51 protein-coding genes, 1 tRNA gene, 1 pseudogene, 1 riboswitch and 1 other annotated feature (1 of these 55 running past the window's edge) are annotated in these 57,671 nt (G+C 40.3%); of the genes and pseudogenes, 19 read left to right on the top strand and 34 right to left on the bottom strand.

All coding sequences use genetic code 11. The features are described from left to right. Positions 1 to 671: 671 nt before the first annotated feature. Both BKK54_RS05130 and BKK54_RS12010 read left to right on the top strand, forming a co-directional pair. Positions 672 to 863 (top strand): hypothetical protein, encoded by a 192-nt coding sequence (locus BKK54_RS05130; RefSeq protein WP_077542057.1) that lies wholly within the window; start codon positions 672 to 674, stop codon positions 861 to 863. Positions 864 to 1,094: 231 nt separating this feature from the next. Beyond that, positions 1,095 to 1,727, top strand: coding sequence for a tetratricopeptide repeat protein (locus BKK54_RS12010; protein WP_077542058.1), 633 nt, complete (start codon positions 1,095 to 1,097; stop codon positions 1,725 to 1,727). 106 nt (positions 1,728 to 1,833) lie between these two features. Here BKK54_RS12010 and mreD read toward each other — a convergent pair whose 3' ends face one another. The 4 genes from mreD to BKK54_RS05155 form a co-directional block, all read right to left on the bottom strand. Then, entirely contained in the window at positions 1,834 to 2,322 is a 489-nt protein-coding gene (mreD, locus tag BKK54_RS05140; protein WP_077542059.1) for a rod shape-determining protein MreD, read from the bottom strand. Then, entirely contained in the window at positions 2,322 to 3,377 is a 1,056-nt protein-coding gene (gene mreC, locus BKK54_RS05145) for a rod shape-determining protein MreC (RefSeq protein ID WP_077542060.1), read from the bottom strand. The genes mreD and mreC overlap by 1 nt, the downstream gene beginning before the upstream one ends. Positions 3,378 to 3,450: 73 nt before the next feature. After that, positions 3,451 to 4,506 carry a rod shape-determining protein gene (locus BKK54_RS05150; RefSeq protein ID WP_077542061.1) on the bottom strand — a complete coding sequence of 352 codons (1,056 nt, stop codon included), beginning with the start codon at positions 4,504 to 4,506 and terminating at the stop codon, positions 3,451 to 3,453. A 149-nt stretch (positions 4,507 to 4,655) separates the two neighbouring features. Then, complete coding sequence (locus BKK54_RS05155; RefSeq protein ID WP_077542062.1) at positions 4,656 to 6,443, bottom strand: ABC transporter ATP-binding protein/permease; 1,788 nt, start codon at positions 6,441 to 6,443, stop codon at positions 4,656 to 4,658. A 160-nt stretch (positions 6,444 to 6,603) separates the two neighbouring features. Here BKK54_RS05155 and BKK54_RS05160 point away from each other — a divergent pair, with 160 nt between their 5' ends. Then, complete coding sequence (locus BKK54_RS05160; RefSeq protein WP_077542063.1) at positions 6,604 to 8,259, top strand: putative transporter; 1,656 nt, start codon at positions 6,604 to 6,606, stop codon at positions 8,257 to 8,259. A gap of 75 nt (positions 8,260 to 8,334) precedes the next feature. Here BKK54_RS05160 and lipA read toward each other — a convergent pair whose 3' ends face one another. From lipA to rsfS, 9 genes are all read right to left on the bottom strand, one after another. Then, a complete protein-coding gene (gene lipA, locus BKK54_RS05165; protein ID WP_077542064.1) occupies positions 8,335 to 9,297 on the bottom strand; it encodes a lipoyl synthase in 963 nt (320 codons plus the stop codon). Positions 9,298 to 9,341: 44 nt separating this feature from the next. Beyond that, entirely contained in the window at positions 9,342 to 9,983 is a 642-nt protein-coding gene (gene lipB, locus BKK54_RS05170; RefSeq protein WP_077542065.1) for a lipoyl(octanoyl) transferase LipB, read from the bottom strand. 1 nt (position 9,984) lies between these two features. Further along, positions 9,985 to 10,263: a DUF493 family protein YbeD gene (ybeD, locus tag BKK54_RS05175; protein ID WP_077542066.1), complete on the bottom strand. Its 279-nt coding sequence runs from the start codon at positions 10,261 to 10,263 to the stop codon at positions 9,985 to 9,987. Positions 10,264 to 10,373: 110 nt separating this feature from the next. Next, positions 10,374 to 11,561 carry a serine hydrolase gene (locus BKK54_RS05180; protein WP_077542067.1) on the bottom strand — a complete coding sequence of 396 codons (1,188 nt, stop codon included), beginning with the start codon at positions 11,559 to 11,561 and terminating at the stop codon, positions 10,374 to 10,376. Between the two features lie 20 nt (positions 11,562 to 11,581). Continuing rightward, positions 11,582 to 12,445: a septal ring lytic transglycosylase RlpA family protein gene (locus BKK54_RS05185; RefSeq protein ID WP_077542068.1), complete on the bottom strand. Its 864-nt coding sequence runs from the start codon at positions 12,443 to 12,445 to the stop codon at positions 11,582 to 11,584. 54 nt (positions 12,446 to 12,499) lie between these two features. Further along, on the bottom strand, positions 12,500 to 13,615 hold the full coding sequence (rodA, locus tag BKK54_RS05190) for a rod shape-determining protein RodA (RefSeq protein WP_077542069.1): 1,116 nt from the start codon (positions 13,613 to 13,615) through the stop codon (positions 12,500 to 12,502). 8 nt (positions 13,616 to 13,623) lie between these two features. Then, the gene (mrdA, locus tag BKK54_RS05195; protein ID WP_077542070.1) at positions 13,624 to 15,576 is read right to left on the bottom strand and encodes a penicillin-binding protein 2; all 1,953 of its coding nucleotides are present in this window, start codon (positions 15,574 to 15,576) and stop codon (positions 13,624 to 13,626) included. A gap of 18 nt (positions 15,577 to 15,594) precedes the next feature. Beyond that, positions 15,595 to 16,062: a 23S rRNA (pseudouridine(1915)-N(3))-methyltransferase RlmH gene (gene rlmH, locus BKK54_RS05200; protein WP_077542071.1), complete on the bottom strand. Its 468-nt coding sequence runs from the start codon at positions 16,060 to 16,062 to the stop codon at positions 15,595 to 15,597. A gap of 52 nt (positions 16,063 to 16,114) precedes the next feature. Next, positions 16,115 to 16,423 (bottom strand): ribosome silencing factor, encoded by a 309-nt coding sequence (gene rsfS, locus BKK54_RS05205; protein ID WP_077542072.1) that lies wholly within the window; start codon positions 16,421 to 16,423, stop codon positions 16,115 to 16,117. Between the two features lie 231 nt (positions 16,424 to 16,654). On the opposite strand from rsfS, the gene nudB reads away from it, so the two are divergent. The 5 genes from nudB to ruvB all read left to right on the top strand — a co-directional run bounded on the left by nudB (position 16,655) and on the right by ruvB (position 20,218). After that, positions 16,655 to 17,092: a dihydroneopterin triphosphate diphosphatase gene (nudB, locus tag BKK54_RS05210; RefSeq protein WP_077542073.1), complete on the top strand. Its 438-nt coding sequence runs from the start codon at positions 16,655 to 16,657 to the stop codon at positions 17,090 to 17,092. Positions 17,093 to 17,160: 68 nt separating this feature from the next. Then, positions 17,161 to 17,901, top strand: a complete 741-nt coding sequence (locus tag BKK54_RS05215) for a YebC/PmpR family DNA-binding transcriptional regulator (RefSeq protein ID WP_077542074.1) — start codon at positions 17,161 to 17,163, stop codon at positions 17,899 to 17,901. A gap of 47 nt (positions 17,902 to 17,948) precedes the next feature. After that, positions 17,949 to 18,521, top strand: coding sequence for a crossover junction endodeoxyribonuclease RuvC (ruvC, locus tag BKK54_RS05220; RefSeq protein WP_077542075.1), 573 nt, complete (start codon positions 17,949 to 17,951; stop codon positions 18,519 to 18,521). A gap of 61 nt (positions 18,522 to 18,582) precedes the next feature. Further along, positions 18,583 to 19,197 carry a Holliday junction branch migration protein RuvA gene (ruvA, locus tag BKK54_RS05225; protein WP_077542076.1) on the top strand — a complete coding sequence of 205 codons (615 nt, stop codon included), beginning with the start codon at positions 18,583 to 18,585 and terminating at the stop codon, positions 19,195 to 19,197. 13 nt (positions 19,198 to 19,210) lie between these two features. Then, complete coding sequence (ruvB, locus tag BKK54_RS05230; RefSeq protein WP_077542077.1) at positions 19,211 to 20,218, top strand: Holliday junction branch migration DNA helicase RuvB; 1,008 nt, start codon at positions 19,211 to 19,213, stop codon at positions 20,216 to 20,218. A 61-nt stretch (positions 20,219 to 20,279) separates the two neighbouring features. Here the strand turns inward: ruvB and BKK54_RS05235 are convergent, their stop codons facing one another. From BKK54_RS05235 to rluC, 3 genes are all read right to left on the bottom strand, one after another. Then, the gene (locus tag BKK54_RS05235; RefSeq protein WP_077542078.1) at positions 20,280 to 20,579 is read right to left on the bottom strand and encodes a DUF5339 domain-containing protein; all 300 of its coding nucleotides are present in this window, start codon (positions 20,577 to 20,579) and stop codon (positions 20,280 to 20,282) included. 381 nt (positions 20,580 to 20,960) lie between these two features. Further along, positions 20,961 to 21,239 (bottom strand): RNA chaperone Hfq, encoded by a 279-nt coding sequence (gene hfq, locus BKK54_RS05240; RefSeq protein WP_077542079.1) that lies wholly within the window; start codon positions 21,237 to 21,239, stop codon positions 20,961 to 20,963. An 89-nt stretch (positions 21,240 to 21,328) separates the two neighbouring features. Continuing rightward, the gene (gene rluC / locus BKK54_RS05245) at positions 21,329 to 22,297 is read right to left on the bottom strand and encodes a 23S rRNA pseudouridine(955/2504/2580) synthase RluC (RefSeq protein WP_077542080.1); all 969 of its coding nucleotides are present in this window, start codon (positions 22,295 to 22,297) and stop codon (positions 21,329 to 21,331) included. A 403-nt stretch (positions 22,298 to 22,700) separates the two neighbouring features. Here rluC and rne point away from each other — a divergent pair, with 403 nt between their 5' ends. Together rne and BKK54_RS05255 are read left to right on the top strand one after the other, a co-directional pair. Then, complete coding sequence (rne, locus tag BKK54_RS05250; protein WP_077542081.1) at positions 22,701 to 25,469, top strand: ribonuclease E; 2,769 nt, start codon at positions 22,701 to 22,703, stop codon at positions 25,467 to 25,469. Between the two features lie 137 nt (positions 25,470 to 25,606). Beyond that, positions 25,607 to 25,696 (top strand) — tRNA-Ser (locus BKK54_RS05255). A gap of 90 nt (positions 25,697 to 25,786) precedes the next feature. Here the strand turns inward: BKK54_RS05255 and priC are convergent. From priC to gloA, 4 genes are all read right to left on the bottom strand, one after another. Then, on the bottom strand, positions 25,787 to 26,368 hold the full coding sequence (gene priC / locus BKK54_RS05260) for a primosomal replication protein PriC (RefSeq protein WP_077542082.1): 582 nt from the start codon (positions 26,366 to 26,368) through the stop codon (positions 25,787 to 25,789). Between the two features lie 32 nt (positions 26,369 to 26,400). Then, on the bottom strand, positions 26,401 to 27,753 hold the full coding sequence (locus BKK54_RS05265) for a Na+/H+ antiporter family protein (RefSeq protein WP_077542083.1): 1,353 nt from the start codon (positions 27,751 to 27,753) through the stop codon (positions 26,401 to 26,403). A gap of 94 nt (positions 27,754 to 27,847) precedes the next feature. Continuing rightward, positions 27,848 to 27,970: a sequence feature (His leader region), on the bottom strand. Positions 27,971 to 28,061: 91 nt separating this feature from the next. Then, positions 28,062 to 28,745, bottom strand: coding sequence for a ribonuclease T (gene rnt / locus BKK54_RS05270; protein ID WP_077542084.1), 684 nt, complete (start codon positions 28,743 to 28,745; stop codon positions 28,062 to 28,064). A gap of 74 nt (positions 28,746 to 28,819) precedes the next feature. After that, on the bottom strand, positions 28,820 to 29,227 hold the full coding sequence (gene gloA, locus BKK54_RS05275; protein ID WP_077542085.1) for a lactoylglutathione lyase: 408 nt from the start codon (positions 29,225 to 29,227) through the stop codon (positions 28,820 to 28,822). Positions 29,228 to 29,492: 265 nt separating this feature from the next. Here gloA and pgtP point away from each other — a divergent pair, with 265 nt between their 5' ends. After that, positions 29,493 to 30,824 carry a phosphoglycerate transporter protein PgtP gene (gene pgtP / locus BKK54_RS05280; RefSeq protein ID WP_077542086.1) on the top strand — a complete coding sequence of 444 codons (1,332 nt, stop codon included), beginning with the start codon at positions 29,493 to 29,495 and terminating at the stop codon, positions 30,822 to 30,824. Positions 30,825 to 30,891: 67 nt separating this feature from the next. Here the strand turns inward: pgtP and cmoA are convergent, their stop codons facing one another. Beyond that, entirely contained in the window at positions 30,892 to 31,617 is a 726-nt protein-coding gene (gene cmoA, locus BKK54_RS05285) for a carboxy-S-adenosyl-L-methionine synthase CmoA (protein ID WP_077542087.1), read from the bottom strand. A 215-nt stretch (positions 31,618 to 31,832) separates the two neighbouring features. Here cmoA and aspS point away from each other — a divergent pair, with 215 nt between their 5' ends. Further along, positions 31,833 to 33,599 (top strand): aspartate--tRNA ligase, encoded by a 1,767-nt coding sequence (gene aspS / locus BKK54_RS05290; protein WP_077542088.1) that lies wholly within the window; start codon positions 31,833 to 31,835, stop codon positions 33,597 to 33,599. Positions 33,600 to 33,973: 374 nt separating this feature from the next. Here the strand turns inward: aspS and rho are convergent, their stop codons facing one another. The 3 genes from rho to BKK54_RS05305 form a co-directional block, all read right to left on the bottom strand. Beyond that, positions 33,974 to 35,236: a transcription termination factor Rho gene (gene rho, locus BKK54_RS05295; protein ID WP_018355393.1), complete on the bottom strand. Its 1,263-nt coding sequence runs from the start codon at positions 35,234 to 35,236 to the stop codon at positions 33,974 to 33,976. Between the two features lie 131 nt (positions 35,237 to 35,367). Then, positions 35,368 to 36,261, bottom strand: a complete 894-nt coding sequence (locus BKK54_RS05300; RefSeq protein WP_077542089.1) for an AraC family transcriptional regulator — start codon at positions 36,259 to 36,261, stop codon at positions 35,368 to 35,370. A gap of 53 nt (positions 36,262 to 36,314) precedes the next feature. After that, positions 36,315 to 36,947: a DUF417 family protein gene (locus BKK54_RS05305; RefSeq protein WP_077542090.1), complete on the bottom strand. Its 633-nt coding sequence runs from the start codon at positions 36,945 to 36,947 to the stop codon at positions 36,315 to 36,317. Positions 36,948 to 37,184: 237 nt separating this feature from the next. On the opposite strand from BKK54_RS05305, the gene argH reads away from it, so the two are divergent. Next, positions 37,185 to 38,558 carry an argininosuccinate lyase gene (argH, locus tag BKK54_RS05310; RefSeq protein WP_077542091.1) on the top strand — a complete coding sequence of 458 codons (1,374 nt, stop codon included), beginning with the start codon at positions 37,185 to 37,187 and terminating at the stop codon, positions 38,556 to 38,558. 210 nt (positions 38,559 to 38,768) lie between these two features. Here the strand turns inward: argH and BKK54_RS05315 are convergent, their stop codons facing one another. Continuing rightward, complete coding sequence (locus BKK54_RS05315) at positions 38,769 to 39,260, bottom strand: YajQ family cyclic di-GMP-binding protein (RefSeq protein WP_018355389.1); 492 nt, start codon at positions 39,258 to 39,260, stop codon at positions 38,769 to 38,771. A gap of 18 nt (positions 39,261 to 39,278) precedes the next feature. Then, positions 39,279 to 40,223, bottom strand: a complete 945-nt coding sequence (gene serB, locus BKK54_RS05320) for a phosphoserine phosphatase (protein ID WP_077542092.1) — start codon at positions 40,221 to 40,223, stop codon at positions 39,279 to 39,281. A 70-nt stretch (positions 40,224 to 40,293) separates the two neighbouring features. Here serB and BKK54_RS05325 point away from each other — a divergent pair, with 70 nt between their 5' ends. Together BKK54_RS05325 and tkt are read left to right on the top strand one after the other, a co-directional pair. Next, a complete protein-coding gene (locus BKK54_RS05325) occupies positions 40,294 to 40,962 on the top strand; it encodes a YtjB family periplasmic protein (protein ID WP_077542093.1) in 669 nt (222 codons plus the stop codon). A gap of 96 nt (positions 40,963 to 41,058) precedes the next feature. Then, positions 41,059 to 43,056: a transketolase gene (gene tkt, locus BKK54_RS05330; RefSeq protein WP_077542094.1), complete on the top strand. Its 1,998-nt coding sequence runs from the start codon at positions 41,059 to 41,061 to the stop codon at positions 43,054 to 43,056. A 79-nt stretch (positions 43,057 to 43,135) separates the two neighbouring features. Here tkt and BKK54_RS05335 read toward each other — a convergent pair whose 3' ends face one another. The 3 genes and pseudogenes from BKK54_RS05335 to BKK54_RS05345 all read right to left on the bottom strand — a co-directional run bounded on the left by BKK54_RS05335 (position 43,136) and on the right by BKK54_RS05345 (position 45,649). After that, the gene (locus tag BKK54_RS05335) at positions 43,136 to 43,708 is read right to left on the bottom strand and encodes a flavin reductase family protein (RefSeq protein ID WP_077542095.1); all 573 of its coding nucleotides are present in this window, start codon (positions 43,706 to 43,708) and stop codon (positions 43,136 to 43,138) included. A 371-nt stretch (positions 43,709 to 44,079) separates the two neighbouring features. After that, positions 44,080 to 45,217, bottom strand: a pseudogene (locus tag BKK54_RS05340) (NADH-dependent flavin oxidoreductase). A gap of 48 nt (positions 45,218 to 45,265) precedes the next feature. Further along, positions 45,266 to 45,649, bottom strand: a complete 384-nt coding sequence (locus tag BKK54_RS05345) for a nuclear transport factor 2 family protein (protein WP_077542096.1) — start codon at positions 45,647 to 45,649, stop codon at positions 45,266 to 45,268. Between the two features lie 116 nt (positions 45,650 to 45,765). On the opposite strand from BKK54_RS05345, the gene BKK54_RS05350 reads away from it, so the two are divergent. The 3 genes from BKK54_RS05350 (at position 45,766) to raiA (ending at position 49,000) form a co-directional block, all read left to right on the top strand. Continuing rightward, positions 45,766 to 46,656 (top strand): LysR family transcriptional regulator, encoded by an 891-nt coding sequence (locus tag BKK54_RS05350; protein ID WP_077542097.1) that lies wholly within the window; start codon positions 45,766 to 45,768, stop codon positions 46,654 to 46,656. A gap of 208 nt (positions 46,657 to 46,864) precedes the next feature. Continuing rightward, positions 46,865 to 46,990: riboswitch (glycine riboswitch) on the top strand. A gap of 82 nt (positions 46,991 to 47,072) precedes the next feature. Next, complete coding sequence (locus BKK54_RS05355) at positions 47,073 to 48,452, top strand: alanine/glycine:cation symporter family protein (protein WP_077542098.1); 1,380 nt, start codon at positions 47,073 to 47,075, stop codon at positions 48,450 to 48,452. A gap of 227 nt (positions 48,453 to 48,679) precedes the next feature. Further along, complete coding sequence (raiA, locus tag BKK54_RS05365; RefSeq protein ID WP_077542100.1) at positions 48,680 to 49,000, top strand: ribosome-associated translation inhibitor RaiA; 321 nt, start codon at positions 48,680 to 48,682, stop codon at positions 48,998 to 49,000. Positions 49,001 to 49,075: 75 nt separating this feature from the next. Here the strand turns inward: raiA and BKK54_RS05370 are convergent, their stop codons facing one another. The 4 genes from BKK54_RS05370 to BKK54_RS05385 all read right to left on the bottom strand — a co-directional run bounded on the left by BKK54_RS05370 (position 49,076) and on the right by BKK54_RS05385 (position 54,227). Further along, positions 49,076 to 50,392, bottom strand: a complete 1,317-nt coding sequence (locus tag BKK54_RS05370) for an MFS transporter (RefSeq protein WP_077542101.1) — start codon at positions 50,390 to 50,392, stop codon at positions 49,076 to 49,078. A gap of 69 nt (positions 50,393 to 50,461) precedes the next feature. Further along, entirely contained in the window at positions 50,462 to 51,205 is a 744-nt protein-coding gene (gene menH / locus BKK54_RS05375; protein WP_077542102.1) for a 2-succinyl-6-hydroxy-2,4-cyclohexadiene-1-carboxylate synthase, read from the bottom strand. Positions 51,206 to 51,237: 32 nt separating this feature from the next. Continuing rightward, positions 51,238 to 52,944, bottom strand: coding sequence for a 2-succinyl-5-enolpyruvyl-6-hydroxy-3-cyclohexene-1-carboxylic-acid synthase (gene menD, locus BKK54_RS05380; RefSeq protein WP_077542103.1), 1,707 nt, complete (start codon positions 52,942 to 52,944; stop codon positions 51,238 to 51,240). Next, positions 52,935 to 54,227 (bottom strand): isochorismate synthase, encoded by a 1,293-nt coding sequence (locus BKK54_RS05385; RefSeq protein ID WP_077542104.1) that lies wholly within the window; start codon positions 54,225 to 54,227, stop codon positions 52,935 to 52,937. The genes menD and BKK54_RS05385 overlap by 10 nt, the downstream gene beginning before the upstream one ends. A 144-nt stretch (positions 54,228 to 54,371) precedes the next feature. Here BKK54_RS05385 and BKK54_RS05390 point away from each other — a divergent pair, with 144 nt between their 5' ends. Beyond that, the gene (locus BKK54_RS05390) at positions 54,372 to 55,586 is read left to right on the top strand and encodes a pyridoxal phosphate-dependent aminotransferase (RefSeq protein ID WP_077542105.1); all 1,215 of its coding nucleotides are present in this window, start codon (positions 54,372 to 54,374) and stop codon (positions 55,584 to 55,586) included. 273 nt (positions 55,587 to 55,859) lie between these two features. Here BKK54_RS05390 and typA read toward each other — a convergent pair whose 3' ends face one another. Continuing rightward, positions 55,860 to 57,671, bottom strand: partial view of a translational GTPase TypA gene (gene typA / locus BKK54_RS05395; RefSeq protein ID WP_077494595.1) — the 3' portion only. The gene runs 39 nt beyond the window's last position; only the last 1,812 of its 1,851 coding nucleotides appear in the window; its start codon lies off the right edge, out of view — the gene reads right to left on this strand; the stop codon is at positions 55,860 to 55,862.

Below are 57,671 nucleotides of genomic sequence, written 5' to 3' on the forward strand. Positions count from 1 at the left end.
CGCACTTTAATCTCCAATAGACATTGAATATTCGGTGATTTCTTATCCCCTCACCTATGTTAGAATACGACCACTTTTCCCTTGTGAATAAAATTTTATGAGACATTTAAAATCTCTTGCTCACGCTGTAGTGACATCATGTAAATATTCAATGCCAAATAGCAAATGACTTTCCTTCTGAGCCATGTATCTCATCTTACCTACAGTAAGAATTAAAAAATCTTCTTTGAAGAGCAGTTCCAAAATGGGGGCAATTTTAATATTAATCTCAATTTTATTGATTTACATTGAAATCTGCAGGGGAATGATTAGCATGAAAAAATTTAGCCTTGATAAGATCTTCACGTTAGAATAATTTAATTTTATAAGAAAGATTCTTTAAGAATATCCAAGCTTACCTTTTATTGATTACTCTAAATTCTGTGTTCTTTACCTCATTATTAAATCTCTTTATATTAATCTAAAATAATAAATCCTATAAAGCAGACCACACTTTTATATACCTATTATAATTAATATACCCTATATCCCACCTTCAATGAAGGCAAAGTTTATTCTTTACCTAATGCTCAAAATATAGCCTATTTGCAAACAGTGTACACTGTTTTTGTTCTTTCTTGCAGAAAGAACAAATAACCCTTGGTTAAAAATAAATTTAGAGAATAAATAAAATGATCTATCAAATTGAATATACTTACCCACAACAAGAGGCTATTGGGGCTATTGGAAGTTTTCATTTTGTTGAAGCAGTATCAGAGAAAATTGCTATGTATAAGGCACAAGCCTTTATTGCCGAGCAATTATATTATTATTTTGATCAGGATGTTGATTTTGAGATTAAATCAATTGAATTGGTGAAATAATTAAATCTCACAGCCTTAATTTATTAAGGCTGTTTTTTAGTTGAAAAATAGGGGGAATGATGAATATTTTAAATAAATTAAAAACTAGGAAAAATCTGTTTTAGCTGTAGTCATTATAAGTATTAGTATCATTGTTTAGTATAGTATGGGTTATAAAACGCGGCTTAATATTTTATCTCAATTAGGTAGTGCTAATGCAGAATATGAGCTTCATAGTAATTAGTTTTGCTTATGGGAGATGAGGAACAGAAAAAAGAAGCAGAGTTTTACCTCGCTATGCTGTCTTATTATAGCCGTTCCGAAATAGAGAAGCAGGATGGACTAAATAAAATGCAATCACTCGCATCTGAAAATTATTCTCCTGCATTAGTATTTTTAGGAGATGATCTTGCAAGATATTTGGTAAGAGATAATGATTCTTTGGGTCGTGCTAGAGCATATTATGAAAAAGAGTGGAATTTAGGAGAGGAGAATCGGGAATATACAAGTAGTGATATTTTAATAAAAATTTATCATACATATTCTCAGGAAGAGAAAAAATATATGTATCATTTATTAGAAAGAGCAAGATGTGGTGAACTTTCTGGATCTTGGTATGATGATGAGATTTATTGCTCACGTGATTTGGCAGACATTTACGTTGAGGTAGGTAAATATGATAAAGCCAGAACTATTTATGAAAAGATACTAGAATATGAGATGGATAATATGCATTCACTGTCTGGTTTAGCACAAATCTATTATAAAGGATTGGGCATTCGTCAAGATTTAGAAAAAGCGAAGGAATACTATGGTAAACTCTGCGATTTAAAAAAGCAGGAATATTGTGACCTATTCCGTGAAGTCAATGAAAAAATTCGTTAATTTTTCAACGGTTTTCTTATAAAAGACGAAATAAGGGAATTAAATTTATTAAAGCGTTTTCTTTAATGGGAAAACGCTTTTTATTGTGTAATTCTTGTAACTAAAGCTAATGAAGCCCTACTTTTCGGCGGATTTTTCTCATCAGTAAAAATACCCAAGGCCATAAAATGCCCGATGCGATTGCACCAAAAATTTCTTGCCAATTAAAGGTTGCACTATGTAAAAATAGTTCCACCAGAAAAATTAAAAAACGAATAACGAAAACAAAAATAATGATTAATAAGCTTTGAAACCACAGAGAAAGATTACGTAGTATCAGATGATTTTTGGCAATAAAATAAAAAGCAATGGATAGAACCAGCGCATGGATACCTAATGTTGAACCTAATACAAGATCCCATATTACCCCAGCCAAAAATGCGAGGCCGATATTAATTTTATTAGGAATTGCAAGTACCCAATAGGTCAGCACTAAAATTAGCCAAGCAGGTTTAAAGGCTTGAAATCCGATCGGCCAAGGGGCGAGTTCCATAACTAATGCAATGACAAAAAAGAATAGGATTGTTGCCCATTGAAAAATTAAACGCATCTGCATTAGTCTTCCTCTCTATGTTCTTGCTGTTCCGGTGAAATCATCTCATCTAGTGGTGCTTCAAGAGGAATTTCAGGTTCAGCCCCCTCTTTATTATTTTCTGTTATTGGTTCTTGAGCATCAGTAGTCATCTTTGTTTTACGCACAATAGTATTGGAGCCATTCGTTTGGCTTTCCAGACGTTTTTGCACCAATTCGCGAACTTCTTCCGGTGACATTGACTTCACTTTTGACATATCCAGACTGCTCGGCCATAGCAGAAGAACGTAACGTAAGCGATCTAAAGAGGCGAGGGGCTTAGCTTTTATAGTGGCAAAATAATTAGAACCATCACGTGATACATTTTGTACAATAGCAACGGGATAGCCTTCAATGAAGCGGCCACCCAATCCCGAGGTAACTAGCAGATCGCCTTTTTCAATATCCACGGAGCGTGGCACATTATCTAGTGTTAATTCATCAGTATGTCCTGTTCCGCTTGCGATTATCCGCACATCATTACGAAGTACTTGTACAGGAATGGAATGAGTAACATCTGTTAGCAATAGTACACGGCTAGTTTCAGCGCCAACAGAAATAATTTGTCCTATCACACCCTTCTCATCAATCACCGGCTGACCAACATAAGCCCCATCTTTTTCTCCCTGATTTATGACAATTTGTTGACGATATACGTCGGTTTCTGCTGTCAACACTTCGGCAATTTTTTTGTATTCATCGGTTCTTAATGGGGAATTAAGCAACAAGCGTAAACGTTGATTTTCAACCTTTAGTTGATCTAACAACAATAAATCTGCATTTTTTTCACGAAGTTGCTCACGTAAAACTTTATTTTCAATTTGTAGCTTGCCGGTATCAACGAAATTATCTGACACGCTATCCAATACTGTGCGAGGCGTATTTGCTAAATAGTATAAACCGCCAACCGCCGTTTCCATTACACTGCGGGCTTTATTCATTGAATTTTGCTCATCAGCCAAAATCAATGCGATAGAGGCAATGACAGTAAGAGTTAAACGAACACCTAAGGGCGGGGATTTACCAAAAATCGGTTTCATGAAAATACCTGAACTACAGATGACTTAAAACAAAAGTGCGGTCAAAATCAACCGCACTTTTATAGGTAATATATTAGATCTCGTCGCTAAAAATATCGCCACCGTGCATATCAATCATTTCTAATGCTTCACCGCCTCCACGAGCCACACAGGTAAGAGGATCTTCTGCAATGATGGCTGGTACACCGGATTCACGTGAGAGTAATATATCAATATTGCGTAATAGTGCCCCGCCACCGGTTAATACCATTCCCCGCTCAAAAATATCTGCAGCATGTTCAGGTTGGCATTCTTCAAGTGCGGTACGCACAGCCGCTACAATACCGTTTAAAGGCTGTTGGATAGCTTCTAACACATCACGAGAGGTCAATTTGAACGAACGTGGCGCACCTTCTGCAAGATTGTGACCATGCACTTCCATTTCTTTAATTTCATCGCCTTCTTGAATGTAAGCCGTACCTATTTCTTGTTTAATACGTTCTGCGGTCGGTTCACCGATGACCGAACCGAAAGTGCGGCGAACATAGGAGATAATGGCTTCATCAAAGCGATCCCCACCAATGCGTACAGAGGAAGAATAAACGATACCATTTAAGGAAATCACTGCAACTTCAGTTGTTCCTCCACCGATATCGATCACCATAGAACCCACGGCGGTAGAAACCGGTAATTTCGCACCAATTGCCGCCGCCATCGGTTCTTCAATTAAATAAACTTCACGAGCACCGGCACCAATCGCTGATTCTTTTATCGCTCGGCGTTCAACTTGCGTTGCTCCGGCCGGCACACAAACTAAAACACGAGGGCTTGGGCGCATAAAATTGCCACTGTGAACCTGTTTAATAAAGTATTGCAACATTTTTTCAGTAACGAAGAAATCTGCAATCACGCCATCTTTCATTGGGCGGATCGCCATAATACTTTTTGGCGTGCGACCCAACATTTGTTTCGCTTCTCTCCCTACAGAAGCAATACTCTTCAATGAGCCCATACGATCTTGGCGAATGGCCACAACAGAGGGTTCGTCTAATACAATGCCTTGTCCCTTTACATAAATCAGGGTATTGGCCGTCCCTAAGTCAATAGAAAGATCGTTTGAAAATAAACCTCGTATCTTTTTGAATAACATAATAATTCCGTTAATTTGAATGGATGAAAAATTTACTCATATTTGAGCGTGAAAAAATTGCGCTAAATGTACCAAAAAATCGCTATTGATAATAGTATTTTTACACTGAGTAAGGAAAAATGCTGTAAAAAATAACCGCACTTTCCCTATTATCTCTCGATCTTACTTAGCGACCATTCCCCTTTGGATAAAATATCAAGCTGTTGTTGGTGAAACGCTTTTAATGTTGAGCGATGTCCTACGCTGATGATAGTCATTGTCGGTCGTTCCTCTCTCAGTAGTCGATACATGGCATCTTCCAACCCTTCATCCATACTTGCTGTGGCTTCATCTAAAAAGGCGACTTTCGGTTTATGTAGCAATAAACGGGCAAATGCCAAACGTTGTTGCTCACCAAGGGAGAGAATTCGTGTCCAGTCCTGCTTTTGCTCAATGCGGGTAAGTAAATGCCCCAGTTGAACTTTACGTAAGGTTTCTTCCGCCGAAGTGCGGTCGATTTCTTCCACATTTTTTGGGTATGCCAATGCTGCCAGCAGGCTACCTTGCGGTAGATAAGGTTTTTGTGAGAGGAAAAGTTGTTCTTGAGGGCAATAAATTTTTCCTAGGGAATAAGACCAAAGCCCCGCAGCTGTACGTAATAAGGTGGTTTTCCCAACACCGGAATTTCCTTGAATTAATAGGCTTGTACCCTGTGGCAAAATAAGATTGAGATCTTCAATAAGTGTTTGTCCGAAGGGATTTTTTATACTTAAATGTTCGAAAATCACCTCATTTTCAGTCGTCTGAATTTTGGTTTTTGATTCTCTATTTGCCATATCAATGGCATAAGTAAAGCCGGTTAAGCGGTCAAGAGTTGCTTTATAGCCGGCAAAATTATCATAGGTATTACGGAAGAAAGACAAGTTAGAATGTAATTGACCAAATACCTGAAAAGTTTGCATTAAATCACCAAGTTTGATTTGTTTCTCAAAATATCGACCGACTTGAATTAATAGAGGAAAGACAACAGATGTTTGGCTGACCACCAAGTTGAAACCGGAGAATTTTAGCGTTCTAAATACAATATTCCACATATTAGCGATAACCGCACGGAACTGGCGATAAAGTAAATTTTGTTCGACTTTTTCACCGGCATAAAATGCAATGCTCTCCGCATATTCTTTAACACGAATCAGAGAATAGCGATAGTTTGCATTAAGACGTTCATTGGCAAAATTGAGACTGATTAATGGGCGACCAAGTCGAAATGCGATTAATGTGGTAAAGATGACGTAAGCAAAAACTAAAAAAACCATCATGTGTGGAATATTGACGCCAAATACCCGCATTGGTCCAGCCAATCCCCATAATAAAATTGTATAGGAAATCATGGAGGTGACGGCATCAATAACACCGGTGCTTAGTGATAATGTGGTTTTAACGTAAGATTGTACGTCTTGTTGAATACGTTGATCGGGGTTGTCTAGATTTGCTGATAGATATTGTGTTTTATAATAGGCACGATTTCCCATCCATTTACCGGCAAGTTCATCGTTTAGCCAAGTAATCCAATCAATCACAAAACGTTGTTCAATGTAATAGCTGATTAAATAGACAGAGACGGCACTTGCTGCAATGACACAAAATAAGCCCATTTGTTGCCAGAAGACGGGTTCATTAAATTCTTGTAGCGAAGTGTACATACTATTGTTCCATTCTGAATACACCAAGCTTATACGCACACTGACTAGGGTGAGTGCCACAATCAACAAGAAAAATAACAATGGCTTAATGCTACGTTTAGGTGAAAGGTAACCACCGGCAAACATCCAAAATTGTTTTCCCCAATGGGTAAAGCGTACGAGCAAAAAAATTCCGGCACTAAATGTGACTGAGGTAATCATGAGGGTTTTTAAAACCCATAGGAGGGAAGTGATCGCTTCTTGTCCGTAATCCATAAATTTATCCGAAAAAAATAAAAGTGCGGTCATTTTAGGCAGTGTTTATGATTAAGCAAGAAAAATTGTGATGAAGTTATCATTTTTTGAGTTTGATTAAGTTTTCAAAAAATCAAGTTGTTATAATCCGTTATAGGTAAATTTAGTTTATGAGGTCACTATGAGTGAAATTGCAATTACGATTAGTCTCCTTGCCCTTGTCGCAGTCATTGGTTTATGGATAGGGCATTGGAAGATTAGGGGCGTTGGTCTAGGAATAGGCGGTGTATTATTTGGTGGTATTATTGTTGCGCATTTTACTAATCAGTATGGGTTGAAACTTAATGAACATACTTTGCATTTTGTGCAAGAATTCGGCTTGATTTTATTCGTTTATACTATTGGGATTCAGGTTGGCCCCGGTTTTTTTGCCTCTTTACGCCAATCAGGCTTAAAGCTCAATGGGCTTGCCATTTTAATTGTTATTATTGGTTCACTGTCTGTTTTTATTTTGCACAAAATGGCGGATGTTCCCTTGGATATCGCATTAGGTATTTATTCCGGTGCAGTGACCAATACGCCATCTTTAGGGGCGGGACAACAAATTTTAAGTGAATTAGGTATGCCGCAGGCGACAGCCACGATGGGGATTGCATATGCAATGGCATATCCTTTCGGGATTTGTGGGATTTTACTTGCAATGTGGTTAATTCGTTTATTTTTTAGAATTAAAATTGATGAAGAAGCTCAACGTTTCAATAAAGAGAGTGGACAAGATAAAGAAAGTTTACATACCATTTCGGTAAAAGTAACCAATCGTAATTTAGACGGCATTACGTTAGTTGGAATTCCGGGGTTTGATGATGAAGACGTAGTATGTTCTCGTTTAATACGTGGGGAAAGTGCTATTGTTCCCAAAGCAGATACGGAAATTCATCTTGATGATATATTGCATTTGGTTGGTGATGAACAAGGTCTAAAAAAAATGCGTCTTGTCATTGGTGATGAAGTGGATGTTCCCGTTATTTCCACTAGTGGAGAAATTCGTGCAGAGCGGGTTGTTGTGACAAATGAGAAAGTGCTGGGGAAAAAAATTCGAACACTTCATATTCACCAAAAATATGGGGTGGTAATTTCCCGCCTCAATCGTACCGGAGTGGAATTAGTACCAAGTGGGAATACCTCGTTACAATTTGGTGATGTATTGCATATGGTGGGTCGTGCTGAGGTGCTTAATAAAGCCATTTCTATTATTGGTAATGCGCAACAAAAGCTCCAGCAAGTACAAATGTTGCCGGTATTTCTTGGTATTGGATTAGGTGTTTTGTTGGGATCTATTCCTTTCTATATTCCTGGTTTTCCTGTTGCCCTAAAACTGGGGTTAGCCGGTGGCCCTCTTGTTGTTGCTTTAATTCTTGCTCGAATTGGTAGTATTGGAAAACTTTATTGGTTTATGCCGCCAAGTGCGAACCTTGCCTTGCGTGAAATAGGTATTGTGCTTTTCCTTGCGGTGGTAGGTTTAAAATCCGGTGGTAATTTTGTTGATACCTTAGTCAATGGTGCAGGGCTTGAATGGATGGGATATGGTATGTTTATTACTTTCATTCCTTTGATGATTGTAGGGGGGATTGCACGTATCTATGCCAAACTTAATTATCTCAGTATTTGTGGGTTGCTCGCCGGTTCGATGACCGATCCCCCGGCTCTTGCTTTCGCCAATGAAATCAAAGAAGATAATGGTGCGGCTTCACTTTCTTACGCAACAGTTTATCCGTTAGTGATGTTCCTGAGGATTATCTCTCCGCAACTACTGGCAGTATTGCTCTGGGTGGCTTAGGCCGATAAAAAATGGGTTGCTTTAAAAAGCAACCCATTTTACTTAGTAAAAGTGCGGTCATTTTTGATGCCGTTTTTATTTTACTAAACCGCCACTGGCTTGGAGATCCGCATGATACGAGGAACGTACAAAAGGCCCACAAGCCGCATGTTCAAAGCCCATAGCATTGGCTTTGTCCCGGAATTCATCAAATTCTGCAGGCGGTACATAACGAGCAACCGGAAGATGGTGTCGGCTTGGCTGTAAATACTGCCCTAGAGTGAGCATTGTCACACCGTTATCACGTAGATCTTGCATCACGTCTAAAATTTCCTCGTTAGTTTCCCCCAAGCCAACCATTAAGCCTGATTTTGTTGGGATATTAGGAAACATTTCCTTAAATTCACGAAGGAGTTTTAGTGACCATTCGTAATCTGCGCCCGGACGAATTTCTTTGTATAGACGGGGGACATTTTCTAAATTGTGATTAAATACATCCGGGGGATTCTCTTTTAATTTTTCTAATGCTTGGGAAATTCGACCACGAAAATCAGGCACTAAAATTTCAATTTTAATTCCCGGATTCAATGCCCGCACCTCTTTTACACATTCTGCAAAATGTCCAGCACCACGATCCGGCAAATCATCCCGATCTACGGACGTAATCACCACATATTTCAATTTCATATCTTGAATCGTTTCAGCGAGTTTACGTGGTTCTTCCGGATCAGGCGGTAAAGGTTTTCCATGTGCAACATCACAAAACGGGCAACGGCGGGTACAAATCGCCCCCAAAATCATAAAAGTAGCGGTACCATGATTAAAACACTCATGTAAATTCGGGCAAGAAGCCTCTTCGCAAACCGAGTGCAATCCATGACGACGCATACCATTTTTAATATTTTCAATTTTCAGTGAACTTGCCGGTAATTTGATTTTCATCCATTCCGGTTTTTTCAGTAACTCTTGATTGGGATCAATATTTTTTACAGGAATAATGGAAGTCTTTGCAGCGTCACGATATTTGACGCCTCGTTCCATTTTAAACGGCGTTGACATGATTCTTTCCTAAAGAAAAATGCCTAAACTAGACATTTTTATTGTTAAAAATTCGTTACATTATAGCCCAAAAGTTCGGTAAAGTGTTTAATTAATTTAGGGGAGACGTTATCTAATGTTGCTTCTTCTTTCGAGATAAAATCGGCAAGTTGGCACATTTCTAAACCGGCATAGCCACAAGGGTTAATATAATGAAATGGCGTTAAGTCCATATTGATATTAAATGCCAATCCGTGGAAAGAACAACCTTTACGAATACGCAATCCTAATGAACAAATTTTCTTACCGTCAATATAGACACCCGGTGCATCAGGTTTAGGGTATCCTTGAATACCGTAATCCGCTAAAGTTTTTACCACTGCCTGTTCAAGTGCGGTCACTAATTGACGAACATTTAAGTCTTGATGGCGGCGAATATCGATCAACACATACATAATTTGCTGACCCGGCCCATGATAAGTAATTTGCCCACCACGATCGGATTGTACAACAGGGATATTAGAACTTTGCAGCAAATGTTCAGGTCTTCCCGCTTGCCCTTGGGTAAATACCGAAGGATGTTCTACCAACCAGATCTCATCTGTGGTTTCAGCATTGCGATTGTCCGTAAAACTTTGCATTTTATGCCAAGTTTCTTGATAATCCTGTAAACCAAGTTGGCGGACGATAAGGGGTAATTTAGCCATACTAAATCACCATTTTTACACCTTCAACTTTAGCGAGTTCTTTATAGAGGGTTTCCACTTGCTCGAAGTTTTGTGCAATGACATCAATAGAAACAGAATTGTATGTGCCTTTACTACTGCGTTTTTCTTTGGGGATATAGTCCCCCGGAAGATATTTTTGTACGACAGCAATTAAATCTTGTGCTAGATTCTCGCGGTTTATGCCGGCGATTTTAAACGTCATTGCAGCAGGGAATTCCATTAATTCTTTCAGTTTTTCGTAATCTTGTTCTGTTGCCATAATTGTCCTCTCTATTTTGGGTGAGATAAAGGGCAGATCTTAAATCTGCCCGGTTTGAGATAATAAATTCCTTTGTAAAATGGGGAAGTGCGGTTGAAATTCAAGGTATTTTAGAAAAGACTTTTTATCGTTAATACTAACCAATCCCAAGCATTGCCGAAAAATCCCCCTTCTTTGACTTCTTGCATGGCTTGTAAATTAACGACTGCAACGTCTTTGCCATCAAGCTGATAAATGACTTTCCCGACGACTTGACCTTTCGCTAAAGGGGCTTGTAAGTATTTGCTATCTAATTCGTAACGGGCTTTTAATTCAGTTTGTTTACCTTTTGGCACGGTAATAAAACTATCTTGTAATACCCCTAATTTCACACTACTTTCATCGCCGTAATAAACTGGTTGTTCTGAAATTTCTTTATTCGCCTCAAGGGTTTTTAAAGTCTCAAAATTCGCAAAACCCCATTGCAATAGTTTTTTACTTTCAACTTCACGACCTTTATAAGTTGGTACGCCCATTACAACAGAAATTAAACGCATATTGCCCGGATTTGTTGCTGAAGCTACGAGATTATAACCTGCTTGACTGGTATGACCGGTTTTCATTCCATCCACGTTCATGGTTTTGTCCCATAACAAGCCATTACGGTTAGGTTGCTTGATTTTATTAAAGGTAAAATCTTTTTCAGCATAGATTTTATATTCATCAGGCAAATCACGAATAAGATGTGTACCGATAATCGCCATATCACGTGCGGAAGAATATTGATTTGGATCATCTAAACCATGTGGAGTAGTGAAGTTGGTATTTTTTAAACCAAACTGTTGGACATATTTATTCATGGTGTCCACAAAGTTTAACACTGTACCTGAGATATGTTCTGCTAGTGCCACACTGGCATCATTTCCGGAAACAATAATTACGCCCTTGTTTAGATCTTGCACTGATACTTGTTGGTTCAGATTTAAGAACATTTTAGACGAGTCAGGGAAATTACGTCCCCAAGCACTTTCGCCAATGGTCACCATATCGGTATTGTGAATTTTTCCTTGTTTTAAGGCTTGCCCGACAACATAGCTTGTCATCATTTTTGTTAATGAGGCGGGATATTGGCGTTGATCCGGATTTAATGCAGCGAGTATAGCCCCGGAATGGTAATCCATCAAAACATAGGTTTGGGCGTTGACCTGCGGCGGTGTAATGCCATATTGCATATCCTCTTGCGCAATGGCAGTAGAAGATACCGCAATAATTCCAGAAAGAAGAGCAGTTTTAGTGAATTTAGCACTTTGCTTTAACATAGCATTTCCTTAATAAAATCTTAATTTTTATGAGTATAAACAATTAATGGCTTTTCACCGGCCATTTTTTGCAATTTTGCTTTTAACTGTGTGGTGAGCTGTTTATTTTCCAAAGGACCGAAATGAATTTCATACTTGCCATTACGATGATTGACTTCTGCATTAATATTATCAAGTGCAAGGCGTGTAATCATATTATTTGCCTGTTTTTCGCTAGGGAAATTTAGCATTTTTAACGTATATTGTTCCTTAGATGCTTTAGATTCATTTAAATGGCGCTTTCCTTCATTTTCTTCTCTCTTTACAAGGCGATTAGAAGCTGACGCTGTTTTTGCAAGCTTGGCAAGGGTTTTGGTCCCCGCCCCTGAAATATTGCCATTTGGTGCGATATGAAGAGCCTCAACCTTTACTTTTCCTGTTCCTCGTGCAATCAAACCGATTTCTTTTGCTGCCACATAAGATAAATCAATAATCCGATCATGGCTAAAAGGGCCACGGTCATTAATACGGACAATGGTTTTACGATTATTACGTAAATTGGTGACAAGTGCATAAGAGTTAATTGGCAGAGTTTTGTGTGCTGCAGTATAGAGATTTGAATTATAGGTTTCACCACTTGAGGTTCGGCGACCATTAAATTTACGATGGTAATAACTTGCTACACCGGTTTTGGAATAGTTTTTGGCCATTATGTGGCTTTGTGTTGTATAGGTTTTTCCTCTCACTGTATAGCTGCGAGGGGAGTGATGAGGCGTTGTTTGGTTGAGGTTCGCCCCCTTGATACCATATAATTTATTGGTATCATTTTTAGCCTGTGCCGGCAAAATTCCCATTGATATGGTCAAAAAAAGTGCGGTTAATTTTACAAATGTTTTTAATGTCATCAGTGAATTATTCCAGTTAAGTGTGTTGTATGTAAAGAACCTTAAAAACATCAATTAGTTCCCGTTCATAAATTTTGTGCGGTGTGTATGGATAGACATAACCAATCCAAAACTTGCCATAATTGCCACATAAGATGTGCCACCATAGCTAAACAAAGGCAAAGGGACACCTACCACTGGCAAAATGCCGCTTACCATACCAATATTTACGAACAAATACACGAAAAAAATTAATGTTGTAGCACCGGCCAAAATTCGCCCAAAAGAGGTTTGGGCATGAATGGCAATCATTAACCCTCTAATAATAATAAAGAGATAAATAGCAATTAAAATGCCAAAGCCTACCATGCCATGCTCTTCGCTCATGACGGCAAAGATAAAATCAGTGTGAGGTTCTGGCAGAAACTCCAATTGAGATTGTGTGCCTTGCATCCATCCTTTACCCCAGATCCCCCCAGAACCAATAGCAATTTTAGATTGTAAAATATGGTAGCCCGCCCCAAGGGGATCTTTTTCCGGATCAAGTAGTGTCAAGACACGGGTTCGTTGATAATCATGCATTAAATAAAGCCACATAATGGGGATAAATCCGGCTAATCCTACAACCGCAGCAAAAATTAACCACCAACTCATTCCCGCGAGGAAAACAACGAACAATCCGGATGCACTGACTAATATTGATGTACCTAGATCGGGTTGAATCGCCACTAATAAGGTAGGGACAAGAATCATTGCAATAGCAATAAAGGTTTCGCTTAACTTAGGTGGAAGCGGGCGATTGCCTAGATAAACCGCTACCATTAAGGGTACCGCTAATTTGACAATTTCCGAAGGTTGAAAACGGATAAAACCAAGATCCAACCAACGTTGTGCCCCCTTACTGATTGTTCCAATAGCATCAACTAAGATGAGTAAAATAAATCCGATCAAATAAAGATAAGGGGCAATTCGTTGATAAAACTTAGGTGGCAATTGGGCCATCACGAGTAGAACGATAAAACCGAGGCAAACTTGGATAATTCGATTGCGGAACATTGTTTCACTTGCACCGGAAGCACTATAAAGCACGAGCATACCATAGCCTGTGATCGCGATAAGCCCTAATAATAACCAAAAGTCTAAGTGTAGCGGCCTCCATAAACGAAGCCAAAGTGGTGTTTTTTCTTCCATTATTCTATTTACCTATTTTCTCTATTTGGCATTTCATTTGCTTTATGAGGGGGATTTTCCAAATTTACTTTATGTTCAATTTCAGGTAAACGTTTGTTGAGATAGTAATCCATAATTTTGCGAACCATTGGGGCGGCATTACTCGAACCGCTGCCTGCATTTTCTAAAATAATCGCAACTACAATTTTGGGATTTTCATAAGGTGCGTAAGCGGTAAACCAAGCATGATCATGTAATTCTTTTTTCAACCCTGCTGCATTATATTTTTGGTTTTCTTTCAAACTGAATACTTGTGCTGTACCGGATTTCCCTGCCACATGATAATTTGCCCCAATAAAGGCTTTACGCCCTGTACCCGCCCCGGAATGTACCACATTAAACATTCCTCGTTTAGCGGCATCCCAATAAGCCTGTTTAGGTTCGGTGATATCTTCATAAAGTAAAGGATCTTGATAAGGTTCAATAATTGCCCCTTCCACTGACTTCATTAAATGCGGTGTATTAACTTTGCCATTATTGACTAAAATTGCAGTAGCTTTGGCAACTTGTAATGGGGTGGCGGTCCAATAACCTTGTCCGATACCCACTGAAATCGTATCCCCTTGTACCCATTGACGTTTATAACGTTTTTGTTTCCATTCTTTGGTTGGCATATTGGCTGACACTTCTTCATTGATTTCTATCCCTGTCGGCATACCAAAACCAAAGCGTTTCATCCAAGAGGATAAGCGATCTATCCCTAGATTATAAGCAACTTGGTAGAAGTAGGTATCAGAGGATTCGGTAATTGCCTTGTTTAAATCTGTGTAGCCATGACCTGATTTTTTCCAGTCACGAAAGCGTTTTGTGGTGTTGGGTAACATCCAGTAACCGGGGTCGAAAATCGTCGTATGTTGAGTAATCACATTTTCCGTTTGTGCTGCGACAGCAATAAATGGTTTTACCGTTGAAGCAGGAGGATATACCCCTTGTGTTGCCCGACTATAAAGCGGACGGGCGGGATCTTCTAATAAACGTTTATAATCGGCACTGGAAATGCCATCTACAAATAAATTATTGTCGTAACTTGGCGTTGAAACCATGGCTAACACACTACTATCTTTGGGATCAAGAACCACAACGGCTCCTTTTTGTCCGCTCAGTAAATCGGTAATGTAACGTTGAAGTGCGAGATCAATGGTTAGGTGAATACTTTTTCCTGCAACAGCCGGCTGTTCACGTAATTTACGAATCACTTTACCACGATTATTAATTTCAACTTCTTCAAAACCGGTTGTTCCGTGTAATTGATCTTCATAGTAACGTTCAATTCCCAATTTTCCCATATCATGAGAGCCGGCGTAATTAGCAAATTTTTCGTTCTTTTTTAGCTTCTCAACATCTTTGTCATTAATTTTCCCGACATAACCGAGAATATGTGTCATGACATCGCCATATAAATAGTTACGTTTAAAATAAGGGCGAACTTCAAGACTTGGAAATTGGTACTGATTCACAGCAAAACGAGCAATTTGCTCTTCCGTTAAATTCGGTTTAAGCATGATAGAGGTGTAGCGGGAGCCTCTGCGACGCTCTTTTTTAAAATTGTCGATGTCTTCATCCGTTAAGCCAATAATATAGCGAAGCTCATCAAAAGTGCGGTCTAAATTTTCCGTTTTTTCAGGCACGATATACAACCCAAAAAAAGTGAGATTTTCTGCTAAAAGCTCACCGTAGCGGTCGTAAATTAACCCACGAGTAGGGGGAACGGGTAAAAGTTTGATTCGATTGCCGTTGGAGCGAGTTTGGTAAGTATCAAAATTAACCACTTGAAGGTGATAGATATTGGCAAATAGCACGCCCGTAAGTGCGAGAATACCGATAAACGCGACTAGAGTTCGGCGTACAAAAAGATTCCGTTCCGCTTTTTTATCACGAATCGGATCATTTGTAGGAGATGAGAAGAATTTCTTAAAATTCATCTAAAATTGACCGCGCTTTTATTCTCGATGATAGGGATGATTCGTTGTGAGCGACCACGCACGATATAAACTTTCTGCGACAACCACTCGAACAAGCGGATGAGGTAAGGTCAAAGGGGAAAGCGACCAACTTTGCTCTGCGGCTACCTTACATTCCGTTGAAAGCCCTTCTGGTCCACCAATGAGTAAGCACACATCACGCCCATCATTTTTCCAAGATTCCAATTGTTCTGCGAGTTGGGGAGTGGTCCAAGGCTTACCGGGAATATCAAGGGTTACGATTTTGCTTTTTCCACAAGCTGCCAACATTGCCTTTCCCTCTTGCTCTAAAATACGTTTAATATCCGCATTTTTTCCCCGTTTCCCAGCCGGTATCTCAATCAACTCAAAAGGCATATCTTTAGGAAAACGGCGTTGATATTCCTCAAATCCGGTTGTGACCCAAGCCGGCATTTTGGTTCCGACAGCAATTAGTGTGATTTTCACTGATGTTCCTTTTGATCAAGTACAGTTAAATTTAACGCTGTTATGGTCACACTTATGCCCAAAGTTTTTCTAATTGGTAGAGTTCTCGGGCATCTCGTTGCATAATATGAACGATAGTTTGTCCTAAATCGACCACAATCCAATCAGCAGTATTCTTCCCCTCTTCACCAAAGGTTTCTACGCCGGCTTTTTTGCATTCAGCAATTAAATTATCTGCCATTGCGGAGACCTGGCGGCTGGATGTTCCTGTGCAGATCACCATATTTTCTGTGATTGATGATTTTCCACGCACATCAAAATGCATGATATCAGTGCCTTTTAAATCATCTAAGGTATCTATGATAAACTTAACTAATGACATTGTTTTTCCTTACCCATAAAAATGCGAAATTCTACCATCGAATCAAGTTAAGGACTAGAGCTTGTCGAAATTTTTGCCGATAATATAAATAAAATAAAGGCTTAGCAAAGCGAAGAAAATCTAGTCGCCTAAGTTCGCACTTTATTTCAAAATAGGTAAGATGCGATGTCTATTGTGGAAAATAATTTATGTATACCTTTCGCTACAAACAGTAAATAAAGTGAGTGGGCAATGACTTATAAAAATAATCAATCCGTTCTTGTAGTAGTTTATTGTAAAAATTCCAAACGTGTTTTAATGCTTCAACGTTGCGATGATCCAGATTTTTGGCAATCGGTGACGGGAACAATCGAAAAAGATGAAACACCAAGAGATACCGCAAGACGGGAGCTTTGGGAGGAAGTGCGGTTAAAAATTTCAGCGAATTCCACCGCACTTTTTGATTGTAATCGGTGTGTAGAATTTGAAATTTTTCCGCATTTCCGCTATAAATACGCACCGAATGTGACTCACTGTCGCGAGCATTGGTTTTTGTGTGCTGTGAAAGAGGAATTTATTCCTCAATTAACGGAACATTTAGATTTTAAATGGGTGCCCGTGGACGAGGCGATACGAATGACGAAATCGCCGAATAATGCAGTGGCAATGAAAACATATTTAGGTGAATGAAAAAGGGCAGAATCTGATGCCGATAATAGGTGATATTCACCCAAGATTAGAAAATAGAAGGAAATCAAATGGCAGGTCATAGTAAGTGGGCTAATATTAAGCACCGCAAAGCAGCGCAAGATGCACAACGTGGTAAAATTTTTACAAAATTAATTCGTGAATTGGTGACAGCAGCAAAATTAGGTGGCGGCGATGTTAGTGCCAACCCGCGTTTACGTGCCGCAGTCGATAAGGCACTGAGTAATAATATGACGCGCGATACCATTAATCGTGCGATTGATCGTGGTGTAGGTGGTGGCGATGACACCAACATGGAGACGAAAGTTTACGAAGGTTATGGGCCGGGTGGTACAGCCGTGATGGTGGAGTGCTTAAGTGATAATGCAAACCGTACCATTTCACAAGTTCGCCCTAGCTTTACGAAGTGCGGGGGAAATTTAGGAACGGAAGGTTCTGTAGGTTATCTGTTTAGCAAAAAAGGATTAATCTTAATTGCAGAAGGCGATGAGGATACCTTAACAGAAGCTGCGATTGAAGCCGGTGCAGATGATATTCAACCACAAGATGATGGTTCATTTGAAATCTACACAGCTTGGGAAGAATTAGGTAATGTGCGCGATAATATTGAAAAAGCCGGTTTTAAAATTCAAGAAGCGGAAGTCACCATGATTCCTTCCACAACCGTTGCGCTTGATCTTGAAACTGCACCGAAACTTCTACGTTTAATCGAAATGCTGGAAGATTGTGATGATGTACAAAATGTGTATCACAATGGTGAAATTAGTGACGAAGTTGCTGCACAACTTTAATGACGTGATAAATGGGTAGATTTCCTACCCATTTTTTTATGGGAAATATGAGTATTATTTTAGGCATCGATCCCGGTTCACGAGTGACCGGCTATGGGGTGATTCGCCAAACCGGTCGCCATTTAGAATACTTAGGCAGTGGAGTGATTCGTACACAAGTGGAGGATCTCCCTACCCGGTTAAAACGCATTTATGCGGGAGTGACGGAAATTATCACTCAATTTCAGCCGGATATGTTCGCTATTGAACAGGTTTTTATGGCGAAAAATGCAGATTCTGCATTAAAACTGGGACAGGCTCGAGGGACAGCAATTGTGGCAGCGGTAAACCATGATTTACCCGTGTTTGAATATGCCGCACGCTTGGTGAAACAAACTGTCGTGGGTATTGGTTCTGCAGATAAAATTCAAGTTCAAGATATGGTAACCCGTATTTTGAAATTATCCGACAAACCTCAGGCTGACTCAGCCGATGCCTTAGCGATTGCGATTACTCATGCGCATTCAATACAACATTCGTTGCATATTGCAAGTTCTGTCAAAATAACAGAAACACAGGAAAAAATGACCGCACTTTTGAAGGCTCGATATAGCCGAGGTCGCTTTAGATTAAAAATTTAACTGGATGTTCGTCCAGTTTTATTTTATTCTACGCACAAAATTTACGTGTTATGGATGAATTATGATTGGTCGTTTGCAAGGCGTTCTGTTAGAGAAACAACCTCCTGAAATTCTACTTGATGTTCAAGGCGTGGGCTATGAATTGCTTCTGCCGATGACAAGTTTCTATAATTTGCCGGAAATCGGGCAAGAAATCACCTTATTTACCCATCTTGTTGTACGTGAAGATGCGCATTTGCTTTTTGGATTTGCCCAAAAAACTGACCGCACTTTATTCCGTGAACTGATTAAAACCAATGGTGTTGGGCCTAAATTAGCATTGGCGATTCTTTCCGCAATGTCTGTTGATCAATTTATTTATGCGATTGAGCGTGAAGAACTTTCCAAACTCACTAAAATTCCAGGGGTCGGGAAGAAAACCGCAGAGCGTTTACTTGTGGAATTAAAAGGGAAATTCAAAGGTGTGAAACAAAGTGATTTCTTTGTAGAAAGCTCCCATATCCCAACCGAATCCTCCTCATTTTCTGCACAAGAAAATTCGGTAGATGAAGCGATTTCTGCATTGATTGCGCTTGGATATAAACCAATGGATGCAGAGAAAATGGTAAAACGTGTTGCAAAACCGGAATTAACGAGTGAACAGCTTATTCGGGATGCCCTAAAAGCCGCATTATAATTAGAGTTAAGTCATGATTGAAACAGATAGAATTATTAGTGGTCAGGCTAAATTTGATGAGGATATTCAGGATCGTGCTATTCGTCCAAAATTATTGGCTGATTATGTGGGGCAACCTCAAGTGCGTGAACAGATGGATATTTTCATTAAAGCTGCCAAACTGCGTCAGGATGCACTGGATCACTTGTTGATTTTTGGTCCTCCAGGGTTAGGGAAAACAACACTTGCGAATATTGTTGCCAATGAAATGGGAGTAAATATTAGGACGACCTCCGGCCCTGTATTGGAAAAAGCTGGGGATTTAGCGGCAATGCTAACGAACCTTGAACCTCATGATGTGCTGTTTATTGATGAAATTCATCGCCTTTCTCCAGCTATAGAGGAAGTACTTTATCCTGCTATGGAAGATTACCAGTTGGATATTATGATCGGCGAAGGGCCGGCGGCACGTTCAATTAAATTAGATCTCCCCCCGTTCACATTGGTTGGTGCAACCACCCGAGCAGGTTCTTTAACCTCTCCTTTACGTGATCGCTTTGGCATTGTGCAACGCTTAGAATTTTATTCTGTTGATGATTTAACCTCTATTGTGGCACGCAGTGCAGCATGTCTGAACCTTGAATTAGAAAAAGAAGCCGCGTTTGAAATTGCACGTCGTTCACGTGGTACCCCGCGTATTGCGAATCGCCTGTTACGCCGAGTTCGAGATTATGCGGATGTACGTAATAATGGTGTGATTTCTGTGGATATTGCGAAACAGGCACTTTTAATGCTAGATGTGGATGATGCTGGTTTTGATTATCTCGATCGAAAATTGCTTTCAGCAGTCATCGAACGTTTTGATGGAGGACCGGTTGGATTAGATAATCTCGCCGCGGCCATTGGTGAAGAGCGTGATACCATTGAAGATGTATTAGAACCCTATTTAATTCAGCAGGGTTTTTTGCAGCGTACACCACGTGGGCGCATTGCTACTTCACAAACCTACCGTCATTTTGGCATACAAAAATTAACCGACTAGATAAGAAAAGGCTTACCAAATAATTGATAAGCCTTTTCTATTAATATGGAAGTGGGTGATGTTATTCAGAATAGTTTTTCATATTGGTTAATCGGGCTAAACCAATATCACAACTTTTTAACTGGGTAGCAAGTTCCATTTCGAGAATTTGTTTTTTACTTTGGTTTAACTTGCTTTTTATTTTGTTTACTTGAGTATGTGTACCCGGCTGTTTTTCTGCTTGAGCGATTAAGCTCTCGGTCTCTTTAAATAATTGTACACATTGTTTTGGTAGGAAGGTGCTTATTTTTTGTGGCGTAGCAAAGACAGAAAGTGATACCGCTGAAAAAAGTGCGGTTAAAATCATTGAAATTTTTTTCATTATGAAATCCTTTTGGGCAAACTCTCCAAATATGAGTGGCGAGAAAATATCAAAATCTTTTATGAATGTCTAGTTATAAGGGAAGACTTTTTGTAAATTTGTGAAGTTAGCACAAAAATTTATTAAAGCCTGTCAGTGTATTATTTTTCTCATGACAACGAGGAAGGTTGATAATCGTGAACATTATCGAAAAATAGGCTAGTTCATTAACAATAAGAGTGTGCAACTAAAATGTAAAGCAAAACTCAACCGCACTTTATTATGAAACTGTAACATAGAGTAGATTTCCAAGCTACTTGAGGGACACGGTGTGTCCCTATATGTCGTTCAAATTCCACGGCTTGTATATTTGCTACATGATATCAAATAGCTTTCAACCGACTATTCCGTTTTTGTTTCAGTTGTTTCTACAACTTCTGTCGCTTGTACATTATGGTGGTTATTATTGTGATGGGAAACGGAACGGGCAGGAACCACAGTAGAAATTGCGTGTTTATATACCATTTGATTAACAGTATTTTTTAATAGAATCACAAATTGATCGAATGATTCAATTTGACCTTGCAATTTAATCCCATTGACAAGATAAATTGACACGGGAATACGTTCGCGACGTAATGCATTCAAGTAAGGATCTTGTAAAGATTGTCCTTTTGCCATTTTGCTATCCTTTTTGTTGTCGTTATTATGAAAATGTTGATAGAAACCTGCTGTCTCCGCGCCAATATAGCAATAAATGTTAAATTTGTCTATTTGCTTTCCCTTAACTTTTTCAGTATTGTCTTCATCTTTTCATCAAGAGGAGCGTTTATCCGCAATGTTTCATTTGTTTTTGGGTGTTCAAAACGAATAGAGAAAGCGTGCAAAAATAAACGATTTAAGCCAAGAGTTTTCATTTTTTCATCAAAATCTTTATCACCATATTTATCGTCTAGTGCAATTGGATGCCCCATGTATTGAGTGTGGACACGAATTTGATGGGTTCGCCCGGTGATCGGTGACGCTTTTATTAATGTGGCATTCGGATAACGTTCTTCAATAGAAAAACGGGTTTCAGAAGGTTTACCTTGTTCATTGACTCGTACAATACGTTCGCCACTAGAAAGTTCATTTTTTAATAATGGCGCTTTCACTATTTTTATATGGGACTGCCATTGTCCACGCACCAAAGCCAAATAATCTTTTTGCATTGTTTTCAGACGAAGTTGTTCGTGTAGATTTCGTAGTGCCGAACGCTTTTTCGCGATAAGCAGAATACCGGATGTATCCCGATCTAAACGATGTACTAACTCTAAAAAACGGGCCTCCGGACGTAAGGCACGTAATGCTTCAATTACACCAAAATTTAACCCGCTTCCCCCGTGTACAGCAATACCGGAAGGTTTATTTAGCACAATTAAACAATCATCCTCAAACAAAATTTTATATTCAAGATCCGCAACTTTATTTAAGTTTTTCGATACCGGTGCGTTATTTTTTTCTGTTGTGCGCACAGGCGGTATGCGCACCACATCATTCGTTTGTAATTTATACTCAGGCTTAATGCGTCCTTTATTCACTCTCACTTCACCTTTGCGAACGATGCGATAAATCAAACTTTTTGGTACACCTTTGAGTTTCGACAACAAATAATTATCTATGCGCTGACCGGCTTCATCTTCACTGATTGTGAGTATTTTTACAGAGGCATTGATGATGTTTTCTTTCTGTTCTGTCATTTTTTCACCTTTCTAAAATTGGTGCGAATCATATCATAAAAGACTTATTGAGGGTAATTCTCACCTTGCTAATTTATTGGTTTCTATGGATAATAGGGCGTCTTTTTACGCATAAAATTCCGTGTAGAAAATGACAAGTTTTGTTGATGGCGATTCAATGCAGCATTTGGCATAAGACATTGATAATCAGCATTTTTTCTCTAAATAAATGTGCCGCTTGCAGCGCGTGAAGAAATATCGCGTTGTTTTATAAAACAGTCCTTTTATTGTTTCATAACGTTATCAATGCACCCAGCAACATACAATCGTGAGATTGACTGGCGCGAGAAACACGAGGTCGATAACGAAGCAAAGTGCGGTTTATTTTGAGGTACCTTTTAAAATTTAAGAAAGAGAATTGACAATGAAAAGAATGTTAATTAATGCAACTCAAAAAGAAGAGTTGCGGGTGGCGCTTGTTGATGGACAACGCCTTTTTGATTTGGACATCGAAAGTCCGGGTCATGAACAGAAAAAAGCGAATATCTACAAAGGAAAAATTACCCGAGTGGAACCGAGTCTTGAAGCGGCATTTGTCGATTATGGTGCAGAACGTCACGGTTTTTTACCTTTAAAAGAAATTGCCCGTGAATATTTTCCGGCAGATTATGTTTTCCAGGGGCGTCCAAATATTCGTGATATTTTGAGTGAAGGACAAGAAATTATTGTTCAAGTGAATAAGGAAGAGCGCGGTAATAAAGGTGCGGCGCTCACAACCTTTGTTTCCCTTGCTGGAAGTTATTTGGTGATTATGCCAAATAACCCACGTGCTGGTGGTATTTCCCGTCGTATTGAAGGTGATGAACGTACTGAACTAAAAGAGGCATTAAGTTCTTTAGTGGTGCCGGAAGGTGTGGGGTTGATTGTACGTACCGCAGGGGTTGGTAAATCACCGGAGGAACTGCAATGGGACTTAAAAGTATTGCTACACCATTGGGAGGCAATTAAACAAGCGTCACAAAGTCGACCGGCACCTTTCTTAATTCATCAAGAAAGTGATGTGATTGTTCGTGCGATTCGTGATTATTTACGCAGAGATATTGGTGAGATTTTAATTGATAGTCCGAAAATTTTTGAAAAGGCAAAAGCCCATATCAAATTGGTTCGTCCGGATTTTATCAATCGAGTGAAACTCTATCAGGGGGAGGTGCCACTTTTTAGCCATTATCAGATTGAATCTCAAATTGAATCGGCATTCCAACGTGAAGTGCGTTTACCATCCGGTGGTTCTATTGTGATTGATGTCACAGAAGCTTTAACTGCGATCGATATTAACTCGGCTCGTTCGACCCGGGGTGGTGATATTGAAGAAACGGCACTTAATACTAATCTTGAAGCGGCAGATGAAATTGCTCGTCAATTGCGTTTGCGTGATTTAGGGGGACTGGTCGTTATTGACTTTATTGATATGACACCGGTTCGCCACCAAAGAGAGGTGGAAAATCGTATACGTGATGCGGTACGCCAAGACCGTGCTCGGATTCAAATTAGTCGAATTTCTCGTTTCGGTTTATTGGAAATGTCCCGTCAACGTTTAAGTCCATCATTGGGGGAATCTTCTCATCATATTTGCCCTCGTTGTCAGGGTACGGGGAAAGTCCGAGATAATGAATCTCTGTCTTTGTCAATTTTACGCTTAATTGAAGAAGAAGCGCTAAAAGAAAATACCAAGCAAGTTCATACGATTGTGCCGGTGCAAATTGCTTCTTACCTTTTAAATGAGAAACGTAAAGCTATCAGTAGTATTGAAAAGCGTCATAGTGTTGATGTGATCGTGGTGCCAAATGAAGCGATGGAAACGCCTCATTTCAGCGTATTTCGCGTCCGCGATGGAGAAGAAGTGAATGAACTTAGCTACAATTTAGCGAAAATTCATTGTTTGCAAGATGATACGGGAGACGAAGCTTTAACGTCTCGAAATTCTGATACCATTGTGGTGCAAGAGCAAGTAGCGGTAGAAAGTGCGGCTGTATCACTTTCTATTTCGGAGGCTGCTCCAACACCGTTAGAGCGTAAATCAAAAGAGCCATCGTTACTTGTAAAATTTATGGCTAAAATTAAACGCTTATTTACTTCTGAGAATGTAGAGGAAGAAAAAAATAAAAGCAAAAATAATCGCGCTCGTCATAATCGAACCCCGCGCCGGCCACAAGAACAGCGTGTGATACGTCGCACCAAAGTGGAAAATAATGATACGCCAAAATTTGAAGAGGATAATGTGCGTTTAACGCGTGAGCGTAACCAACGTCGTTCTCGTCGAAATAATACTGTGGATGAAAGTATTATTGAAAGTGCGGTCAATTTGCCTCCTGTTTTAGAGAATAAACCGGAAGAGAAAACGGAGCAAACTGTTGTACAACGTCGTCAACGTCGCGATTTAAATAAACGTGTACGAATAGATGATAATGAGCCAAGTGTTGAAACGGTTCAAACAGCGACTGAAGAAAAACAACCTCATCAGGAACGTCAAGAACGTCAGCGCCGTATGCCACGTCATCTACGTGTCGCAAATAATCAACGCCGTCGTCGTTATGAAGCTAAATCTCCAATGCCATTGTTTGCAGCAGTTGTTTCACCTGAATTAGCAAGTGGTAAGGTATGGATGGATTATTCAACGGTAAATGCCTCCTCTCCTAAAGAGAATCAATTCTTATCCGTCGATGAATTGCTTGAGCAAGAGAAAACCAAGAAAGGGTTTATTACACCGGCTACCGGCATTGTGATTGAGGAGAGTCCTGTGGAAATTAAACCTGCATTGGACTTCATTACACAACCGGCAAATGAATCAGTACAGAAAAAAGTCCAAGAGTCATTAGAACGTCTTCACGCTAAAGATAACGCTCAAAATGACGAACCTTCTGTGGTATTAATGCAGCCTGAAAAGCCGGAGATAGGAAATACCGTAGAATTTGCCCGCACTTATACATTTGACGGTCGCTTAGGGACAGTTTCTTCTGTTGTTCATACAAAAGCGGAAATGACACTCGCAAAAGCAAGTGAGGAAATGGGCAAACCTTTTGCTATTATTGAATGGATGGAATCTCGCTATTATTTTTATGGTAAAGGTTCTGCCGGTCATCATAGTGCGATTAGTCATGTCTATTCTGAGCCAACCCAAGCGAAGATTGAATAAGAAAAATAAGATTGGCACAGTAATGTGCCAATTTTTTCATCTAAAATTGAGGTAAAATTAATCATTCGAAAAAATATTGTTTTTTTACTATTGACGAGGTTAGGTAAAAAACGTATTATCCACCTCGCTTAAATCACGGAGGAATGGTCGAGTGGTTGAAGGCACCGGTCTTGAAAACCGGCGAGGGTTTACGCCCTCCGTGAGTTCGAATCTCACTTCCTCCGCCATTAAATTTTTAAGATCCCCTAATCAAAAGTTAGGGGATTTTGCTTTTTTATTATCAATAATTTTCAGTGGAATAGAGTGGTTGGTGACGGTTATTTTTCTGAGTTATTTTTAATTTCTTGTTCTTCTTTAAAAGCTAAATATTCCTCTAATAGATCAATTGCTTCTTGGCATTTTTGACGGCGGTATTTATAGCCCTCTGCTAATCTTATTATTTTTTTCTGTTCTTCAGGATTTTTTTCAATACTTATCAGATCTTTCTGCTGTAGGTATAAATTGTTCAGCTGTTCGAGAGCCTCATAATATTTTTCTAAACGTTCACGTGGTGGCAGTTTGTGAACATCGTGATGTGCTTTTTTTACCGGGGATGTTTTAGGTTTTGGTGAAATAGGTTGATGTTGTTTTCGATTTAGCGCCTCAGATAGTGCGCGACATTGTTTGAGTAAATGCTCGGTAATGAACTTGTAGTGATCAATATCAGTTGAATAAAGGGATTTTATTTTTTTTAAGGTTGTCTCAATTTCAGCAAAATAAAATGCAGTAGTTTGTCCATTTTCGCTAAATAAAGTACGGTCAAATTTAGTGAAAATTTTTTCTTCTTGTCGTGATGAATAGATTTGTTGTAGCTGTTGAACCTTTTGTTCTAGCGTGTTGATGAGTTGTTGAATGCGCATAAAAAAATCCCCCTGAGGGGGGATTATAATCGTTAAAGGTACATTGCGGCAATCCAGCCGAAGATAATGAGTGGAATATTGTAGTGAATGAACGTAGGTACAACAGAATCCCAAATGTGGTCGTGTTTACCATCCATATTTAAACCTGATGTTGGCCCTAATGTCGAGTCAGAGGCAGGCGATCCTGCGTCACCTAATGCAGCGGCAACCCCTACAATAGAGACCGTCGCTAATGGAGAGAAGCCAAAGGATAAGCAAAGTGGCACATAAATTGAGGTAATAATAGGAACTGTTGAGAAAGAAGAGCCTATTCCCATGGTGATGAGCAAACCAACAAGTAACATCAAAAATGCGGCCAAGCCCTTACTTTGAATTGCACCATTACTAAGGTTTTGCACTAAATCTGTCACACCTGTGGTGGCATTAATGACGTTAGCAAATCCTGAAGCAGCAATCATCACAAATCCAATCATCGCCATTAAACGCAAGCCTTGTTGGAAGATATCATTACTTTCTTTGAGTTTGAAGATACCAAATACAGCGAAAATAACCAAACCGATCAAGCCACCAATGATTGTTGAGCTGGTGACTAATTGTGTTGCGAAGGTTGCGACAATAGCAATTAAACTTGTCGTGATGTGTTTTGGTTGAATATTCGCAATATGCGCTTCAATTTCCTTGGTAGTCGGTTCTTTAATAGCTACATTGTATTCACGAGGTTTGCGATAAGTGATGAAGACTGCTGTTAATAGCCCCAAGATCATGCCGGCGACCGGTAGTAACATTGCCAGTGAAACTTGGGCGACATCAGTTTGTAAGCCGAGCGATGCTCCTGCTTGATTGATATTTTTCACCAAAATACTTTCAATAAAGATTTTACCAAAGCCCACCGGTAAAAGCATATAGGTAGCGGTTAAACCAAAGGTGAGTACACATGCCACTGCTCGGCGATCAATTTTTAGACGATTAAAGATTGATAATAGTGGCGGGATAATAATAGGAATAAAGGCAATATGTACCGGTAATAGGTTTTGAGATGAAATCGCAAATAGAGCCAATATTGCAAAAATTAAATACTTAAACCAAGCAAGATTGTTGCCTGTTGGCGTTTTATTAATTTTTTTGATGATTTTATAGGCGAGTAAATCAGTGATGCCTGATTTCGAGATTGCGATAGCAAAGGCGCCAAGCATGGCATAATTCATGGCAACTTCAGCACCACCCCCTAATCCTCCGGTGAAGGTTTCGATGGTTTTTGTTAAACCAAGATCACCGAATAAACCGGCGGTGAGTGCAGCGATCACGAGAGCGATCACAACATTGATACGTAGTAGACTCAGTGCAAGTAGCACAATTATTGAGATAACAACGGGGTTTGATAACATTGTGTTTTTTCCTTATAGATTAATGTGTGAATAGAGGGAAACGTTCAAGAAACAAAAGGGATAATGTCGCATTGTTAATTTACTCCTGTATTATAAAAGAAACCCCTCGAAAGTTGCCTTCCGAGGGGTAAGATTTTTCACTATCCTTTTGGCTCGGAAGATGTCTTCCAAGCACGCCACATACCTGAAAGATTATTCAGTGAAATGGTGATGATAGCGGATAATGTTCATATTTAAATCTCCAAGTAAGAATTGTCTTTTAAACTACTGGAAAACGAAAACGATTGCAACCCCTCTTTTGGAAAAATTTAAAGTGCGGTTGATTTTTCCTTCGTTTTTTCGTTTTCCGCTCTATTTAAGTGGGGAAATCCACCAAGATCTTTTAAATGATTTACCATATAACAGAACAATTCCGCAGTACGTTCAGTGTCATAGAGTGCAGAATGAGCTTGTTTGCCGTCGAAAGGGATGTTTGCGGCTTGGCAGGCTTTCACGAGTACCGTTTGTCCGAACATTAATCCTGCCAGACTTGCGGTATCAAACATTCCAAAGGGATGAAATGGGTTGCGTTTGACGCCGGTACGCTCCGCTGCAGCCATGACAAAACTTTGATCGAAAGCCGCATTATGTGCCACGATAATAGAACGCTGACAATCTGCTTCTTTTTGCCCACGGCGTACCATTTGGAATAACGCAGTGATCGCTTCTAATTCGGATACGGCACCGCGTAATGGATTGTGAATATCAATGCCATTGAATTTCAATGATTCGGGGTTGATATTTGCCCCTTCAAAAGGTTCGATATGAAAATGACATTTTTGATCGGGCTGTAAATAGCCATTTTCATCCATTTTTAGCGTAATAGCCGCCAGTTCTAATAGCGCATCTTTTTTAGCCTCAAAACCAGCCGTTTCCACATCAATAATGACAGGGAAATAGCCTCTGAAGCGATTTTTTAATTGATGATGATAAGGAATTTGAGAATCGGACATAATCGTATCCTAAAAAAATAAAATAACGTAGACAACGCTACGTTATTAAAACCTTGCGGAAACTGACCGCACTTTTAATTACCGAGCCCGGCCTTTGCACTTTTATTTTCAATAAATTCGATTTTATAACCGTTAGGATCTTCTACAAAGGCTATCACCGTACTACCGCCTTTTACCGGACCCGGTTCACGGGTGACTTTTCCACCCATAGTACGAACAGCTTCACAGGTGGTATAAATATCATCTACCCCGATAGCAATATGGCCATATGCTGTGCCGAGATCATATTCTGTCACCCCCCAATTATAAGTCAGTTCAATGACTGAGGATTTATCTTCATCATCGTAACCGAGAAAGGCTAAAGAGTATTTGTATTCAGGGTTTTCGCTGGTACGTAATAAACGCATGCCCAAAACCTCTTGATAAAATTTAATTGAGCGATCTAAATCGCCCACACGTAACATCGTATGTAAAATTCGCATGGGTTTGTCCTTTATAAATAATGTGAGGAAACGAAGTAAAATTATGCCATAGATCAAACTATAAATCAGTAAAAGTGGTGAAAGGCTTCAATTTATTAAGTCCGTTGGAAAAAATCCGACATTGTTTGATTTAAAATAAAATTGGAGTCTGATATGAGGGTTATACTTTACTTGGGTTGTTGAGATTTTACTTGAATGTTTTTGTAACGAAACGTTTATATTCTATTTCAATGAGCGTGTTTGGATTTTATACAGGGAGTTTGATATGTTTTCTTTTTTAAAAGCCTCTCCACCGGCACCACGAATGGAGCATTCTAAAACCGATGCAGCGTATAAAAAATTACGTTGGCAGGTTTTTGCCGGGGTGTTCATCGGTTATGCTGCATATTATCTTATTCGTAAAAACTTTTCTCTGGCGATACCTTATTTAATTGATGAATATGGTTTTACTAAAGCGGATTTAGGAACTGTTGGTGTGGCATTATCTCTTGCGTATGGCTTTAGTAAGTTCATTATGGGGAATGTGTCTGATCGAAGTAATCCAAAATATTTTATTACGATAGGTTTGCTTGGCTCTGCCGCAGTGAGTTTAATTTTTGGATTAGTGCCCGGAGTATTAGCCTCCATTCCATTGATGATTATTTTAGCCGCCTTTAATGGCTGGTTTCAGGGCATGGGATATCCCCCGGGTGCAAAAACCATGACGAATTGGTTCTCCATATCCGAGCGGGGTGTTTGGTGGAGTTGGTGGAATGTCTCCCATAATTTAGGTGGTGGTTTAATTGGGCCTTTAGCGATCCTAGGTTTAGCGATTTTTGGTACATGGCAATCTTTATTTTATTTGCCGGCATTAATTGCTATTGTGTTGGCTTTTATTATGTTTTGGCTGATGCGGGATACACCGGAATCTCAGGGGCTACCACCTGTGGATGAATGGAAAGGCGAAAAAATCGTACAACATGTTGAATCTGCACATACACTTTCCTCTAAAGATATTTTCAAAAAATATATCATTAATAACAAATTCTTATGGGCAATTGCTATTGCTAACGTTTTTGTCTATTTCATTCGTTACGGCATTATTGATTGGGCACCAACTTACCTAAAAGAAGTGAAACATTTTTCGGTTGATAAGCAGAGTTGGGCATATTTCTTATATGAATATGCCGGGATTTTCGGTATGTTAACCAGTGGTTATTTAAGTGATAAAGTCTTCAAAGGTCACCGTGCCCCACCAATGTTATTGTTTCTAACCGGGGTATTCATCGCCATTATTGTTTACTGGAAAAATCCGGCAGGTAATCCATTAGTGGATAATATTTGTCTCGTTGCGATTGGTTTCTTAATTTATGGCCCGGTTATGATGATTGGGTTACAAGCCGCTGATTTAGTGCCACGTATCGCAACGGGGACGGCAACAGGTTTAACCGGCTTGTTTGGTTATTTATTGGGATCGGCGAGTGCGGGTTATGTGATGGGTAAACTGGTTGATTTGTTTGGATGGGATGGGGGATTTTATGCACTCATTGTATCTTGTTTCTTAGGATTCCTCTTTATTGCATTCACCTTATTTCATAAACCAAGTGGCTCAAACTAACTCTTAGTTTTTTATAAAAAGCGCTCATTTTTTTAAACCCATGTGAATTGAGCGCTTTTTTATTTTGTTATTTGACGGCTACCATTGAGCCAAAATTAAAACATTGAAACCAAAGTTCTACCTGAGAAAATCCGATATTTTTTAACCGCACTTTGTGAGTTTCAATGCTGTCTGTTCTCATCACATTTTCTAACGCAGTACGCTTTTGGCTGACTTCAAGTTCGCTATAACCGTTGGCTCGCTTGAACTGATGATGGAGATCGATCAGTAAATGATCGACTTTTTCATTTTCAAAGCAGAATTTTTCAGAAAGGACCAAAACGCCATTAGGGTTTAGTCCGTGGTAAATTCTTGTGAGTAACGCCATACGATCTTCAGGTGGCAAAAATTGTAAAGTGAAGTTTAAAATCACCATAGAGGCATTTTTGATTTCAACATTGCGAATATCCTCACACAAAATTTCCACGGGAATATCACTGTGGTAGGCTGCAATGTGCTGGCGGCAACGCTCAACCATAGGTTGAGAATTATCAATAGCAATAATTTTGACATCAGGTTGATGGATATTTCTTCGTGCTGAAAGTGTCGCAGCACCGCGTGAGCAGCCGAGATCATAAACTTGACTATTTGGCGTAACAAAGCGTTCTGCTAACATGCCAATGGCGGTAATTATATTTGTATAGCCAGGTATAGAACGTTGGATCATGTCAGGAAATACTTCTGCAACGTTTTCATCAAAAGTGAAATCGCCAAGTTTTTCGATTGGCGTAGAAAAGAGAGTGTCTTTCATGATTTATATGCTATTTATTGGAGGGGCGGGTAATAAGATACGACATTTTATACAAGCACAGTTTTTAACATCACGTCCCCTCGGTTAAAAGTGCGGTTATTTTAGGGAAAGTTTTCAGTGGGTCAAATAAATTTCTGTTTCTGATTTAAAATGAATGGCTTTTTCCGTATAATTCGGTGATATTTTCCACTTTTACAGAATATTTAAGGAACAAGAGTATGATGCGTACACATTATTGCGGATCGTTAAACCGTAACAACATCGGACAAGAAGTAACACTAAGTGGTTGGGTTCATCGACGCCGTGATTTAGGTGGCTTAATTTTTATTGATATGCGTGATCGTGAGGGTATTGTGCAAGTGTGCTTTGACCCGAAATATCAAGAAGCATTAACTGCTGCGGCAAGTTTGCGTAACGAATTTTGTATTCAAATTAAAGGGGAAGTTCTGTCCCGCCCGGAGAATCAAATCAACAAAAATATGGCAACGGGTGAAGTGGAGATTCTGGCAAAGGCATTGCGTATTTATAATGCCTCTGAGGTATTACCACTTGATTTCAATCAGAATAATACAGAAGAACAACGCTTAAAATATCGTTATCTTGATTTACGTCGTCCGGAAATGGCGCAGCGTTTGAAAACCCGTGCGAAAATTACCAGTTTTGTGCGTCGTTTTATGGATGATAACGGTTTCTTGGATATTGAAACCCCAATGCTGACCAAGGCAACACCAGAGGGCGCGCGCGATTATCTTGTACCAAGTCGTGTACATAAAGGCAAGTTCTATGCTTTACCTCAATCTCCACAGCTTTTCAAACAGTTGCTGATGATGTCCGGTTTTGATCGCTATTATCAGATAGTGAAATGTTTTCGTGATGAAGACTTGCGTGCAGATCGCCAACCTGAATTCACTCAAATTGATGTGGAAACCTCTTTTTTAACAGCCCAAGAAGTACGTGACATTATGGAGCGTATGGTGCATGGCTTGTGGTTGGATACCATTGGTGTCGATTTAGGAAAATTCCCTGTGATGACATGGCAAGAAGCGATGCAACGTTTCGGTTCGGATAAACCGGATTTGCGTAACCCATTAGAAATGGTTGATGTCGCTGATATTGTGAAAGATGTGGATTTTAAAGTATTTCAAGGTCCGGCAAATGATCCTAATGGTCGGGTTGCCGTTATTCGAGTGCCAAACGGCAATGAAATTACCCGTAAACAAATTGATGAATATACCCAGTTTGTTGGTATTTATGGGGCGAAGGGTTTAGCTTGGTTAAAAGTGAATGATGTAAATGCAGGGCTTGAAGGGGTACAAAGTCCGATTGCGAAATTCCTAAATGAAGACGTATTAAAAGCCTTATTTGAACGCGTAGGTGCACAAACTGGTGATATTCTTTTCTTCGGTGCAGATAAGTGGCAAATTACAACGGATGCGATGGGAGCACTACGTTTAAAACTTGGTCGTGATCTGGGATTAACCCGTTTAGATGAGTGGCAACCGCTTTGGGTGATTGATTTCCCAATGTTTGAACGTGATGATGAAGGTCATCTCGCGGCAATGCACCATCCGTTTACTTCACCAAAAGATTTCACACCTGAGCAATTGGAAGCTACACCTACGGAGGCTGTCGCAAATGCTTACGATATGGTGATTAACGGTTATGAAGTGGGCGGCGGCTCGGTGCGTATTTTCGATCCGAAAATGCAGCAAACGGTATTTCGTATTTTAGGTATTGATGAGGAGCAACAACGTGAAAAATTCGGCTTCTTGTTGGAGGCATTAAAATTTGGTACGCCACCCCATGCCGGTCTTGCTTTTGGATTAGATCGTTTAACGATGTTATTAACCGGTACGGACAATATTCGTGATGTCATTGCCTTTCCGAAAACGACGGCAGCGGCTTGTTTAATGACTGAAGCACCAAGTTTTGCGAACCCACAAGCCTTGGATGAACTTGCTATCTCAGTTGTGAAAGGGGAATAAAAAAGTAGCGTTATTATTTAGCCAATGCACAAGGAATCTCAATGGAAGATACCATAAAGCATAATAAACTTATTTGTAAAAAATCGCTAAATTAACGCCACCGATTAAATAACCTTAGTGGTAGGGACGCACAGCATGCGTCCGCTTGATAATCCACTGAAATTGTTTTTTATAACCGACATACGCAGTGTGTCTCTATAAACAAATACAAAATCAGTGTTGTGCAACGGCTACATAATTCCGGTTTTAAGAAAAAGTGCGGTCAATTTTGACCGCACTTTTTTATCTCTGGATTTATGTCAACAAAAAAGGAAACATTGCGTTTCCCTTTCGTATTTATTTTGATGTTGATTTTAAGCCTCTTGGCATATCATTTATGAACGTTTCATAATTTCAAAAAACTCTTCGTTGGTTTTGGCTACGCCGAGTTTATCAATGAGCCATTCCATTGCTTCCACCTCACCCATCGGGTTAAGGATTTTGCGAAGAATCCACATTTTTTGTAGTTCATCAGGTGTGGTGAGGAGATCTTCTTTACGTGTACCCGAACGGTTGAAGTCAATCGCTGGGAAGACACGTTTTTCAGCAATCTTACGGGAAAGATGGAGTTCCATATTACCCGTCCCTTTAAATTCTTCAAAAATCACTTCGTCCATTTTTGAGCCGGTATCCACAAGTGCGGTTGCAATAATCGTTAAACTGCCACCTTCCTCTACATTACGTGCTGCACCGAAGAAACGTTTAGGACGATGTAATGCGTTCGCATCCACACCACCGGATAAGATTTTACCGGAAGCCGGGGTAACAGTATTGTAAGCTCGAGCTAAACGTGTGATTGAGTCGAGCAAAATCACCACATCTTTTTTATGTTCGACAGAGCGTTTGGCTTTTTCGATCACCATTTCAGCGACTTGAACGTGACGAGCCGCCGGTTCATCAAAGGTTGAGGCAATGACTTCGCCTTTTACCGAGCGTTGCATTTCTGTCACTTCTTCCGGACGCTCATCAATTAACAGAACGATGAGCTCACATTCCGGATAGTTATGGGTGATGCTTTGTGCAATATTTTGCAAGAGCATGGTTTTACCCGCCTTTGGTGGTGCGACAATCAAACCACGCTGACCTTTACCAATAGGCGAGGCTAAATCTAAAATACGGGCGGTTAAATCTTCTGTCGAACCATTGCCTCTTTCCATTTTTAGACGGGAATTGGCATGGAGCGGTGTTAAGTTTTCAAAGAGAATTTTGCTGCGGGAAACTTCAGGCTTGTCGTCATTGACTTGATCGACTTTAAGCAGGGCAAAATAGCGTTCGCCTTCTTTAGGTGGACGAATTTTGCCTTCAATTTTGTCACCGGTTTGTAAGTTGAAACGACGGATTTGGCTTGGGGAAACATAAATATCGTCAGGACCGGCTAAGTATGAACTATCAGCAGAACGCAAAAAGCCAAAGCCATCGGGTAAAATTTCTAACACGCCACCGCCAAAAATATCTTCACCACTTTTTGCGTGTTGTTTTAAGATAGCAAAGACAATGTCTTGTTTACGCAAACGGGCTAAATTTTCTAAGCCCATTTGCTCCTCGCCTAGCTTCACAAGATCCGAAACCGGCGTATTTTTAAGTTCTGTTAAATGCATAATGAGTAATCGTTGAGATTAATTAAGAGTTGAGTTAATGAATGGTGGGCTGAGCCCCTGAAATCTGTGCGTAAGGTATCACTAAAATGGGATAGTGTCTAGTTTTCAGCACAAACTTTTACAAAATTATTTTATTTTTTACGGTATTGTCCTGGCGTTAATTGATAATATTTTTTAAATGCTTTACCAAAATTACTTTCTGATTGAAAACCACAATTTAGTGCGACACTAAGTATGGATTGCTGAGAGTGTTTCAGTAATTCCGCTGCTTTTTGCAATCTCATATTATTGACAAAATTATAAGGACTGACCCCAATTTGCTGATTAAACAACCTTATAAGTTGGGCTTTGGATAGATTCGCTATATGGCAAAGTGTTTCAATTTTCCATTCCTGTTCCGGTTTTGCGATGATATTCGATATCACGCTATAAAGACGTTTATCTCGTAATCCCTTTAGAGAGCCGTTGAGTTGTGCATTATCTTGTTGCAAATAGGTGCGAATTAACAGGGTGAGCAATACACTGAGTAAGGCATTGATAATATTGGCAGAACCGGCTTGATAATCATCGGCTTCACGCTGCAATATGTCTAATAACGGTTTTAAAGAGGCGTCCCGCAAATTTAATAAGATCATCTCAGGGAGATTATTAAATAATTCTGATTGTTTATCATAAGTAAAGTTAGCACAAAATAAACTTAAATCAGGTCTTGCATTGCCGCATTGTTTTAAGGTAAAAGCTCCCTTCATTTGGGTATTTATTGGAGTTGGGTGATGGTAGTTTGGTTGATGTGTTAAGGTATGCCCGAGAGAGTGGGGGAAAAAGACCACATCATTTGCTTTCAGCTTTATTGCTTTTTCAATTCCATCAATATGTAAATAGCCTTGCCCTTGTGAAACAATGTGCACAATCCCGTGGCAAGATTGCCATTCATGGCGAATATACCAGGCTTCTTGTAATTGACATTGAACATTAATACTCCCGGATATTTGGGCAAATTTAATAAGCTGATCGAGAATATTCATTACTTACCTCTGTAAAGAAAAACAGGGAGAACGCTCCCTATTTTTCGTTTTTCTTACGCAAGTCCATCTGCTTTCTTACGTAGAATTCGATTTGCGCATTCTGCTGCGACGGTTAATCCACCTGACATCATAATAATATCTTTTAAAATCAAACGTCCTGCTGCAGATAAATAAGGGAAACCGTAATTAGGGGTAGGTAAATCACCCCCTAGATTAGGCACCCAAGTTTCCGGGGTGGTAATCAAGAACGAAAGCGTAACAATTGACATTCCGAAGGTCAATAGCCCACCAATCAGCCCAATATTGGCATTCCAAATCCCCATTAGTGTTAAAATCCCGATAGACACAATCACGATGCCCAATGCGTAAGAGAAGGTATAAGTTCCGTTTTGTTTATGCCATTCAATATTTTTTTGAACCATTTTCCCTTCAGGGTTTTTGTGCAAAACATATTCTTTAACCATTTCGCCTTTTTCATTTGGTGCGTATTTGTCGCTGTTATTATAAAAAAAGCTCATAAAAGGGCTATTGGATACGAAATGTGCAATCCCGTCCGCTTCGTATTGGAAGGCTTTTAAGCCTCCAATCCAAGCCATAACAATAAAAATGGCAATACGGATAAAATTGATAAATTGACGTTGCCAAGGGGCAATAATTTTAGCAATAAATTCGATCAACACTTGCATAAGATAACTCCTAATTATTAATGATAAATCGGGGGCGGATTTTAAAGTAATTAAACTGAAGTTATTAGATGATTTGTCTTAATCTATCCATAAATTGTCTCATTTTATCCTCAAAGATATTGGCGATTTTTTTAAAATATTTCACTTATTTAGGGGGAATTGATAGAATGTTCCCTTCAAAAATTCCGTATATTTTGACCGCACTTTGGGGTCATTGATGATAAGAAAGAGGATATTATGGCACTTTGGGGTGGGCGTTTTACACAAGCCGCAGATAAGCGTTTTAAAGATTTTAATGATTCATTACGTTTTGATTATCGTTTAGCCGAACAAGATATTGAAGGATCAATCGGCTGGTCGAAAGCCTTAGTCAAAGTGAATGTATTAACGCAAGAGGAACAGCAACAATTAGAACAAGCATTAAATGAATTATTGCTTGAAGTGCGATCAAATCCGCAAGCGATTTTGCAAGATGAAGCGGAAGATATTCATAGCTGGGTGGAAAGTAAACTGATTGATAAAGTCGGTAATCTTGGCAAAAAATTGCATACCGGACGTAGTCGTAATGATCAGGTCGCACTTGATATTAAAATGTGGTGTAAACAACGAGTGACCGAATTACAGGATTCGATTCGGAATTTACAACGCCATTTAGTGCAAACCGCTGAAAATACCCAAGAAGCCGTGATGCCGGGCTATACGCATTTACAGCGTGCACAGCCCATCACTTTCGCCCATTGGTGTATGGCTTATGTAGAAATGTTTGATCGGGATTACACTCGTTTGACTGATGCTTATAAACGTATGAACACTTGCCCGCTTGGTAGTGGTGCGTTGGCCGGTACGGCTTATGCGGTGGATCGTGATGTGTTGGCTCAGGATTTAGGCTTTAGTTTTGCCACCCGCAATAGTTTAGACAGCGTATCGGATCGCGATCATATCGTAGAATTACTTTCTACCTCCTCTCTGAGTATGGCGCATCTTTCCCGTTTTGCGGAAGATATGATTATTTTCAACAGTGGTGAAGCGAATTTTGTGGAATTATCGGATCGTGTCACTTCAGGTTCATCGTTAATGCCACAAAAGAAAAATCCTGATGCTTGCGAATTGATTCGTGGTAAAGCGGGTCGAGTAATGGGGGCGTTAACCGGTATGCTGATGACATTAAAGGGCTTACCGCTCGCTTACAATAAAGATATGCAGGAAGATAAAGAAGGGATTTTTGATGCCCTCGATACTTGGCAAGATTGTGTCGATATGGCGACCTTTGTACTGGATGAATTAAAAGTGAATGTTGAACGTACCCGTGAAGCAGCACTAAAAGGTTATTCCAATGCCACAGAATTGGCTGATTATCTTGTGGCAAAAGGCGTACCTTTCCGAGATTCTCATCATATTGTGGGTGAAACAGTGGTTTATGCCATTGAGAAAGGTAAGGGATTAGAGGATCTTACTATTCCGGAATTCCGTCAATTTAGCGAAGTGGTGGGCGATGATGTGTATGATATTCTTTCCCTTCAATCTTGTTTGGATAAACGTTGTGCGAAAGGTGGGGTTTCACCACTGAGAGTGGCAGAGGCGATTGCAGAAGCGAAAGCAAGATTTGCTTAACGGATAAAGCAAATAAAAAAGTGCGGTCAGGAAAATATTTGAATTTCTGGCCATTATAATAGTGGCACAAATCTGTTTTTTGGGTGAGTAGGGACACACTGCGTGTGTCCGAATTTTAATCTATTGAAATGATTTGATTTTGTAACGGACACACGCAGTGTGTCCCTACATAATACCGGAATTTCTGACCGCACTTTTTAGGTAAAAGAATTAATCTCTAAAATTATTAAACTGGAATGGTTGTCCCAGCTCTGCACCTTTTACCAGTTGAATCACGGCTTGTAAGTCATCACGGGATTTACCTGTTACCCGAACTTGATCACCTTGAATTTGGGCTTGAACTTTAATTTTAGAGTCTTTCACTAATTTGGTGATTTTCTTCGCCATTTCGGTTTCGATGCCTTGTTTTAATTTTATTTCTTTGGTGTAAAGTTTACCGTGGTGTTCGCTTTCTGTCGGAATATCTAATGATCCGTGTTCAATACCACGTTTAACAAATGCACCAATCAAGATTTCGATCAGTTGTTCGAGTTGAAACTCGGATTCGGTTGTCACTTTTACGGTCTCATTTTTTTCATTGAGTTCAATCACGGCTTCCACGCCACGGAAATCGTAGCGTGTGCTTAATACTCGGTTTGCATTTTCTACGGCGTTACGCACTTCATGCATAGTAATTTCAGACACAATATCAAAAGATGGCATAATTTTCTCCCATTAACGTTAAATTCTTTCTCTTGCACTTAAAAGACATAAAAGTGCAGTTAAGTCAGCGAAGTTTACCACAATTTGCGCTTGTTGTTGCACTTTCGGCTTAGCGTGGAAAGCGACCCCTAATCCGGCGACGTTCATCATGGCTAAATCGTTCGCGCCGTCACCAATAGCAAGGGTATTTTCAGCACTAATGCTGTATTCATCGCGTAAACGCTGAAGTGTGTGGGCTTTATATTGTGCATCCACAACATCGCCTTTGACTAAACCGGTGAGCTTACCATCTACAATGTCGAATTGATTGGAGACAGCACAGTCTAAGTTCAATAAATCTTTCAAATAATCGGCGAAGTAAGTAAAACCGCCTGAGGCAATGGCTGTTTTCCAGCCATATTGTTGTAAAGTTTGAATGGTTTCCTGCAAACCGGACATTAAGGGTAAATTTGCCCGTACTTCTTGTAAAATAGTTTCAGGGGCATCTTTTAATGTGCTGACCCGACGGCGTAAACTCTGTTCAAAATCAAGTTCGCCCCGCATTGCACTTTCGGTAATTGTGGATACTAATTCCCCCGTACCGGCAAGCTTGGCGATTTCATCAATACATTCAATTTGGATGGCAGTGGAATCCATATCCATCACTAATAATCCTTTTTCTGATAATTTTGCTTCAAAGTTGAGTAAAGCAATATCTAAACCTAGTTCGTGAGCGGTAGAAAGGAAGGTATCATGCCATTTTCCTTTAAGTAAAACGACCGTATTTTTCGCGATATTCCAAGCATCAAAACACTGAAAATTTTGACCGCACTTTTGCTGAAATTGAGTGAGTGTTGAAAGGTTTAATTGTGTGCCGTAGAGAATGAAACTATCTTCTAATGAGACAAGGGGCGAATCGGACGAAAGTGCGGTTGGAAATGCTGGGTATTTTTGTGTAATACTTGCAAGGTTTTGAATTTGCATAGAAAATCCTGTAAATTGTGAAAATTAAAACTATTCTAGCCGATTTAAGGGCGAATTGGGGAAAAATAACTTGCATTTAATCAAAGAAAAATTAACAAAATCCGTGATGTTAGTGCTGATTGTGATCCTTTGCACTGCTGCCTTTGCCGTCATTTTATTTGGTGTGCAACAGTTTAAGATTGGTTCGCAGTTTGCGAGTGTGAATCAGGTTTCTCATTTATCCCATATTTTAGTCCGTCAACAAGCGAATTTATTTGCCGTGTTATTAGTGAATAATGCACAAACTGAAAAGCTTACGGAAAATCTAGATAATTTAGTGCAGGAACATTTTGTATTGGATGCCTCAATTTATGATGCTCAAGGGAAATTGCTCGCACAAAGTACAGACTCTGAGCGTTTACGTAAAAGATTGGGATTAGAACAACGGGATGGGGAGCAAAACTCTCAGCAAATTGTCGAGCCTATTTACTCTAACTTAGGGATTCAAGGTTTTTTACGTGTCACTTTTGATGGGCAGTATGCCCAATCTCCTCAAAGTAAAATTAATCAAATTTTTCGCCAACTTTACGGTGAATTGATCGTCGTATTTTTGTTAGGGGTAGTGGTAGCAAGTTCCATTCATTATTTTTTAAGTCATTACCGTCGTACCTATCGTGCATCAAATGAACCTAAAAGAGCGGTCAATTTACCCATGAAATCAAATACTCAGCGTTATCATCAAAGACGGCGTAGGGGATAGATTAAATAATTGTATAAAATTTCAATTATTTTGCCTAAATTCTGACGCAAATGAGGTAGAATGCAGAAAACTATTTTTAATCACAGGAGAAACAATATGGCGACTCGTAAACAACTCGCAAACGCAATTCGTTTTTTAAGTATGGATGCCGTACAAAAAGCAAAATCAGGCCACCCCGGTGCGCCAATGGGCATGGCAGATATTGCTGAAGTATTATGGCGTGATTTCTTAAAACATAATCCGACCAATCCAAAATGGGCAGATCGTGACCGCTTTGTTTTGTCCAACGGGCATGGTTCAATGCTGATTTACAGCTTGTTACATTTAACCGGTTATGATCTTTCCACTGAAGATTTAAAACAATTCCGTCAACTACATTCTAAAACACCGGGTCATCCTGAATATGGTTACGCACCGGGCGTTGAAACCACAACCGGCCCGCTAGGTCAAGGGATTACCAATGCGGTAGGTATGGCGATTGCAGAAAAAACGTTAGGCGGTCAATTTAACCGCGAAGGCCATGATATTGTCGATCACTATACTTATGTATTCTTAGGCGACGGTTGTTTAATGGAAGGCATTTCTCACGAGGCTTGTTCTTTAGCGGGGACACTCGGTTTAGGCAAATTAATTGCTTTCTATGATGACAACAATATTTCTATTGACGGTCATGTTGACGGCTGGTTTAGTGATGACACGGCAGCCCGTTTTGAAGCTTACGGCTGGCAGGTTATTCGCAATGTAGATGGTCACGATGCTGAACAAATTCGTGCGGCGACCATTCTTGCCCAAGCAGAAAAAGAAAAACCGACCTTAATTATTTGCAAAACCATTATCGGTTTTGGTTCACCAAACAAAGCAAATTCTCATGATAGCCACGGTGCACCTTTAGGTGATGAAGAAATCGCCTTAACCCGTCAAGCATTAAATTGGGATTATGCACCGTTTGAAATTCCGGCAGAATACTATGCCGAGTGGGATGCAAAAGCGAAAGGTGCGGCAGCTGAAAAATCGTGGGAAGAAAAATTTGCTGCGTACGAAAAAGCCTATCCTGAGTTAGCGGCTGAGTTTAAACGTCGTACGACTGGTGAATTACCGGCGGATTGGTCAACATATTCTCAAGCCTTCATTGAAAAATTACAAGCTAATCCGGCAAGTATTGCAAGCCGTAAAGCCTCACAAAATGCGATTGAAGCCTATGCACAAGTATTGCCCGAGTTTTTAGGTGGTTCGGCGGATTTAGCAAGTTCTAACCTCACCTTATGGAGCGGTTCAAAACCAATCCGTGCAAATGAAAATGTGGATGGCAATTACATCAACTATGGTGTACGTGAATTTGGTATGTCAGCCATCATGAACGGTATTGCTTTACACGGTGGCTTCATTCCTTATGGTGCAACCTTCTTAATGTTCTATGAATACGCTCACAATGCAGTGCGTATGGCGGCATTAATGAAACAACGCGCATTGTTTGTTTACACCCACGATTCTATCGGCTTAGGCGAAGATGGTCCAACCCATCAACCTATTGAGCAGACGGCTTCATTACGCTTAATTCCAAATCTTGAAACCTGGAGACCTTGCGATCAAGTTGAATCAGCGGTGGCGTGGCAACAAGCAGTAGAACGTCAAGACGGCCCGAGTGCATTAATCTTCACCCGTCAAAACTTGGCACAAATGGACCGCACTTCTGAGCAATTAGCGAATGTGGCGCGCGGTGCTTATATCTTAAAAGACAGCAACGGCACACCGGATTTAATCTTAATTGCAACAGGTTCGGAAGTGGAACTTGCCGTTAAAGCGGCAGATGTGCTTGCCGCAGAAGGTAAAAACGTGCGTGTGGTTTCAATGCCAAGCACCAACCGTTTCGATAAACAAGACGAAGCATACCGTGAAAGTGTCTTGCCTTCCTCTGTCACTAAGCGTGTTGCGATTGAAGCGGGAATTTCTGATTTCTGGTATAAATATGTGGGCTTTGCCGGTCGTATCGTGGGAATGAATTCATTCGGTGAGTCTGCGCCGGCTGATCAGTTATTCAAATTGTTCGGTTTCACTGTGGATAACGTGGTAGCGACAGCGAAAGAAATTCTTTAATTTTAAACTTAGAAAGGTGGGATATTCCCACCTTTTTTATGCAATAGTGCTTTTTTGATCGGAAAATGCGTTCTATCCTTTATTCTTCTCCACTTGTTACATTCACCCCTTTTCCTATTTTGTAAAACTGTCCACCTGCAATATAGTGCAAGGTTCTCAGTTCATCAGGTGCATCATCAAATTGCCAATGTCCCTTGTTAAAAATACGATCATCTGCCCATGATGCAAGCACTTCACCGATAAACATATCGTGTTTCTCGTGATTTTCAGGCTCGGGAATCACTTTACAGATAATCCAAGCAGCACAGCCTTCCACCAAGGGAACATCGAAGCCTTCTTGATAAAATAGCCTCAATTTATCTAATTTGTCCGGATTTTCTTTACGGCTCAGTCCCATTTCGACAACTAATTTAGCTTGTTTCGCGATGGGAATTTGTACGGCAAAATAACCGCTCTTTTCAATCAATTTTCGTGTATAAGCGGCTTTGTCGATGATTACCATTAATTTGGCTTTCGGGAGATAGTCCACTGCACAGACCCACGCTGCAGACATCACATTTTCAATGCCGTCTGCTTTAGCGGAAATCATCGTTGTTGGACCGTGGTTGATTAAGCGATAGAATTTTTCCAGTTCAACAGGTTTAATTGCCATTTTTTGTTCCTTGTTTATTGATAAAAGTGCGGTTGGTTTTTACCGTGTTTTGAGTTCTTAGTAAATATACAAAGGGGAAAATATAGGGTGACCGTGACGTTATTTTTTTCAACATATTGAGATTGTCGGTTTTTATAACGGACGTCATCGTTACGCCCCCTACCGAATCAACAACTATTCGGTATTATCCGTTGCACAAATCTGTTTTGGGGGTAGGGACACACTGCGTGTGTCCGTATTTCAATATGTTATAAGCGGACACAGGCAGTGTGTCCCTACATATCATTGAAATGTCTATTTTGTGCATTTGCTACATAATACCGCAACGATTAGATAGGTTCGTGTTGACAATTTTATTGAAAATTATTTTGTTAAATATCTACCGGTTGCCATGCTTTCCCTTTCACTGGTGGTAACCAAGCACCACCCACTACGCACATTTCCCACAATCGGTTTGGAATACCATAATGATCTGCTTGATTTGGATCAAGCTCGGTGATGATTTCTTGTACGCGATTTTCTTGAATTAACGTGGCAATGTTGGGATTAATCATCACAGTTTTACCGAGACCAATAAATTCTGCCCAACCTGTTTGATAGGCGGCGAGGATTTGTTCTGCGGTGAATAGATTACCAACACCGATAAGCGGTAGTTTACCGTTGATGCGTTCGTGTATTAATGCTAAGCGGGTTTGATTGCTGTCGGCACCACGACGGGCTTTTTTGTAAAAATCCCACAGGGAAACGTGCAAATATTGCAACGGTTTTTGAACTAATTCGTCAATGAGTGCAAAGGTATCCACCATTGTTAACCCATTGTCGCCACTTTCTTCAGGAGAAAAACGATAGCCGATGATGAAATCTGGACGATGATATTTTTCACGCATAGCGATGACTGCATCGACTATAGCAAGGGGAAAACGCAAACGATTTTCTAGGCTACCTCCCCATTGATCAGTACGTCGGTTGCTTTGGGCTGATAAAAACTGTTGGATTAAGTAACCGTTTGCGCCGTGGATTTCCACCCCGTCAAAACCAGCTTTGATAGCTAATTCTGTGGCGTTAGCAAAATTTGAGATTAGCTCATGGATTTCATTATTGGTCAATGCTCGGCTACCGCTGCTTTCATCTTCAGAGGGGGCGACTTTATCTTTGCCGTTTAACAATTCCGTAATGGCAAGTTTACCCCCATGGTGAATTTGCAAAATGGCTTTTGCACCCTGGTTTTTGATTATATCTGCGGTTGCTTTTAAACTATCTAATTGGCTTTCGTGAATGGCTTCGGGCTGTCCGTAAAAGGCTTTGCCACCATCTGCCACGAGGGTTGCGGCGGCAATAAATAAGCCAATGTCACTGGCACGATTGCTTAGAAAAACACGTTCTTCCTCGCTGATTGTGCCATCATTGTGTGAGGAAAAATGAGTCATTGGGGGCAACAGCAAGCCGGTTTTTAATTGTGATGCCATTGTTTAATGTATAAGGCTCTAGGATCGGTTGAAATTTGTTCATAATTTATCTCCTTTAATAGCGTAAAAGGCGGAATTTCCGCCTTATGGATTAATAATGAGCATGGAAAATTTTACTTACAATTTGCCATGTTCCATTTATTTTTAACAAGTTGAAATAATCAGTAAAACCATAGCCGCTTAGATTGTCGGTATCTACACGGGCGGAAGCTGCGTTGCCGGTAATATCAATATAGGCAATCGCAACAGTCGGATTTTCTGAGGGAGTAAAGTGGTTGTCAATCACAGGGAATAAACTTTCTGTTACAGATCCGCCTGCGATTGCTCCGTTTTCACCCACGCTATACATTGTTGCGACTTCGTGAAAAGCGGGCTGCATAATCTCGCTTTTCGCTTGTTTCCCGCCTTCACTGTATTCGTTTAATAAAACTTGTTCGATGGCTTTATATTCCGTTGTGTAAGTTGGTTTCGTCATCTTTATTTTCCTCTGTTGTTTAAAAGATGGTGGCATTATAGTGATCTAATTTAGATTGACTAGATACCAAATTTAAACTAACTTGTTCAATAATATTTGACAATCTATCTTTAGCTATGCAAGAAAACTTAAACGATTTACGCACTTTTTTGCTTGTTGCTCAAACGGGTAGTTTTACCAAAGTGGCGGCTCAATTGAATCTTTCACGAGCAGCGGTAAGCCATACTATTAGTCAGTTAGAACGCCGTTTAGGCTTGAAACTTTTCAATCGAACTACCCGAAGCGTTGCCACGACTGAGGCAGGGCAGCAGCTTTATCAGCAGCTTTGTCCATTATTTCAAGACATTGATAGCCGTTTACTCAATATTTTAAATAATCAAAACCAACAACGTGGCGTGCTGAGAATTAATGGCACTATTCATGCGATTTCAGTTGTCCTTTGGCAAAAATTCCGCCGTTTTTTGGAACATTATCCGAATATTACTCTGGAACTTGCGGCAGAGATGAAGTTTATTGATATCGTAGCAGAACGCTATGATGCCGGTATTCGTGAGGGAGGATTAATGGATAAAGATATGATTGCCGTGAGAGTATCGGAGGCTGTCCGAATGTGTTATGTAGCTACACCCGAATATCTTTCCCGCCACGGTACACCTCAAACGCCGGAGGCGCTGCTTAAACATAACTGTATTCGCTTACGTATTCCCACTTACAACAACTTGTTACCGTGGGAATTTGAACACTCAAAAACAGGCGAACGGTTTAAATTAGCCATGCAGGGGAATTTGATTGTTAATCAGCCTCCCATGACCCGTCAAGCGGCCTTAGACAATATAGGGATTTCATGGGAAATGGCAGATGAAGTAGAAGCCGACATTCAGTCAGGCAGACTTTGCCGTATATTAAGTGATTGGGAATGCATTTATCCCGGTTATTATCTCTACTTTCCTAATCGTACTGAATATTCACCACTGTTAAAAACTTTGGTGGAATGGCTTCGGATATAAAACATCATAAATATTGACCGCACTTTTTAGCTATTTTCTCTGTGCTTGACAATTGATTGAAGTCTTTGGTTTTGCTAAAATCCTCCCCGTTTTTCCTGATGAATCAGAGAAAAATGAGTTCGGATGAAGGTAGCTGGAGAGTAGGGAATTAACCCTACGCCGACGATGTAAAATCTTTCAGGCGCACATCAGTGCAGGGACTGTTACTGGACGAACCCTTGGAGAGATCCATTGCCCTATAGATAGTGGGGTAAATGGACGCCGAAGGCGCAAAAGAGCGGTGGTTTTTCACGCCGTTTTTCAAACGCTCAGGCAAAAGGACAGGGGCTAAAAGACAATCTGTATTTTATTTCTTTTCACGGATGCTTTTCGTCTCCTTGTTGCGTTTATTTGTTTTTAGACAACGAGGAATCACAATGTCATTCACGACAATTTTATCTACGATTGATAGCTTTATTTGGGGGCCACCGTTACTGATTTTATTATCGGGTACAGGGCTTTATTTCACCTTACGTTTAGGCTTTATTCAAGTCCGCTATTTACCACTTGCAATCAGTTATTTGTTTAAAAAAGAACGTGGCGGAAAAGGGGATGTGTCTTCTTTTGCGGCACTGAGTACGGCTTTAGCGGCAACTATTGGGACGGGGAATATTGTCGGTGTTGCGACAGCGGTGCAAGCGGGCGGGCCCGGTGCGATCTTTTGGATGTGGCTGGTGGCATTGCTTGGTATGGCGACTAAATATGCGGAATGTTTACTGGCGGTGAAATATCGGGTGAAAGATCGCCGTGGGTTTATGTCCGGTGGCCCGATGTATTACATTGAGCGTGGCCTAGGCATCAAATGGCTTGCCAAGATGTTTGCGGTGTTTGGTGTGTTAGTCGCCTTTTTTGGTATCGGCACATTTCCACAAGTGAATGCGATTACGCACGCCATGGAAGATACCTTTCATATTCCGGTCATTATCACTGCTGTTGTGGTGACGGTATTGGTGGCAATGATTATCTTAGGTGGTGTAAAGCGTATTGCCACTACATCATCAATCATTGTGCCTTTTATGGCGATTTCCTATGTATTCGTATCAATTATTATCATTTTACTAAATTGGGAACGAGTGCCGGATGCAGTAATGTTGATTATTCGTAGTGCTTTTGATCCGCAATCTGTGCTGGGTGGGGTATTAGGTTTTACCGTAATGAAAGCCATTCAATCGGGGGTGGCACGGGGGATTTTCTCCAATGAATCCGGTTTAGGGAGTGCGCCGATTGCTGCCGCTGCAGCCCAAACACGAGAGCCGGTTCGTCAGGGGCTTATTTCAATGACCGGAACCTTTTTAGATACTATTATTGTGTGTTCAATGACAGGTATTGTATTGGTGTTGACCGGAGCGTGGAGTAATGCCGAACTTGCCGGCGCAACGGTAACCAACGCGGCATTTTCACAAGGGTTGGGATTAGATTTCGGGGCGACCATTGTCACCATAGGCTTATTATTTTTTGCATTCACGACAATTTTAGGTTGGTGTTACTATGGTGAGCGCTGTTTCGTGTATTTGGTCGGAACACGTGGTATTCGTTTATATCGCTTAATATTTATTATTTTGGTGGGGATCGGCTCTTTCTTGAAATTGGATTTAATTTGGATTTTAGCGGATATTGTGAATGGCTTAATGGCATTTCCGAATTTAATTGCCTTAATCGGATTACGTAAGATCGTAGTTGAAGAAACCAAAGATTATTTCAATCGTTTAAAGATTAATCATCACGATCAAGATGAACAATCCCCCTCTCAGTTGTAATCACTCAAAAAGAAAAGGATGCCAAAAGGCATCCTTTTTGCAGTTCTCTATCATAACAATTCTCGAAGAAAAGAAAATTGGCAATCTTCAGAAATTAGAGCTAGATCATATTTTTACATATTAGTATTTTTTTCATTAAAAAATGGCTTGAAAAATCCTATTGAAGAGACTATTTTGATCTTGAATCAAACCGAACCTAAAGGTTCTTAACACGAAGAGGTACAGCTATGACATTAAATATCACCAGCAAACAAATGGAAATCACGCCTGCAATTCGTGAACATGTGGAAGGTCGTCTGGCGAAATTGGAGAAATGGCACACGCAGCTAATTAATCCGCATTTTATACTCAATAAAGTACCAAATGGTTTTAGTGTTGAGGCTTCCATTGGTACGCCACTTGGTAATCTGATTGCGACTGCAACGGCTGATGATATGTATAAAGCGATCAATGAGGTGGAAGAAAAATTAGAGCGTCAATTAAATAAATTGCAACATAAAGGTGAATCTCGCCGTGCTGATGAACGTTTAAAGGATTCTTTTAATTAGAAGTGCGGTCATTTTTGATGCACTTTTCTAAAACAAAATGCCAAGGTAAATACCTTGGCATTTTTGCTTAATATGCTAGATCTGCGTTAAATCAACGTTTTTTGTTTCTTTTGAGGCAAGCAGTGCTAATAAGGTCATTAGTGCGTTAATCGCTAAATAAATTCCCACACCTATGACACCAAATGAGGCATTAATTTTCAACGAAATCATGGCTGCAATGGTGGCACCAATAATAGAAGCTAAATTATAAGCAAGAGAAGCACCGGAATAGCGCACCTCGGTTGGAAATAATTCCGGCAATAGCGCCGCCATTGGGCCAAAAGTCATTCCCATGATTGCCATTCCGATAACCAGAAAAGCGAATACGCTGGTTGGCGTCCCGTTTTGTAAGAATAGCGGCATAGATAACCCGAGTGCGCCAATGGCAAGAGTCACCCAAATCAGCCATTTACGACGCCCGATTTTATCGGCATAAATACCGGAAATACTGATAAAAATACCAAAAACAATAGCGCTGATTAATAATAAACCCGTGAAAGTATTTGCCGGAATCCCTAATCCGAGAGGATGACCGGCTTCGGAAAGATTTGGTGCAGTACGTGAATAAGCCTGTGCAAAGGCGGTCATAATGTAGAAAAGGGAATAGGTTGCCACCATAATGAATGTGCCAATCACCATCGGTTTTAAGTGTTTGGTAAAGACAACGCTGACCGGAGCATTTAATTTTTTACCTTTTTGTTCCGCCTCAATGAAAACATGGCTTTCGTGTAAGGTTAAACGGACGTATAAGCCGACAAATACCAATAACAAGGAAGAGATAAACGGAATTCGCCAAGCCCATTCAACCAGTGCTTCTTGCCCCCAAAAATAGCTGACTAAGAAGAAGGTTCCATTGGCGACAAATAAACCAATAGGTGCGCCTAATTGTGGAAACGTACCATACCACGCACGTTTCCCTTCCGGTGCATTTTCCGTTGCCACTAAAGCCGCACCACCCCATTCACCACCAAGGCCAATTCCCTGACCAACACGGCAAAGACAAAGCAAAATAGGTGCCCAGATACCAATTTGGGAATAGCTGGGTAGTAAGCCGATAATCACGGTTGAGCCACCCATGAGTAAGAGGGAAGCGACAAGGGTTTTTTTACGCCCAATTTTATCCCCAAAGTGTCCGAACAATGCTGAGCCAATAGGACGGGCAAAAAAAGCCAAAGCGAGAGTTGAGAGGGAAAGAAGATCATTTGAAAGGGGATCATCGCTGTTGAAAAACTGGGTATTAAATACCAGTACTGCAGCTGCTGCATAGATATAATAATCAAAAAATTCAATTGCTGTACCGACCATTGAGGCAAGCGCCACCTTCATCGGGTTATTGCGAAGTTGTGCTGTCATATTACTTTCCTTAGAAAATACAAGATAAAAAATGTGATAAATGAAAAGGCTTAAATCCTAGCATTTCCTTTAAAGTTGAGCAATTTCTAAAATCAGTTTCTCAAGTTTGTGAGCGAATAGGAGAGGGTTTTCTGAATGGGCATTGTGACCGGCATTGGGAATGCTCGTTAAATTGAGTTGTTCGGAATGGGCAAGGGCTTGGAATTTAAGATCTTGTTCACCACAAAAATAAAAAAACGGCAGAGAACTTGACCGCACTTTGTCTCGGAAATTCGGTTGTTTGGCGAGGCTAGTGGCAAGTAACATTTTTCCAATGTTCGCACCACAATTCGCTTTTCGTTTTTCAACAAGTGTTGTCCGTTGATGGGCGGTTAAATGGGAAAATACGGGCTGTTGATACCAATCCTCCAACACATTCTCAGGCGGTTCATGGGTAAATCGCATTGCCCAATGGGTATCGTTTTGCCAGCGTACTTGTTTCTCCTCTTCTGTTTTTAAGCCTAAATTAGCCCCTTCCAAAATGATGGCTTGCAAGTTCCCTTTTTCCACATAAGCTTGTAAAGCATAATGCATAGCAATACGCCCACCAAGGGAATAGCCCACGAGAAAATAGGGTTCATTTTTGACTGCACTTTGGATTTTTTGGGAAAGATATTCAGCGGTATCATTAAAACTTTGGACGGTGGTTTCCTTTGCTTTGCCGTGGAAGGGTAAATCAACAGAAACGCAATGAAAGTGCGGTAGATTTTCGATAACTTTTTGCCAATCGGAAGAGGTGCCGAGAAGACCGTGGAGAAAAATAATATTCATCATAAAAACAAGGGCGGGATTCGCCCTTAATTTCCTTATTCACCAATCACAGCATGGCTGATTTGTTCAATTAAACGTTTGTAAATATTGCTACCATCGTTTGGATTTGTTTTGATTTCAATCAATGTCGTTTTACGACGGGTGTAGGCTTGTTTTAACACGCTACTTAAATCTGCCCAAGTATAAGGGTGAGCATATTTAATATCAAACATTGCTGCAATTTGTGAGAAATCACTGTTATGGGGTAAGCGATAAAAACGATCTTTGACCTCTTCCTCCACCGGTAACATATCAAAAATCGCCCCGCCATTATTGTTGATGACAAAAACAATGGTCGGTTGTGTGACATTTTTAAAAAGTGCAAGGGAATTGAGATCGTACAGGGTTGAGGTATCACCAATCATTGCTACAACGGGTTGGTTGCTTCCTACGCCAATACCGGCAGCGGTCGCCAGTAAGCCATCAATCCCACTTGCGCCACGATTGGTATAAATTGGGTAGCCTTCAGGGAGTTTGGTGAGTGCATCGACAAGACGTACAAATAAACTATTGCCGAGGAACAAGATCCCATTGTAAGGCAACACTCGCTCAATATGATGGGCAAGGGAGGCTTCGTTTAAATTTCCACCGACTTGTTGTTCAATAAAACCGGCACAGAATTTAGATAATGCAAGGGGTTCCAGCAACCAAGATTTTTGACGAAGAGGCGGATGAGCTCTCAACCAATGGTGAGCTTTCGCATTAAAACGTGTATGGGTATGATGGTAAGGATCGACTGCTTTTTGCGTTTGTTCCACAATCCAAAATTCGCCTTTAAAGGCTTGTAAAAATTGATTAATACGCTTGCTGATAAAACGAGAGCCAAGCTGAATCACAATATCAGCCTGTAATAATTTTTCACGCACGGTTTGGTTGGCGAGCCAAATATCGGCATAAGGTGTCATGGGTTCTACGCCGGATTGAATATCCGTTAATAACACCCAGCCCATAGTCGTTGCCCAAGCATTGATACCCATAGCTTGTTCCATTGGGAGTTGCCCGACGACAATCACCCCACGTTTGGTACGCCAGTGATCCCAATTTTCATGCATCATTACTTCTTGTTGTTGAGATTCGTGACTAATCCAAGGTTTATTGTGTGCAAGCCAACGTTGAAGTGGTTGTAGCCAAGGATGTGTATCAATCGCATCTTCCGAAGCCTCATAAAGTGGTTCGGCAAAAGGTACATTAATATGAACTACGCCACCTTGTTGGGTTTGCTGAAATATTGCTTGCTCAATCAGAGAAACTAGCCATTGTACAGAATAGTCGGCATTTGGCTTGGGTAGGTTGACATTGGCAACAGGGTAGTCGCCAAACATATTTTGTTGCAAGATGGCTTGATTGGCGCCACATTCCCATAATTCAGGTGGACGATCTGCCGTTAAAACAATGAGATTGACACCACTTTGGCGTGCTTCAATGATTGCCGGATAAAGGTTTGCTGCTGCTGTACCGGAAGTGACGATAATTGCCACGGGAGCTTGAGTGGATTTAGCAATACCGAGAGCAAAAAAGCCTAAACCACGCTCATCAAAATGGCTATAACAGGTGGCGCGGCCAGCGTTTTGTAAGCGGACGGCCTCAAGGGTTAAAGGGGTTGAGCGTGAGCCGGGGGCAATACAGAAATGGGAGACACCTTGGCGACCCAAGGTCTCTAACACCACTTTTGACCAACAACGATTAAACACGCTTACAGACATTCTTTTTCTCCATTATTATTTTCTGCAAAAAGGGTTATTAATCCTGATGCCTTACGTTCAATTTCTTTCCACTCTGCTAAAGGTTCGGAGCCTTCAACAATACCGGCTCCGGCAAAGACACGAATTCGGTTTCCCTCAATAAATGCGGAACGAATCGCGACACAAAATTCCGAATAAGCCTCGCTCATTAATCCTAATGTGCCGGCATACCACCCACGATCAAAGGTTTCAATTTCCGATAAAATCATTCTCGCTTGTTGTTGAGGTAAACCGGAAACTGCCGCAGTGGGGTGAATCGATTTGAGTAGTGCGGAATCTCGATAATGTGCGGTCAAATTTGCCCGAATTTTTCGCAACAAATGTTGAACTTTGCGTAAAGGTTTAAGCTCTACTTCACTGACATCAATAGATTCCACCATAGATTTGATATTCTGTGAAATATCTTGAACCACAAGCCAGTTTTCGTTTAAATTTTTTTCATCATTTAATAACCACTCTGCTTGTTGTTGATTTTCTTTTGAGTCAGCCGTAATCGGTGCGGTACCGGCAAGGGCTTCAGTTAAAAATAAATTATATTCACGGGCAAATAGGCGCTCAGGCGTTGAGCCTACGAATGTGGAATGAGGACTTTCCGCCCATAAAAAATGGTAACAGCCCTGATTCCGGCGCTCGCTTTCTGCAAGGAAATCATAGGCATTGACGGCTTGTTTTAAGTGAAAAACCGTTTCATTCGCTAATACCAGTTTTGTGAGTTCGCCTTGTTTTATTTCATAAAGTGCCTGATTAACCCAATCGCACCACATTTGTTTATTTGCCCGTTGCTCTGTATGGAGCGGTATTTGTTTTGGCGGTTCGCAAAGTGCGGTTATTTTAGGCAAAGTTTTCAATTGTTCCAAAGCCGTTTGTGCAGACGCTCTGCCTTCTACAAAGCAACTTATCGTGATAGTTTTATCATTTTTTTCTATCATCAATTGCGGCAGAATAAATTGTCCGTATCCTTGAAATTGCAGTCCGCCTAGCAGAGGAAAATCAAATGTCTCAATAAATTCTTGTGCTATATTTAATTGGCAAAAAGACCGTACTTCCCCCAATGCCGCGATGACTTTATTTTCATCACGAAAGCGCAAATAGAATTGTGGATAAGTGGTTTGTGATTTTAGCCATGCCAATAAATTGATATTGGCGATCGTGGCTTGAAAACGCACAATATCAGTTTTCCCTTGTTGCAAATAAGTTTCAATTTGAGAACTTAATTGGCTTTTGGCTTGCTCTAAACTACCCATTTTAACTTGTTCAAAATAGACAAAAAATTAGCCCGTATTCTACCGTAATTTATCTGACACAAAAAATTTTTTTACAAAATCTTTGCAAGATTGAAAATTCAGCGTAAATTAACCGCACTTATCACAAAAATAAAAGGAATTGATATGCGATTATTCCCTAAGTCCGATAAATTGGAACACGTTTGTTATGATATTCGTGGCCCTGTACATAAAGAAGCGCTCCGTTTGGAAGAAGAGGGCAATAAAATTTTAAAATTAAATATTGGTAATCCTGCCCCATTCGGTTTTGAAGCGCCGGATGAAATCTTGGTAGATGTCTTGCGTAACTTGCCTTCTGCGCAAGGCTATTGCGATTCAAAAGGCTTGTATTCAGCCCGTAAGGCTATTGTGCAATATTATCAATCAAAGGGTATTCAAGGCTCAACGGTGAACGATGTCTATATTGGCAACGGCGTGTCTGAGTTGATTACGATGGCAATGCAAGCCTTATTAAATGATGGAGATGAAGTGTTGGTTCCTATGCCGGATTATCCATTATGGACGGCGGCAGTGACGCTTTCCGGTGGCAAAGCCGTGCATTATCTGTGTGACGAAGATGCCAATTGGTTTCCCGCAGTAGATGATATTAAGGCTAAAATTAATGCGAAAACCAAAGCTATCGTGATTATCAACCCAAATAACCCAACGGGAGCGGTGTATAGCAAAGCCTTGTTGGACGAAATCGTGGAAGTGGCTCGCCAACATAATCTGATTATTTTTGCGGACGAAATTTACGATAAAATTTTATACGATAATGCGGTTCATCATCACATTGCGGCATTAGCGCCGGATTTATTAACAGTGACGTTTAACGGCTTGTCAAAATCTTACCGTGTCGCCGGTTTCCGCCAAGGCTGGATGATTCTAAATGGCCCGAAAAATCATGCACAAGGTTATATTGAGGGTTTGGATATGCTTGCCTCAATGCGTTTGTGTGCCAATGTACCAATGCAGCATGCGATTCAAACAGCACTGGGCGGTTATCAAAGTATTAATGAGTTTATTTTGCCGGGCGGACGTCTATTGGAGCAACGTAATAAAGCTTATGAATTGATAACACAAATTCCCGGTATTAGCTGCGTGAAACCTATGGGAGCGCTTTATATGTTCCCGAAAATTGATGTGAAAAAATTTAATATTCATAGTGATGAAAAAATGGTGCTGGATTTACTTCGCCAAGAAAAAGTGTTGCTTGTGCATGGTAAAGGATTTAACTGGCATTCACCGGATCACTTCCGCATTGTCACCTTGCCTTATGTGAACCAGTTGGAAGAGGCGATTACCAAATTAGGGCGTTTCTTAGAAAACTATCATCAATAGGAAAAGTGCGGTCAAAAACGTCATATTTTTAATTATTATGGGGAAAATACACAAAATAGGGGATTAGTGAAATGTGGAGACACACTGCGTGTGTCCGTTATAAAGCCAAATTATTTCAATAGGTTAAAATTTGGACACACGCAGTGTGTCCCTATCTACCCCAAAAACAGCTTTGTGTGACTGCTACATCATACCGAACAACAGAAAAAGTGCGGTAGAAATTGACCGCACTTTCAATGTAAAAATGGAATCATCACTGATTCCATTTTTTGTTTAGTGGGTGCTTGTACTGGTTGTGGTACGATTTGCCCGTTTACGATCGTTTTCCGTCAAAAGTTTTTTGCGAATACGGATCGATTCCGGTGTCACTTCCACTAATTCATCGTCATCAATAAATTCAATGGCTTGTTCAAGGCTAAATTTCACTGGTGTGGTGAGGACAATGGCGTCATCTTTACCTGAAGCACGCATATTGGTGAGTTTTTTACCTTGTAAGCAGTTAACGGTTAAATCGTTTGAACGGCTATGGATACCAATAATCTGACCTTCATAGACTTCCACGTTGGCATCGATCATTAATTTGCCTCGTTCTTGTAAGCCGAACAATGCATAAGCGAGAGCTTTACCTGTGGCGTTAGAAATTAACACACCATTTTTACGTTGACCGATTTCGCCGCCTTTGATGTCATCATAATGGCTGAAACTGGAGTAAAGCAAACCGGTACCGGAAGTCATGGTCATAAATTCGCCACGGAAGCCGATTAAGCCACGACTTGGAATAATATATTCTAAACGAACACGCCCTTTACCATCCGGCAACATATCACGCACTTCACCTTTACGGATACCTAAGGCTTCCATCACAGAACCTTGGTGCTGTTCTTCCACATCAATGGTCACTTGCTCATAAGGTTCTTGTTTTTTGCCATCAATTTCACGATAGATAACTTTTGGACGGGAAACGGCAAGTTCATAGCCTTCACGGCGCATATTTTCAATCAATACGGAAAGATGTAATTCGCCTCGACCGGATACACGGAACTCATCCGGGTTTGGGGTTTCTTCCACACGTAACGCTACGTTGTGAACCAATTCTTTATTTAAACGTTCAAGAATTTGACGTGAAGTGACATATTTTCCTTCTTGACCGGCAAATGGAGATGTATTCACACAGAAGAACATCGTCACAGTTGGTTCATCAACGGTTAATGAAGGCAGTGCTTCAACGGCATTGATATCGCAGATGGTATCGGAAATATTGAGTTCGCCTAAACCGGTGATAGCTACGATATCGCCGGCATAGGCCATTTCTTCTTCATAACGTTGTAAACCCAGATGTCCAAGCACCTGACCAACACGCCCTTGACGGGTTTTCCCCTCGCTATTAATGATAGTGACCGGTTGATTTGGTTTAATTGAACCACGTTTAATGCGACCAATGCCAATGACCCCAACATAGCTATTGTAGTCTAATTGGGAAATTTGCATTTGGAACGGCGCATCTAATTCCACTTTTGGTGGTTCAACATGTTTAACAATGGCTTCAAATAATGGGGTCATGTCTTCTGCCAATTCTTCATGTTCTAAACCTGCAACACCATTTAACGCAGAGGCATAAATGATCGGAAAGTCTAGCTGTTCATCCGTTGCACCAAGATTGACAAATAAATCGAAGACTTGATCCACAACCCAATCAGGGCGGGCACCCGGACGGTCAACTTTGTTGATGACGACAATCGGTTTTAATCCGTGAGCGAAAGCTTTTTGAGTAACGAAACGGGTTTGCGGCATCGGACCATCAAAAGCATCGACCACTAAAAGAACTGAGTCAACCATTGAAAGCACGCGTTCTACTTCACCACCAAAGTCAGCATGTCCCGGTGTATCGACAATGTTAATACGGTAGTCATTCCAATTAATCGCCGTGTTTTTGGCAAGGATCGTAATACCACGCTCTTTTTCGAGATCATTAGAATCCATGACACGTTCATCTATGTCGCCACGTGTTGCTTCAAAAGTACCGGATTGTTGAAGAAGTTTATCTACAAGCGTAGTTTTACCATGGTCAACGTGCGCGATAATCGC

The organism is Rodentibacter genomosp. 1, from assembly GCF_001999285.1.
Lineage (GTDB): Bacteria > Pseudomonadota > Gammaproteobacteria > Enterobacterales > Pasteurellaceae > Rodentibacter.

Bases quoted from the DNA above. Each gene is read 5' to 3' on its own strand.
- BKK54_RS05130 (WP_077542057.1), top strand. From the start codon at position 672: ATGATCTATCAAATTGAATATACTTACCCACAACAAGAGGCTATTGGG.
- BKK54_RS12010 (WP_077542058.1), top strand. From the start codon at position 1,095: ATGGGAGATGAGGAACAGAAAAAAGAAGCAGAGTTTTACCTCGCTATG.
- mreD (WP_077542059.1), bottom strand. From the start codon at position 2,322: ATGCAGATGCGTTTAATTTTTCAATGGGCAACAATCCTATTCTTTTTT.
- mreC (WP_077542060.1), bottom strand. From the start codon at position 3,377: ATGAAACCGATTTTTGGTAAATCCCCGCCCTTAGGTGTTCGTTTAACT.
- BKK54_RS05150 (WP_077542061.1), bottom strand. From the start codon at position 4,506: ATGTTATTCAAAAAGATACGAGGTTTATTTTCAAACGATCTTTCTATT.
- BKK54_RS05155 (WP_077542062.1), bottom strand. From the start codon at position 6,443: ATGGATTACGGACAAGAAGCGATCACTTCCCTCCTATGGGTTTTAAAA.
- BKK54_RS05160 (WP_077542063.1), top strand. From the start codon at position 6,604: ATGAGTGAAATTGCAATTACGATTAGTCTCCTTGCCCTTGTCGCAGTC.
- lipA (WP_077542064.1), bottom strand. From the start codon at position 9,297: ATGTCAACGCCGTTTAAAATGGAACGAGGCGTCAAATATCGTGACGCT.
- lipB (WP_077542065.1), bottom strand. From the start codon at position 9,983: ATGGCTAAATTACCCCTTATCGTCCGCCAACTTGGTTTACAGGATTAT.
- ybeD (WP_077542066.1), bottom strand. From the start codon at position 10,263: ATGGCAACAGAACAAGATTACGAAAAACTGAAAGAATTAATGGAATTC.
- BKK54_RS05180 (WP_077542067.1), bottom strand. From the start codon at position 11,561: ATGTTAAAGCAAAGTGCTAAATTCACTAAAACTGCTCTTCTTTCTGGA.
- BKK54_RS05185 (WP_077542068.1), bottom strand. From the start codon at position 12,445: ATGACATTAAAAACATTTGTAAAATTAACCGCACTTTTTTTGACCATA.
- rodA (WP_077542069.1), bottom strand. From the start codon at position 13,615: ATGGAAGAAAAAACACCACTTTGGCTTCGTTTATGGAGGCCGCTACAC.
- mrdA (WP_077542070.1), bottom strand. From the start codon at position 15,576: ATGAATTTTAAGAAATTCTTCTCATCTCCTACAAATGATCCGATTCGT.
- rsfS (WP_077542072.1), bottom strand. From the start codon at position 16,423: ATGTCATTAGTTAAGTTTATCATAGATACCTTAGATGATTTAAAAGGC.
- nudB (WP_077542073.1), top strand. From the start codon at position 16,655: ATGACTTATAAAAATAATCAATCCGTTCTTGTAGTAGTTTATTGTAAA.
- BKK54_RS05215 (WP_077542074.1), top strand. From the start codon at position 17,161: ATGGCAGGTCATAGTAAGTGGGCTAATATTAAGCACCGCAAAGCAGCG.
- ruvC (WP_077542075.1), top strand. From the start codon at position 17,949: ATGAGTATTATTTTAGGCATCGATCCCGGTTCACGAGTGACCGGCTAT.
- ruvA (WP_077542076.1), top strand. From the start codon at position 18,583: ATGATTGGTCGTTTGCAAGGCGTTCTGTTAGAGAAACAACCTCCTGAA.
- ruvB (WP_077542077.1), top strand. From the start codon at position 19,211: ATGATTGAAACAGATAGAATTATTAGTGGTCAGGCTAAATTTGATGAG.
- BKK54_RS05235 (WP_077542078.1), bottom strand. From the start codon at position 20,579: ATGAAAAAAATTTCAATGATTTTAACCGCACTTTTTTCAGCGGTATCA.
- hfq (WP_077542079.1), bottom strand. From the start codon at position 21,239: ATGGCAAAAGGACAATCTTTACAAGATCCTTACTTGAATGCATTACGT.
- rluC (WP_077542080.1), bottom strand. From the start codon at position 22,297: ATGACAGAACAGAAAGAAAACATCATCAATGCCTCTGTAAAAATACTC.
- rne (WP_077542081.1), top strand. From the start codon at position 22,701: ATGAAAAGAATGTTAATTAATGCAACTCAAAAAGAAGAGTTGCGGGTG.
- priC (WP_077542082.1), bottom strand. From the start codon at position 26,368: ATGCGCATTCAACAACTCATCAACACGCTAGAACAAAAGGTTCAACAG.
- BKK54_RS05265 (WP_077542083.1), bottom strand. From the start codon at position 27,753: ATGTTATCAAACCCCGTTGTTATCTCAATAATTGTGCTACTTGCACTG.
- rnt (WP_077542084.1), bottom strand. From the start codon at position 28,745: ATGTCCGATTCTCAAATTCCTTATCATCATCAATTAAAAAATCGCTTC.
- gloA (WP_077542085.1), bottom strand. From the start codon at position 29,227: ATGCGAATTTTACATACGATGTTACGTGTGGGCGATTTAGATCGCTCA.
- pgtP (WP_077542086.1), top strand. From the start codon at position 29,493: ATGTTTTCTTTTTTAAAAGCCTCTCCACCGGCACCACGAATGGAGCAT.
- aspS (WP_077542088.1), top strand. From the start codon at position 31,833: ATGATGCGTACACATTATTGCGGATCGTTAAACCGTAACAACATCGGA.
- rho (WP_018355393.1), bottom strand. From the start codon at position 35,236: ATGCATTTAACAGAACTTAAAAATACGCCGGTTTCGGATCTTGTGAAG.
- BKK54_RS05300 (WP_077542089.1), bottom strand. From the start codon at position 36,261: ATGAATATTCTCGATCAGCTTATTAAATTTGCCCAAATATCCGGGAGT.
- BKK54_RS05305 (WP_077542090.1), bottom strand. From the start codon at position 36,947: ATGCAAGTGTTGATCGAATTTATTGCTAAAATTATTGCCCCTTGGCAA.
- argH (WP_077542091.1), top strand. From the start codon at position 37,185: ATGGCACTTTGGGGTGGGCGTTTTACACAAGCCGCAGATAAGCGTTTT.
- BKK54_RS05315 (WP_018355389.1), bottom strand. From the start codon at position 39,260: ATGCCATCTTTTGATATTGTGTCTGAAATTACTATGCATGAAGTGCGT.
- serB (WP_077542092.1), bottom strand. From the start codon at position 40,223: ATGCAAATTCAAAACCTTGCAAGTATTACACAAAAATACCCAGCATTT.
- tkt (WP_077542094.1), top strand. From the start codon at position 41,059: ATGGCGACTCGTAAACAACTCGCAAACGCAATTCGTTTTTTAAGTATG.
- BKK54_RS05335 (WP_077542095.1), bottom strand. From the start codon at position 43,708: ATGGCAATTAAACCTGTTGAACTGGAAAAATTCTATCGCTTAATCAAC.
- BKK54_RS05345 (WP_077542096.1), bottom strand. From the start codon at position 45,649: ATGACGAAACCAACTTACACAACGGAATATAAAGCCATCGAACAAGTT.
- BKK54_RS05350 (WP_077542097.1), top strand. From the start codon at position 45,766: ATGCAAGAAAACTTAAACGATTTACGCACTTTTTTGCTTGTTGCTCAA.
- BKK54_RS05355 (WP_077542098.1), top strand. From the start codon at position 47,073: ATGTCATTCACGACAATTTTATCTACGATTGATAGCTTTATTTGGGGG.
- raiA (WP_077542100.1), top strand. From the start codon at position 48,680: ATGACATTAAATATCACCAGCAAACAAATGGAAATCACGCCTGCAATT.
- BKK54_RS05370 (WP_077542101.1), bottom strand. From the start codon at position 50,392: ATGACAGCACAACTTCGCAATAACCCGATGAAGGTGGCGCTTGCCTCA.
- menH (WP_077542102.1), bottom strand. From the start codon at position 51,205: ATGATGAATATTATTTTTCTCCACGGTCTTCTCGGCACCTCTTCCGAT.
- menD (WP_077542103.1), bottom strand. From the start codon at position 52,944: ATGTCTGTAAGCGTGTTTAATCGTTGTTGGTCAAAAGTGGTGTTAGAG.
- BKK54_RS05385 (WP_077542104.1), bottom strand. From the start codon at position 54,227: ATGGGTAGTTTAGAGCAAGCCAAAAGCCAATTAAGTTCTCAAATTGAA.
- BKK54_RS05390 (WP_077542105.1), top strand. From the start codon at position 54,372: ATGCGATTATTCCCTAAGTCCGATAAATTGGAACACGTTTGTTATGAT.